We start from the raw sequence: 48,996 nt of genomic DNA, 5'->3' as shown, positions 1-48,996 counted from the left end.
GCGGGCGCCTGCGCCGGCGGTGTCTGCGTGGGCACCCCTCCCGGCCCGTAACCTCCGACCGGCCGGTCGCGACATTGCGTTGTCGGCGCGGGAGCCGGTCTCCCGCGCCGACAGCCGGTTGGGGTCAAGCTCGCAGAGCCGCCCACTGCGATGTCGCTTTTCCGCCAGTTTTGTCGGAGTGCGGGTGTAAGTCTTGAAGCGTGCACGACGACTTCGAACGCTGCTACCGCGCCGTCCAGTCCAAGGACGCCCGGTTCGACGGCTGGTTCGTCACGGCGGTGCTGACCACCCGCATCTATTGCAGGCCCAGCTGCCCGGTGCGGCCGCCGTTCGCCCGCAACGTGCGGTTCTACCCGACGGCCGCCGCGGCCCAGCGGGCCGGATTCCGCGCATGCAAGCGGTGCCGTCCCGACGCGTCGCCCGGGTCGCCGGAATGGAACGTGCGGGGCGACGTCGTCGCGCGGACGATGCGGTTGATCGCCGACGGCACGGTGGATCGCGAAGGAGTCGGCGGTCTGGCGGCCCACCTCGGTTACACCACCCGTCAGCTGGAGCGGCTGTTGCAGGCGGAGGTGGGGGCCGGTCCCCTCGCGCTCGCCCGCGCGCAACGGGCGCAGACGGCCCGCGTGCTCATCGAGACCACGGACCTGCCGTTCGGGGACGTTGCGTTCGCATCGGGGTTTTCCAGCATCCGTCAGTTCAACGACACCGTGCGCCTCGTGTTCGAGAACACGCCGACGGAGCTGCGCCGGCGCGCGGCGGTCAGGTCCGCGTCGGGCGGCGCGCCGGCGGGGACGGTCTGCCTCCGGTTGCCGGTGCGTACACCGTTCGCCTATGAGGGGCTCTTCGGTCACTTGGCCGCCGGCGCCGTGCCCGCCTGCGAGGAGATCCGCGGCGGGGCGTATCGACGGAGCCTGCGCCTGCCGTTCGGAGGCGCCGTTGTCAGCCTGACCCCGGCCGTCGATCATGTCCGCTGCGTGCTGGTGCTCGACGACTTTCGCGACCTGACGACGGCGATCGCCCGTTGCCGACGGCTGCTGGATCTCGACGCGGACCCCGAAGCGGTTGACGACGCGTTGTCCGACGACCCGCGCCTGCGTGCGGTCGTGGGAAAGGCTCGGGGACAACGCATCCCACGCACGGTCGACGAGTCCGAGCTGGCCGTGCGCGCCGTGCTGGGCCAGCAGGTCTCCACCAAGGCGGCCGGCACCCACGCCGGTCGCCTGGTCGCGGCCTACGGGCAGCCGATCGCCGACCCCGACGGCGGGCTGACCCACGCCTTCCCGTCCGTGGAGCAGCTCGCGGAGATCGACCCCATCCACTTGGCGGTCCCGGACGCCCGCCGACGGACCCTGAGCGCACTGGTCGCCGGCCTCGCCGACGGCAGCATCGTCCTCGACAGCGGGAGCGACTGGGAAGCCGCGCGCAGCCAGTTGCTGGGCCTGCCCGGGGTGGGGCCCTGGACCGCGGAGGTGATTGCGATGCGCGGCCTGGGCGACCCGGATGCGTTCCCCGCCACCGATCTTGGCGCCCGCCTCGCCGCAAAGCGGCTGGGCCTGCCGACCGATGAGCGGGCCCTCGTCGGGCACGCCACCCGCTGGCGCCCATGGCGTTCTTACGCCACCCAATACCTATGGACCACCCTCGAGCACCCGGTTAACCAATGGCCACCACAGGAGGTCGCATGATCGAGTACCGCACTATCGACAGCCCGATCGGGCCGCTGACCCTGGCCGGCCAGGACTCGGTGCTGACCATGCTCCGGATGGTCGACCAGACCTACGAACCGAGCCGCACCGGCTGGACGCTCAATCCGGCCGCATTCCATGCGGCGACTGAGCAACTTGGCGCCTATTTCGCGGGGGAACTGACCGAGTTCGACTTCGAATTCGAACTGCGGGGCTCCGAATTCCAGCGGCGCGTCTGGCGGGCACTCCAGACAATTCCGTACGGCGAGACCAGGTCGTACGGAGAAATCGCGGAACAGATCGGCGCCGCCGGTTCCGCGCGCGCCGTGGGATTGGCCAACGGGCACAATCCCATTGCGATTGTCGTCCCCTGCCATCGCGTCATCGGCGCCAACGGCAGCCTCACGGGTTACGGGGGCGGGCTCGACCGAAAGCGGACACTTCTCGCGCTGGAAAGGAAACGCGCATCGGCGAATGCGGCATTGACATTGTTTGACCAGTGATGCGCCGGCTCCGCTGAATGCAAAAACACCCCCGTTGCCGGGGGCGTTTTTGTGTATGTTCGGCGGTGTCCTACTTTTCCACCCGGAAGGGCAGTATCATCGGCGCTGACAGGCTTAGCTTCCGGGTTCGGAATGGGACCGGGCGTTTCCCTGTCGCTGTGGCCGCCGTAACTCTATTTAAATTTGGTTTCGGTGGGGGGTGTGGTGTTCAAGCTCCCAGCGACGAATAGTCACCGGAACTGAAGAGTGGTTGCGATTGTGTGTTGGTAAGTTTTCGGCCGGTTAGTGCCAGTTCCCTGCACTCATTGCTGAGCTTCCAGGTCTGGCCTATCAAACCCGTGGTCTGCGGGGGGCCTTATCCCTCTAAAAGGGTGAGAAACCTGATCTTGGAGAAGGTTTCCCGCTTAGATGCTTTCAGCGGTTATCCTGTCCGAACGTGGCTATCCAGCGGTGCCCCTGGTGGGACAACTGGTATACCAGAGGTTCGTCCGTCCCGGTCCTCTCGTACTAGGGACAGGTTTCCTCAAGTTTCTGACGCGCGCGGCGGATAGAGACCGAACTGTCTCACGACGTTCTAAACCCAGCTCGCGTGCCGCTTTAATGGGCGAACAGCCCAACCCTTGGGACCTGCTCCAGCCCCAGGATGCGACGAGCCGACATCGAGGTGCCAAACCATCCCGTCGATATGGACTCTTGGGGAAGATCAGCCTGTTATCCCCGGGGTACCTTTTATCCGTTGAGCGACACCCCTTCCACTCGGGGGTGCCGGATCACTAGTCCCGACTTTCGTCCCTGCTTGACTTGTAAGTCTCGCAGTCAAGCTCCCTTGTGCACTTACACTCAACACCTGATTGCCGTCCAGGTTGAGGGAACCTTTGGGCGCCTCCGTTACATTTTAGGAGGCAACCGCCCCAGTTAAACTACCCGCCAGGCACTGTCCGTGAACCCGATAAGGGTTCGACGTTAGGTGTCCAATACGATCAGAGTGGTATTTCAACAACGACTCCGCCCCAACTGGCGTTGGGGTTTCACAGTCTCCCACCTATCCTACACAAACCGTACCGAACACCAATACCAAGTTGTAGTGAAGGTCCCGGGGTCTTTTCGTCCTGCCGCGCGTAACGAGCATCTTTACTCGTAGTGCAATTTCGCCGAGTCTATGGTTGAGACAGTTGGGAAGTCGTTACGCCATTCGTGCAGGTCGGAACTTACCCGACAAGGAATTTCGCTACCTTAGGATGGTTATAGTTACCACCGCCGTTTACTGGGGCTTAAATTCTCCGCTTCACCTTACGGTTAACGGGTCCTCTTAACCTTCCAGCACCGGGCAGGCGTCAGTCCGTATACATCGTCTTGCGACTTCGCACGGACCTGTGTTTTTAGTAAACAGTCGCTACCCACTGGTTTCTGCGGCCGAATCCCGCTCCCACCGCAAGGGTGTTCACGATATTTCGGCCCCCCTTCTCCCGAAGTTACGGGGGCATTTTGCCGAGTTCCTTAACCATAGTTATCTCGTACGCCTTGGTATGCTCTACCTGACCACCTGTGTTGGTTTGGGGTACGGGCCGTGTGTGTGCTCGCTAGAGGCTTTTCTTGGCAGCAGAGGATCACCGAATTCACCTCAATCGGCTATGCATCACCTCTCAGGATTAATGAGCGACGGATTTACCTATCGCTCTCCCTACGGGCTTGCCCCAGTATTACCACTGACTGGTACGGCTACCTTCCTGCGTCACCCCATCGCTTGACTACTACCAGCGAAGGTCCCACGCAGCCCCGAAACTCCACGCCCCCGAAGGGGAATGGTCGATCCGGTTTTGGGTGGTTAGTACCGCTGATTCATCAGGGACGCGCACACACGGGTACGGGAATATCAACCCGTTGTCCATCGACTACGCCTGTCGGCCTCGCCTTAGGTCCCGACTCACCCTGGGCGGACTGGCCTGGCCCAGGAACCCTTGGTCTTACGGCGGGCAAGGTTCTCACTTGCCTTATCGCTACTCATGCCTGCATTCTCACTCCCCCAAACTCCACCACCGGTTACCCGGTAGCTTCGCTGCATGGGGGACGCTCCCCTACCCAACCTTGCGGTTGCCGCGGCTTCGGCGGTGTGCTTGAGCCCCGCTACATTATCGGCGCACAATCACTTGACCAGTGAGCTATTACGCACTCTTTCAAGGGTGGCTGCTTCTAAGCCAACCTCCTGGTTGTCTCTGCGACTGCACATCCTTTTCCACTTAGCACACGCTTAGGGGCCTTAGCCGGCGATCTGGGCTGTTTCCCTCTCGACGCACGGAGCTTATCCCCCGCCGTCTCACTGCCACGCTATACACCACGGCATTCGGAGTTTGGCTGACGTCAGTAACCTAGTAGGGCCCATCGGCCATCCAGTAGCTCTACCTCCGTGGTGAAACACGTAACGCTGCACCTAAATGCATTTCGGGGAGAACCAGCTATCACGGAGTTTGATTGGCCTTTCACCCCTACCCACAGCTCATCCCCTCAGTCTTCAACCTAAGTGGGTTCGGGCCTCCACGCGGTCTTACCCGCGCTTCACCCTGGCCATGGGTAGATCACTCCGCTTCGGGTCCAGAACACGCCACTACACCCCAAAGGGGATGCGCCCTATTCAGACTCGCTTTCGCTGCGGCTACCCCGCACGGGTTAACCTCGCGACGTGTCCCTGACTCGCAGGCTCATTCTTCAAAAGGCACGCCATCACCCCACAAGGAGGCTCTGACGGATTGTAGGCACACGGTTTCAGGTACTCTTTCACTCCCCTCCCGGGGTACTTTTCACCATTCCCTCACGGTACTAATCCGCTATCGGTCATCGAGAAGTATTTAGGCTTACCGGGTGGTCCCGGCAGATTCACAGCAGATTCCACGGGCCCGCTGCTACTCGGGTGTTGATACAAGGTAGGTGCCGGGTTTTCGCGTACCGGGCTTTCACCGTCTACGGCGGGCCGTCCCAGGCCACTTCCGCTAACCACGACACTTTCTGACTACCCCTCAGCCAGGTAGAGCTGAGACATATCAATCCCACAACCCCGCACACACAACCCCTACCCGGTTATCCATGCATGCGGTTTAGCCTGTTCCGCGTTCGCTCGCCACTACTAACGGAATCACAATTGTTTTCTTCTCCTACGGGTACTGAGATGTTTCACTTCCCCGCGTTACCTCCCGCACCCTATATATTCAGATGCGGGTAACACGACATCACTCGTGCTGGGTTTCCCCATTCGGAAATCCTCGGATCAATGCTCGGTTGACAGCTCCCCGAGGCATATCGCAGCCTCCCACGTCCTTCATCGGCTCTCGATGCCAAGGCATCCACCATGCGCCCTTAAACACTTACTTACACACAAAAACCAAAGAAGAAATTACACATTTCAACGAACACGCCACCGTTGCCGGCAACGCATCCGTTTAGATGCTCGCAACCACTATCCAATACTCAAACACCACACCCCACCACCAAGATGGAGGGACACCACTCAGAACGAGCCGAGTGTTGTCTCAGGGCCCAATAGTGTGTCTGGCAATCATTTGCTGTTGCGCACCCGGCTCCCGCCCACTACAGGCGAGAACCCCTCACGGCTCGCACCCCACCAGTTGGGGTGCTTTTCGTGGTGCTCCTTAGAAAGGAGGTGATCCAGCCGCACCTTCCGGTACGGCTACCTTGTTACGACTTCGTCCCAATCGCCGATCCCACCTTCGACAGCTCCCTCCCAAGGGTTAGGCCACTGGCTTCGGGTGTTACCGACTTTCATGACGTGACGGGCGGTGTGTACAAGGCCCGGGAACGTATTCACCGCAGCGTTGCTGATCTGCGATTACTAGCGACTCCGACTTCACGGGGTCGAGTTGCAGACCCCGATCCGAACTGAGACCGGCTTTAAAAGGATTCGCTTAACCTTGCGGCATCGCAGCCCTTTGTACCGGCCATTGTAGCATGTGTGAAGCCCTGGACATAAGGGGCATGATGACTTGACGTCATCCCCACCTTCCTCCGAGTTGACCCCGGCAGTCTCTCACGAGTCCCCGGCATTACCCGCTGGCAACATGAGACAAGGGTTGCGCTCGTTGCGGGACTTAACCCAACATCTCACGACACGAGCTGACGACAGCCATGCACCACCTGCACACAGGCCACAAGGGAACGCCTATCTCTAGACGCGTCCTGTGCATGTCAAACCCAGGTAAGGTTCTTCGCGTTGCATCGAATTAATCCACATGCTCCGCCGCTTGTGCGGGCCCCCGTCAATTCCTTTGAGTTTTAGCCTTGCGGCCGTACTCCCCAGGCGGGGTACTTAATGCGTTAGCTACGGCACGGATCCCAAGGAAGGAAACCCACACCTAGTACCCACCGTTTACGGCGTGGACTACCAGGGTATCTAATCCTGTTCGCTCCCCACGCTTTCGCTCCTCAGCGTCAGTTACTGCCCAGAGACCCGCCTTCGCCACCGGTGTTCCTCCTGATATCTGCGCATTCCACCGCTACACCAGGAATTCCAGTCTCCCCTGCAGTACTCTAGTCTGCCCGTATCGCCCGCACGCCGAGGGTTAAGCCCCCGGTTTTCACGAACAACGCGACAAACCACCTACGAGCTCTTTACGCCCAGTAATTCCGGACAACGCTCGCACCCTACGTATTACCGCGGCTGCTGGCACGTAGTTGGCCGGTGCTTCTTCTGCAGGTACCGTCACTTGCGCTTCGTCCCTGCTGAAAGAGGTTTACAACCCGAAGGCCGTCATCCCCCACGCGGCGTCGCTGCATCAGGCTTGCGCCCATTGTGCAATATTCCCCACTGCTGCCTCCCGTAGGAGTCTGGGCCGTATCTCAGTCCCAGTGTGGCCGGACACCCTCTCAGGCCGGCTACCCGTCGTCGCCTTGGTAGGCCATCACCCCACCAACTAGCTGATAGGCCGCGGGCCCATCCCACACCGCAAAAGCTTTCCACCACAAGGCATGCGCCAAGTGGTCCTATCCGGTATTAGACCCAGTTTCCCAGGCTTATCCCGAAGTGCAGGGCAGATTGCCCACGTGTTACTCACCCGTTCGCCACTCGAGTATCTCCGAAGAGACCTTTCCGTTCGACTTGCATGTGTTAAGCACGCCGCCAGCGTTCGTCCTGAGCCAGGATCAAACTCTCCAAACAAAATCTCCTCGCAGAACGAGGTGAATTTCAAATCAGAGAAAATCTGACCTAACAAAAAGACACCAAATAACTGGCATCAAAGATTGCCATACCCACACACGGGGAGTGCTAGGTATGGCCAAAAAAACAACAACAAATAATAAAGACCAAACACACTATTGAGTTCTCAAACAACACTTGTTTCGCCCGTTTTGGGGCAACCCTGCCAGCTTAATACAGATCCGGCAGAGGAGTCAACTCCCAGTTTTGGTCTTCCAAAGACCGTTTCGGGAGCAGCCGTGCCAGGCTAGTACCAATCCAGCGAGGGAGTCAAGCGCCCGGGGTGTCGGCCGCCTGGTGTGGCGACCGCCCCTGTGGGGCACTGACTTTGGTTACTCTACCCGCTCGATCTCCGCTCCCAAAATCGCCAGGTTTTCCACGAACAACGGATAGCCGCGATCGATGTGGAAGACGTCGTGAACCTCCGTGTCGCCGTCGGCGACGAGGCCCGCCAACACCAGGCCGGCGCCGGCCCGGATGTCCGAACACCACACCGGGGCGCTCGACAATTGAGGCAGGCCCCGCACGACGGCGTGGTGGCCGTCGGTACGGGCGTCGGCGCCCAACCGAATCATCTCTTCGACGAAACGGAAGCGCGCCTCGAAGACGTTTTCCGTGATCATCGACGTGCCGTCGGCGATCGACGCCAAGGCGATGGCCATCGGCTGCAGGTCGGTCGGGAAACCGGGGAACGGCAGCGTGGCGACGTTGACGGCCTTGGGGCGCTCGTACTGGGTGATCCGGAAGCTGTTGTCGGTTTGGGTGACCGTCGCGCCGGCGTCGTGCAGCTTGTGCAGCACCACCTGCAGGTGTGCCGGGTCGACGCCGGTCACCGAGATGTCGCCGCGCGTCATCGCCGCGGCGATGCCCCACGTGGCGGCCACGATGCGATCCCCGATGACACGGTGCTCGGTCGGGTACAGCCGCGGCACACCGGTGATGGTCATGGTCGGCGAACCCGCACCCTCGACCCGCGCACCCATCTGGTTCAACATGGTGCACAGGTCCACGACGTCGGGCTCGCGCGCCGCATTGTGGATCGTGGTGACGCCCTCGGCCAAGACCGCGGCCATCAAGATGTTTTCGGTGGCCCCCACCGACGGAAATTCCAGCTGGATCTCCGCGCCGCGCAGTGTGTCGGCCTCTGCGACGACGCAGCCGTGCTCGATGTTGCACTGCGCGCCGAGCTGGCGCAGGCCCGCCTGATGCATGTCGAGGGGACGGGACCCGATCGCGTCACCGCCCGGCAGTGCCACCCGGGCCCGCTTGCACCGGCCGACCAATGGCCCGAGCACGCACACCGACGCCCGGAACTGTCGCACCGCCGCGAAGTCGGCGTCGTACTTGGGCTCGTCGGGGGAGGTGATGCGGGCGACGTCGCCGTCGAGTTCGACGGTGGCCCCCAGGCCGCGCAGCACCTCCGCCATCAGCGGCACATCGAGGATGTCGGGGCAGTTGGTGATGGTGCTGGTGCCTTCGGCCAGCAGTGCCGCGGCCATCAGCTTGAGCACGCTGTTCTTGGCGCCCCCCACCGCGACTTCGCCGGACAACCGGTTGCCGCCGGTCACCAGGAATCGCTCAGCCACCCGCGTCAGTCTAGTGAAGCGGTATCGGCTTGTCAGTCAGCCAGGCTCGGACCATGCGCCCGGCGACGCGGAGCGAGGGGGCGAGACGAGCGGTCGGCCGACGCCCGGCCGTCGAGCGGGCCGCAGTACCGTTTGGGGCATGGCAATACACCTGACCCGCATCTATACCCGAACCGGTGACGACGGCACGACGGGATTGAGCGACTTCTCGCGGGTCTCCAAGAACGACCCCCGCCTGGTCGCCTACGCCGATTGCGATGAGGCCAACTCGGCGATCGGCGTGGCGATCGCCCTGGGTCAACCCGACGAGGAATTAGCCGGGGTGCTGCGGCAGATCCAGAACGACCTGTTCGACGCCGGAGCGGACCTCTCGACTCCGGTGGTGGAAAACCCCGAATATCCGCCCCTGCGCGTGACCCAGCCCTACGTCGATCGGCTCGAGGTCTGGTGTGACAAATATAACGAGCACCTGCCGGCGCTGAATTCCTTTGTGCTGCCGGGCGGTTCGCCGCTGTCGGCGCTGCTGCACGTCGCCCGCACGATCGTCCGTCGGGCCGAACGCTCGGCGTGGGGGGCGATCGACGCCGCCCCGGGGCAGGTCAACGTCCTGCCGGCCAAATACCTGAACCGCCTCTCCGACCTGCTCTTCATCCTGGCGCGCGCGGCCAATCCCGAGGGCGACGTGCTGTGGAAACCTGGGGGTGGCGCGCCGAGCGCGGATTGACCCGCGGCGAGGCCTAGACGCTGCGCCGACGTGCGCGCGGTGAGGGGCGGGATTCCAGCCAGGACAGAAACGCCGTCAAAGCGCCCTTGTCCAGCGCGATCTCGTAACCGGTCCTGCGGTCCTGCGTCGTGTCGCGCAGCTCCACCACGACGATCTCGTCGGTCATGATGTCGAACTCGTCCCCGCGGGGTGCCCGCCGGGCGACGATCTCCACTCCCCTGCGGCTGAGCCGGCGGTCCGGCCACAGACGCAGGCTGGACAGCCGGTAGAACGCGGCCTCGCCCCCGCGGTAGCGAATCACACCGTGACGCCAGCCGTGGCCCCCGACCGCGGGAATGTCTCGCATGATCCCCGCGGTGCCGCCCTGGCGCAGCTTCCACAACCGGTAGCTCAGCGCGACGACCGCGCCCGCCAGGACGACGACGAGCACGACCATGCCTGTCATGGGCGCGCTCATCGCCTTGTCCCGGGCGGTTAGTCGATCGCGCCGACGGCGCGCAACCTACCGCGCCCCCGCGCCGCAATCCGGGGGTCGTCGGACTCCGAATCCTCCCTGGCGGCGCTCTCGTCGATCTCGGACTCGAAAGCGGCGGACTCGGCCAGTACGGTCACCGTCTCCTCGGTGACCGACAGGAAACCGCCCTCGATGGCGACCCGCAAGTCGTCGTCGCCCTCGCGTTCGACGCGCACCATGGCGTCGTCGACCAACTGCGCTACCAACGGGATGTGCCGCGGCAGGATACCGATCTCGCCGACGGTGGTGCGGGTGAACAAAAACGTCGCCTCACCCGACCAGATCTTTCGATCGACGGCGACGATCTCAACGTTCAATTCCGCCATGCCACAGTGCCCTTCACAGCCGTTGACTCAGTCCTCAGGAATCCAGCTTGGCGCCGAAGGTCTCGGCCTTCTTGGCCAAGTCGTCGAGGCCACCGATCAGGAAGAAGGCCTGTTCCGGTACGTGGTCGAAGTCGCCCTTGGTCAGGCGGTCGAACGCCTCGATGGTCTCCTTCAGCGGCACCGTCGAGCCCGGCTGACCGGTGAACTGCTCGGCCGCCATCATGTTCTGCGAAAGGAATCGCTCGATGCGCCGCGCGCGCTGCACGAGCTGCTTGTCCTCTTCCGACAGCTCGTCGATACCGAGGATGGCGATGATGTCCTGAAGGTCCTTGTACCGCTGCAGGATTCGGATCACTTCCTGCGCCACCCGGTAGTGTTCGTCGCCGACGACGCTCGGGTCCAGGATGGTCGAGCTGGACGCCAGCGGGTCCACCGCGGGGAAGATGCCCTTGGAGAACACCGAACGCGACAGCTCGGTGGTGGCGTCCAGGTGCGCGAAGGTCGTTGCCGGCGCGGGGTCGGTGTAGTCGTCGGCGGGCACGTAGACCGCCTGCATCGACGTGATCGAGCGGCCACGCGTCGAGGTGATGCGTTCCTGCAGCTCGCCCATCTCGTCGGCCAGCGTGGGCTGGTAACCCACGGCCGAGGGCATACGGCCGAGCAGCGTCGACACCTCCGAACCCGCCTGGGTGAACCGGAAGATGTTGTCGATGAACAACAGCACGTCCTGGCCGGCTTCGTCGCGGAACCACTCCGCCATCGTCAGCGCCGACAGCGCGACCCGCATACGGGTGCCGGGCGGCTCGTCCATCTGGCCGAACACCAGCGCGGTGTCCTTGAGCACGTCGGCCTCCTTGAGCTCGACCCAGAGGTCGTTGCCCTCACGGGTGCGCTCGCCCACGCCCGCGAAAACCGAAGTACCACCGAAGTTTCGGGCGATACGGTTGATCATCTCCTGGATCAGCACCGTCTTGCCCACGCCGGCACCGCCGAACAGCGCGATCTTGCCGCCACGCACGTACGGGGTGAGCAGGTCGACGACCTTCAGCCCGGTCTCGAGCATCTCGGTGCGCGGCTCGAGCTCTTCGAAGGCCGGGGGCTTGCGGTGGATCGACCAGTGCTCGAAGTCCTCGCCGTACCCGGGCTTGTCCAGGCAGTCGCCCAGCGCGTTGAACACGTGGCCCTTGACCTCTTGCCCGACCGGCACCGAGATCGGCTTGCCGCTGTCGATCACCTCGACGCCGCGGACCAGACCGTCGGTCGGCTGCAACGAAATGGTGCGAACCAGGTTGTCGCCCAAGTGCTGTGCGACCTCCAGCGTGAGGGTCTTCTTGAGCTCCTCGAATGTGATCTCGGCGTTGAGCGCGTTGAACAGCTCCGGCACCGATCCGCGCGGGAACTCGACGTCCACCACCGGGCCGGTGATGCGTACCACGCGGCCGCTGGTCTCGGAGTTGGTGGACTTGTCGGCCTTCTGTGACGTTTCAGTAGTAGCAGGCATAATTTCTTTCTTCCTCGTGTGCTACTTGGCGTCGGCGAGTGCGTTTGCACCGCCGACGATTTCGCTGATCTCTTGGGTGATCTGAGCCTGCCGCTCGCGGTTCGCCATCAGCGTCAGTTCTTTGATCAGGTCGTCCGCGTTGTCGGTTGCCGACTTCATCGCCCGCTGGCGCGAGGCGAGCTCCGACGCCGCAGATTCCAGCAGCGCGGCGTAGACGCGGGTGGTCACGTACCGGGGCAGCAGCGACTCGAAAAGCGTTGTCGCGTCCGGCTCGAACGAATACAGCGTATGGAGTTCCTCGGTCTCCTCGACATATTCCACGACCAGCGGAGCGATGCGGTGGGCCACCGCCGCCTGCGACATCATCGACTTGAACTCCGAGTAGACGATGTGCAGTTCGTCGACGCCCTGGTCGTCCTGTGACTCGTCGTCGCCCGCGCCTTTCATGAACGTTTCGACCAGGGTCGAGGCGATCTCCGCGGCGTTTTCGTAGCTGGGCTGCTCCGAGAAGCCCGTCCACGACTCGGTGATGTCCCAGTTGCGGAACTTGAAGTAGTTCAGCGCCTTACGGCCCACGGTGTACACGACCGGCGTCTTGCCTTCCTCCCTCAGCAGGGAGAACAGCTCCTCGGAGCGGCGGAAGATGCTGGAGTTGTAGGCCCCGCACAACCCGCGGTCGGAGGACACCACCAGGACACCGGCCCGCTTGGGCTCTTCCCGTTCGACCAGCAGCGGGTGATCCAGGGCGGCCTCCGACGACAAAGTGGTCAGCATCGCGGTGATCTGGAACGCGTAGGGCCGGGCGGCTTCCAGCCGGGCCTGCGCCTTGCCGATGCGCGATGTGGCGATCATCTCCTGGGCCTTGGTGATCTTCTTGATCGACCCTGCCGACCGGATCCGGCCGCGTAGTTCGCGAAGTGTGGCAGCCATTGTTAGCTACTTCTTGTCCTTCTTTTGCTTCGGCTTTTCCTTCTTGACCTGGACCGACTCCTTCGCGAGATCCTCCTCGTCCATGGCCTCGACGTGCTCGTCGGGCACCACCGAGCCGCCGCCCGTGGCCGCGAACCCCTTCTTGAAGTTCTTGATGATCTCGACCAGCTGGTTCTCGGCCTCTTCGGGGAGCTTTCCGCTGTCGCGGATGCCGGCCAGGAACTTCTCCTCCGACGCCCGCATGTGGTCCAGCAACTCGGTCTCGAAGCGCCGCACGTCCTCGACCGGCACGGAGTCCAGGTGGCCGCCCGTGCCGAGGAAGATCGAAACCACCTGCTCCTCGACCGGCATGGGCTGGTACTGCGGCTGCTTGAGCAGTTCGACCAGCCGCTCACCGCGCTCCAGCTGTGCCTTGGACGTCGCGTCCAGGTCCGAAGCGAAGGCGGCGAACGACTCGAGTTCGCGGTACTGCGACAGGTCCAGCCGCAGCGAGCCGGCCACCTCTTTCATGGCCTTGATCTGCGCCGCACCGCCCACGCGGGACACCGACACACCGACGTTGATGGCCGGCCGCACACCCTGGTTGAACAGGTCGGACTCCAGGAAGCACTGGCCGTCGGTGATCGAGATGACGTTGGTCGGGATGTAGGCCGAGATGTCGTTGGCCTTCGTCTCGATGATCGGCAGGCCCGTCAGCGAACCGCCCCCGAGTTCGTCGGAGAGCTTCGCGCAGCGCTCCAACAGCCGCGAGTGCAGGTAGAACACGTCACCGGGGTACGCCTCGCGGCCCGGCGGGCGGCGCAGCAGCAGCGAGATCGCGCGGTACGCCTCGGCCTGCTTGCTCAGGTCGTCGAACACGATCAGCACGTGCTTGCCGTCGTACATCCAGTGCTGGGCGATCGCCGAACCGGTGTACGGCGCAAGCCATTTGAACCCGGCGGAGTCGGATGCCGGGGCCGCCACGATGGTGGTGTAGTCCATCGCGCCGCCCTCTTCGAGCGCCCGTCGCACCGACGCGATCGTGGTGCCCTTCTGCCCGATCGCGACGTAGACGCAGCGGACCTGCTTCTTCTCGTCGCCGCTCTCCCAGTTCCCCCGCTGGTTGAGGATGGTGTCCACGCAGACGGCGGTCTTTCCGGTCTTGCGGTCGCCGATGATCAGCTGCCGCTGTCCGCGACCGATCGGGGTCATCGCGTCGATGGCCTTGATGCCGGTCTGCAGCGGCTCGCTCACGCTTTGCCGTTGCACCACGGACGGCGCCTGGATCTCCAGCGCGCGCCGGATGTCGGTGTCGATGTCGCCCCGACCGTCGATGGGGTGGCCGAGGGGGTCGACCACGCGCCCGAGGAATGCGTCGCCGACGGGGACGGACAGCACCTCTCCGGTGCGCTTGACCTGTTGGCCCTCTTCGATTTTCTCGAAGTCACCCAGGATCACCGCGCCGACGCTGTGCTCGTCGAGGTTCAGCGCGACACCGAGGACCCCACCCGGAAACTCCAGCAGCTCCTGAGTCATGACGGAGGGCAAGCCTTCGACGTGCGCGATGCCGTCCCCCGCCTCGACGACGGTACCGACCTCTTCGCGCGAGGTGTCGGAGGTGAAAGAGCCCACATACTCCTCGATGGCGCTCTGGATGTCATCAGCGGAGATTGTCAACTCGGCCATGGCTTTTCGTCTTCCTACTTGATCTTGGTTCGCGTGTGGTTGTGAGTGGTTGGTGTCAGTCGGGCAATTGCGCCTGGGCGGCGGCGAGGCGAGAAGCGAGTGTCCCGTCAATCACTTCGTCGGCCACGGAGATGAGCAAGCCGCCCAGCAGCTCCTGGGAAATCTGCAGCTGCACCGTCACCGGATGCCCATAGATCCGGCCGAGCACCTCGGTGAGGCGAGACCGCTGGGCGTCGCTGAGATCGGCCGCGGCGGCGACCTGCGCGACGATCTCACCCCGGCGCGCGACCGCAACCTCCACCAAGAACTGGATCGCCTCCTCGGCCGACTCGCCCCTGAGCAGCCGGACGGTCTGCGTCAGCAGCGACATCACAATCGGGTCGACACTGCCGGTTGCGCTGTCAAGCACCTTGCGCAGCAGGTTGATCCGGCCCTCCACGGGCACCGCGTAGTCACCCAACAGGATGGCGAGCCGTGGCTGTGTGTCCAAGATCCGAGAGAACCGGAACAACTGGTCTTCGACGTCGTCGACCTTGTTCTCCCGCTCGGCGACCTCGAGCAGCGCCTGTCGCGAAATGTGCTCGATGGCGGCCGACAAATCGGAGTTGGCCGACCAACGCTCCGACACGGCCAATCGCAGGACGTCGAGCGTGGCGTCGGCGACCTTGCCGGAGACCAGCCGCTCGATCAACCGGACCCGCGGCGTCGCGTCCTCGGCGGGCACCGTCAGATAGCGGGTGACGACGATCTCGCGGTCCAGCATTTCGGCTACCGAGACGAGCTCGCTCGACACGGCGGAAAGCGTCTTGTTGTCAAGGTCTTTGGCGATGTCACCGAACCGCTCCACCAGGCTGACGACCGCCCGGCGGCTGGCGGAGCGCATCTTCGTCAGAAGCGGATACTGGACCTCGGATGGCGCCGGGGCCATCGCTTCGAGATCGTCCAGGAACCGGTCCACGGTGGCGGACTGCTGCCCCGGGTCGGCGACGTAGTTACGCACCAACTCGCCCGCCTGGCGCACCGCCTCGTGACCGAGTTCGAGGCGCAGCTGTCGGCTCAACTGGGTGCGCAGCAGGTCGACCTGGCGGCCACCCTGTGTGGTCATGCGCTCGGCCTCGACTTCGGCCTGGGTCCGGAACTGTTCGGTGATCCGGCCCGCGTCGGTCTGGGCCTCTTCGACGAGCCTTTCGGCTTCCGTCTTGGCGGATTCGACCGCCTTGCTGTGGGCGGTCGTCGACTCGCTCAACCGATCTGCCGCGGCCGCAGAGTCTTTCAACTGTTGGCGCACGGTTTCTTGACGAGCGGTCATCAGACGACGCACCGGCGGCACGACGTACCGCACGACCAGGAACACGATGGCCGCGAAACCGATCAACTGCCCGATGAAAGTCGACATGCGCGATTACCGTCCAGATTTCCCGGTTGCGGACGTGGCAGCGGTGGCCGGCGCCACCTCGACCCCGAGGATCCGGCTGGCCAGCGTCGCCGACATGGCCGCCACGTTGGCGCGCAGATCCAGTTCCACGGCGTCTCTCTCCCGCTTCAGTTGCTCGGAGGCCATTTGCAACGTCGACATCACCTGTTGCTCGGCACGGGCGCGCGCGTCTTCGACCACCTTACGGCCTTCGGCGCGGGCGTTGTCGCGCAGCGACGACGCCTGAACCCGGGCCTCCGTCAGGGCTTCTTCGTAGTCGGCCTTGGCGGCGTCGAACTGCTCGGCGGCCTTCTTGTTGTCGGCAGCCGTCTTGGCGACCATGGCGTCACGCTCGCGCAACACCCGCATGACCGGCGGCACGACAAACGTGCCGATGACGGCCAGCACGATCAAAAAGATCGCCAGCACGAAGAAGAAGGTGCCGTTGGGGACGAGGAAGTTGTTGCCTCCCTCCGCCACCACCTGGCCGGATGCCAGAACGTTCAGGCTCGCGTCACCCATCACGACGAGTTAGGTGCCGACGGGTGTGGCGAAGACGAACAGCGCCATGAACGCCAGGTTGATGAAGTAGGCCGCCTCGACCAGACCGACGGTGATGAAGAACGGCGTGAACAGCCGCCCTTGCGCCTCGGGCTGCCGGGCGATGCCGGAGACCAGCGCGTTACCGGCAATACCGTCACCGATACCGGCGCCGATCGCGCCACCGCCCATGATGAGTCCACCGCCGATGAGTGCAGCGGCGGCGACTTGGGGGTCCAGAGCCATTCTTATCCTCCTTGATAGCTGGTAGCGGTCTACCAGGCCTCTGTAATGGTGTGTGGGACAAAGTAATCCACGATGGCCTCAGTCATGGTGTTCCTCGATCTCCATCGCTTGACTGAAGTAGAGGATGGTCAGGATCGCGAAGATGAAGGCCTGGATCGCCCCGACGAACAGGTCGAAGGCCTTCCAGATCGCGTTGGGCGCCCACATGATGTACGGCGGGAAGAGCGCGATCAGCGCGACCAGGATGCCGCCGGCGAAGATGTTGCCGAAAAGTCGGAGCGACAACGAAATCGGCTTCGCGAGCTCTTCGACGAGGTTGATCGGCGCCAGGAACGCCACGTGGCCCTTGAGGACGGCGAGCGGATGGCCGACGATCCCGCGGCGCCAGATGCCGGCCACGTGATAGCAGACGAACACGAACAGGGCCAGCGCCAGGACGTAATTGATGTCCGCCGCAGCCGATTTCAGCAGCTCGGTGGTGTGCCCGGATTTATCGGTGTATTGCAGCGGCAGCACCGACAGCCAGTTGGAGATCAGGATGAACACGAAGATGGTGACGGCCAGCGGCAACACGAACGGCGCTATCCGCATCCCGATCGCACCCTCGATCTGATCGCGCATCTGGACGGTGATGGCTTCCCAGAACAACTGGACGCCGCTGGGGACGCCGGTGGAGGTGATCTTCGCGCGCAGGAAAAACGCCAGGGCGAGCACGATCACGGCGGCGATCCCGGTGGACAGGATCGTGTCCGTGTTGACGGTCATCCCAAGCCAGGTGGCGTGGTGGTGTTCGCCGACCTCGATCGCGGATTCGGCCAGGAACGTCGTCTCAGTCATCGCTGCCGTTTCTTCCTTCCGTTCCTTCGGATCCCGCGATCACGCCGCCCGCGGAACCGTCCGAGGGGTGGGCCTCCGCCCAGTCACCGGCGCGCAGCTTCTTCCACACCGGGAGCGCCGTCGATGCCACCAGCAAGATCTGGAAGAGGGCCAATCCGAACACGACGCCCAGCCCGGAGGGCCGGAAGATGTAGGCGATGATCAGCCCGACCACCGTGATGATGGCCAGCCGGGTGGCGGAATTCAGCGCCATCGAGCTCTTCATCGGGTGCTCTTTGGCGGTGATCGACGCGACCGAACGACGCACGAGAAGCGCGTTGAGCAAACCGAGCAGCAACCCGACGCCGAAGAACACCCCGACCATCAGGTGACCGGCCCAGCCGGCGACGGCGACTGCCACCGCAGTCACGGCAATGCTGACGACGAACAGGCGGACTGGGCGGAACGCAACAGAGGGAAACACCAACGGCGCGTCCTGCGCTGGTGTCGTCACTGCAGCACCTCAATCCCAAGTTGGTGGAGCGGGAATCCCCCGACCGACTGATCGGTGGCCCGCCGAGCGTATCGCACGTCACAGCGGAATCGCCCAAGGGGTATCTCCCGACGCGAGTCCCCCGCCGACCCGATCGGATCTGCGTCCGACGGACCGGCAATCTGTGCGGCTTTTTGGGGTTCTACCTGCACCGTACCACACCGGCGACACCACTACTACTAGCTGTCGTAGTCCTCGTCGTCGTACTCGTCGCGGCGGCGCATGAGGGGGATCGCGGTCGCGACGCCGGCGACCACGATGGCGCCGAGCATCACCGCGGCGGTGTCGCGGGGATTGAAGAAGATGGTGCTGGCGGCGCCGAACGCGACGATGCCCACCCACAGGTAGATCAGCAAAACCACGCGGCGGTGCGAATGACCGATCTGCAGCAACCGGTGGTGCAGGTGCATCTTGTCGGGGCTGAACGCGCTGCGGCCGGCGCGGGTGCGGCGCACGATCGCCAGCAGCAAATCCAGCATCGGCACGAACATGACCGCCACCACCAGCAGGAACGGCGATAACAGCGCGAACACGTCGCGCGCACCGTAGGCGTTCTGCGAGACGGGGCCGGCGGCCGTGGTGGACGCCGCGGCGAGCATCAGGCCGATCAGCATCGAGCCGGAGTCGCCCATGAAGATCTTGGCGCGGTGGAAGTTGTGCGGCAGGAAGCCCAGGCAGGCCCCGGCGAGCACCACGGAGATCACGGCGGGCGGATAGAAGAGGACGTCGCCGCCGTGGTCGCGCAGCAGGCCGACCGAGAACATGCAGATCGCCAGTGCGGTGATCAGCCCGAGCCCGGCGGCCAGGCCGTCGAGCCCGTCGACGAAGTTCATCGCGTTGACGATGGACACGGTCAGCGCCAGGGTGAGCAGGATCGACGAGGCCTGATCGAGCACGATGGTGCCGACGCCGCCGATCGGGATGTAGAGGACGCTCCAGGCCACGCCCATGGTGACCAGCACGCTGGCCGCGGTGATCTGCCCGGCGAATTTCGTCAGGGCGTCGAGCCCCCACCGATCGTCGATGAGGCCGATGCCCATGATCACCGCGCCGGCCACCAGCACAGCGGGCATGCCGGTCGAGTAGACGAACCCGCGCGTGAGCGCCGGGAGCTGGGACGCCAGGAAGACCGCCGAGACGACGCCGAGAAACATCGCCAGCCCGCCCATGCGCGGAGTCGGGGTCACGTGGACGTCGCGCTCCCGCGGATAGGCCACCGCGCCCAGCCGGGTGGCCAGCACCCGCACCGGCCCCGTCGCGAAGTAGGTGATGATGGCGGCGGTCAGCCCGACGAGCGCGAGCTCGCGCAGCGGGACACCGGCACCGCGGTCGGCCAGGGCGAGCAAACCGCTGGCGAGGCTGACCGGGGCGCTGGACACGTCGAGACCGTACTGCACCAACCTGGCAACCAGGGAACCCGCGCCGGTTAGCCCTGGGCGGTCAGGCTTTCGGCGTCGACGCCGAGCACCTCGGCGATCCGTTCGGCGCTCACCGGCCCGGGCCGCAGGATGCGCGGGGCGGGGCCGGTCAGGTCGACGATCGTGGAAGCGGCCTGCTGCTGGGCCGTTCCCGCGTCGAGATAGACGTCGACGAGCTCGCCGAGTTGGTCTCGCGCCTCGGCGGCATCCACCGCGGCCGGGCGGCCGGAGACGTTCGCGCTGGATACCGCCATGGGCCCCACTTCGCGCAGCAGTTCGATGGCCACCGGGTGCAGCGGCATCCGCAGCATCACCGTGCCGCGCGCGTCGCCGAGGTCCCATTGCAGCGACGGCGCCTGTGTCACCACGAGACTCAACGCGCCGGGCCAGAACGCGCGGATCAGGTCGCGGGCCCCGCCCGGCATGGTGTACACCAGGCCCTCAATGGTGTGCCAGGAGCCGACCAGCACGCCGACCGGCATGTCCCGGCCCCGCCCCTTCGCCGACAGCAGCGCGGTCACCGCGGCGCTGTTGAACGCGTCGGCGCCGATGCCGTAGACGGTGTCGGTCGGCATGACGACCAGCCGGCCGCCCTTGAGCGCTCCTGCCGCCGCGGCGATCCCGCGCGAACGCTGCCCGGGGTCGGCGCAGTCGAAGACCTCAGTCATCTGCGCCACTCCTCATCGCTACGTCCCCCGCAAGCGGGCGGTACCCCCTCTGCATCGTCGCGACGCGAGTCACTTGGTGCCGCCCTTTTTGCGGGCGGTCACGAATCTGGGCCGGCCGGTCAGGTCGAGGCGCGCCTCGACGTCGTCGAAACACCCCGCGCCCGTGACCATTTCGACCGTCCGAGCGGCCGTGGTGTCGTCGTGTTCGACGGCGAACACGCCACCCGGGCGCAGCCAGCGTGCGGCCAGCTCGACGACGGGCGCGATCACGGCCATCCCGTCCGGTCCACCGAACACCGCGCGGCGTGGATCATGCTGGGCGACTTCGGTTTCCACGACGGCCGCGTCGGGGACATAGGGCGGGTTGGCCACCACCGCGTCGACGCCACCGTCCAGTTCGGCCAGCAGCCCGGGTTCGGCGACGTCGGCCTGCACGAGTTCGACGGCGGTGCCCGCCGCGTTGCGCCGCGCGTACCCGAGGGCCGACGCCGACACATCGATGGCGACGATTCGCGCGGCGGGGTATTCGTGGGCCAGAGCCACGGCCAGCGCACCGGAGCCGGTACACAGGTCGACGATGACGGGCCGCGCCGGGAGGGGCTGCGCGGTCACCCACGCCAACAGCGCTTCGGTCTCCGGGCGGGGGACGAAAACGCCGGGGCCGACGTGCAGACTCACCGGTCCGAATGCGGCCGTGCCGGTGAGATGCTGCAACGGCACCCGCCGGGACCGCGCGGCGACGACGTCACGGTACCGGTCGAGGAAATCCTCACCGGGCGACTCGAGCAGGGTGAGCCGCCCGCGCTCGGTCCCGGTCACGTGCGCGGCCAGCTCTTCGGCGTCCCAGCGCGCGGAGTCGATCCCCGCCTCGGCGAGCGTCGCCGCAGCGGAGTCGATCGCGCGCCGTAGGAGGGTCATGCCTGTTGCAACCGGGCTTGCTTGTCGGCGGCACCGAGCGCGTCGAACATCGCGTCGAGGTCGCCGTCGAGCACTTGATCGAGATTGTGTGCCTTGTAACCGATCCGGTGGTCGGTGATCCGGTTCTCCGGAAAGTTGTAGGTGCGAATGCGTTCGCTGCGGTCCACGGTCCGGATCTGGCTGGCCCGGTCCGCGGACGCATCGGCCAGCGCCTGTTCTTCGGCCATTGCCTGCAGGCGGGCGGCCAATACCTGCAGCGCACGCGCCTTGTTCTGCAGCTGTGAACGCTCGTTCTGGCAGGTGACCACGATCCCCGTGGGCAGGTGCGTGATCCGCACCGCCGAGTCGGTGGTGTTCACACCCTGTCCGCCCTTGCCGGACGATCGGTAGACGTCGATGCGCAGATCCGACTCGTCGATGTGCACCTCGCCCACCTCCTCGGGTTCGGGATAAACGAGCACACCCGCCGCCGAAGTGTGCACCCGGCCCTGGGATTCGGTCACCGGGACGCGCTGCACACGGTGTACCCCACCCTCGAACTTCATCCGGGACCACACCCCGTCGGCGGAGTCGCCCTTGCTGGCGATGGACAGCGTCGCGTCCTTGTAGCCACCGAGGTCCGACGTGGTCTCGTCCAGGACGGTGACGTTCCAGCCGTGCCGCTCGGCGTAGCGGATGTACATCCTGGCCAGGTCGGCCGCGAACAAGGCCGACTCCTCGCCGCCCTCACCGGATTTGACTTCGAGCACGATGTCGTCGGCGTCATGCGGGTCGCGCGGCGCCAGCATGTCGGTCAATTGGGTGTCCAGTTCGGCCACCCGCGCTGCAAGCTCGGTCACCTCGTCGGCGAACGATTCGTCGTCGGCGGCCAGCTCCCGCGCGGTCTCGAGGTCTCCGCGTGCCGACTCGAGCTTGCGATAGGTGGCGACGATCGGGGCCAGGCGGGCGAACCGGCGGCCGGCTTTGCGCGCCTCGGCGGGATTGCTGTGTAGGTCGGGGTCCGCCAGCCGTTGCTCGAGCTCGGCGTGCTCGGCCAGCAGCACGTCAATCGTCTGCACCGGCTGCGTCATGTGTCACCTCCTACCCCGCTGGTCCCCGAGTCTCATTGCCGCAAACGCAAACCGACGCCCGGCCTGTGCTCTCGCACAGTTCGGGCGTCGGCAACGCAGCTACTTGTCGGTGTTGTCCGCCGCGGCACCTTTGCGCTTGCCGTAACGCTTCTCGAACCGGGCCACCCGGCCGCCGCTGTCGAGAATCTTCTGCTTGCCGGTGTAGAACGGGTGGCACTGCGAGCACACTTCCACGACGATGTTGCCGCCGGGCTTGGTGCTGCGGGTGGTGAAGGTGTTTCCGCACCCACAGTGCACGGTGGTCTCCCCGTAGGCCGGGTGAATGTCAGTTTTCATGCTGTCCTCTTCCGTCGTTTGCCCGCGATCCCCGCGCCTGGCGAACCTGAGCCGGTTCGGGGATAGTCGAGCGTCGATTATGCCAGGTCAACCGCTATCTCCCCAAAACACCGAGGTGCGCCTTGGCATTCCCGGGGCCGGGGAGGGCGGCGGTTGGGCCGGGGTTACCGCGAGACATAAACCACGGCGGGTTCGGCCGGCGTGTCGTGTGCATGGTTTATGTGTCGTGGCCGACCTGCCTGCCGTCGGCTAGTCGTTGTCCATCGATCCCGGCGTCGTCTTGGACACCTGAACCAGGAACTCGTAGTTGTTCTTCGTCTTGCGCAGCTGGCTCATCAGCAGGTCGATGGCCTGGTGGGAGTCCAGACCCGACAGCACGCGGCGCAGCTTGTGCACGATCGCGAACTCGTCCGGCGAGAGCAGCAGCTCGTCCTTGCGGGTGCCCGAGGGGTTCACGTCGACCGCCGGGAAGACCCGCCGTTCGGAGATCTTGCGGTCCAGCTTGAGCTCGGCGTTACCGGTGCCCTTGAACTCCTCGAAGATGACCGTGTCACCGGTGGATCCGGTCTCGACCATCGCGGTGGCGATGATCGTCAGCGACCCGCCTTCCTCGATGTTTCGCGCGGCACCCAGGAACCGCTTGGGCGGATACAGCGCGGTGGAGTCGACACCACCGGAGAGGATCCGGCCCGACGCCGGTGAGGCGTTGTTGTAGGCGCGGCCCAGGCGGGTGATCGAGTCGAGCAGCACCACGACGTCCTTGCCCTGCTCGACGAGCCGCTTGGCGCGCTCGATGGCCAGCTCGGCGACCGACGTGTGGTCCGACGGCGGCCGGTCGAAGGTCGAGGCGATGACCTCGCCCTTGACGGAGCGCGTCATGTCGGTGACCTCCTCGGGCCGCTCGTCGACGAGCACGACCATGAGGTGGCATTCCGGGTTGTTGCGAGTGATCGCGTTGGCGATGTCCTGCAGGATCGTCGTCTTACCGGCCTTGGGCGGCGACACGATCAGCGCGCGCTGGCCCTTACCGATCGGCATGATCAGGTCGATGACCCGGGTGGTCAGCCGGTCGGGGGTGGTTTCCAGCCGGAGCCGCTGGTTGGGGTAGAGCGGCGTCAGCTTGGAGAAATCGGGCCGCTTCTTCGCGTCCTCGACCGGGCCGCCGTTGACGCTGTCCAGGCGGACCAGCGGGTTGAACTTCTGACGCTGGTTGGGCTGTTCGCCGTCCTTCGGCACGCGGACCGCGCCGGTCACCGCGTCCCCGCGGCGCAGGCCGTTCTTGCGCACCATGTTCATCGACACGTAGACGTCATGCGGACCGGCCAGGTAACCGGACGTACGGACGAACGCGTAATTGTCGAGGACGTCAAGGATGCCGGCGACCGGCTGCACCACGTCGTCCTCGCGGAGTTCGGTGTCGCCCCCGTCGCCGGACCGCTCGCCGCGGCGCCTGCGGTCACGGAAGCGGCGCCCACGCCTGCCTCCACGGCCCTCGCCGTCGTCGTCCTGTTGGTTCGAGCCGCCACGCGACTGCTGGCCGCCCGAGCCCTGCTGGTCGCCGCTCTGGTCGCTGCCGCCATCTTGGCCGCGCCCGCCGCCCTGGTTGTCGCGCTTGCCCCCCTGGCGGGTGTCGTCCTCGCGGGTCGCCGCGCCCTCCCGGTCGCGTGAGCGCTCGCCGTCCGTCTCGTCACCGCCGCGCGCCGATCCGGGCTCGCGGGAGGCGCTGCGTCGTTCACGACGGGGCGCCTCGGTGGTGGTCGAACCGTTCTGGTGCTCGCCCTCGGCGGCCGGCGTTTCGGCTTTTTCGGCACCGGCGGTGTCGGTCTTGCCGCCGCCCTCGGGCTCGGCGGGGGCCGAAGTCCCGTTGGACTGTCCCCTGATTTCCTTTATGGCGGCGATGAGTTCGTTCTTGCGCATGCCCGACGTCCCCTTGACGCCGACTTCGTTAGCCAGCGCGCGCAGTTCGGGAAGCACCATGGTGGACAGAGAGCCAACCCGGGCATTGGTTTTGACGTCGGATGTGTCTGGGGTCACGGCGTTCGACACCTCATTGCTGTCGGTGCTCGCGTCAGCCGTGAACAGGTCCGTATCGGTCACGGATTTCCTTTCTTCCCCCGCTGATCACGTCATCCGGGGGGTTCGTTGCATTCAGCCAAATCGCCGAGTGCACCCAAATATCGACTCTGCAACGGTGATCGCCTTAATCGGCGGAGTAAGCGGCGAACCTCGTCCACGAGAAGAATTGGTGTTGTCCTAGCGGCAAGGCAGTATGGATGCAGATGCAGATGCTGCGATTGCTGGACGGGTCCGAGGATAGCCCGCATCTTTGTCGGAAGCAAGCAAACCCTCCGGCCACGCTGTGGATCAACCGGGGACTGTGACTCCCGGGCTCCAGCGAACTCCTTCGCCGGCGGTCATCTCAGTGAGGGCAAATCCGTTCGCGGCCCCGTACTCCACCACTTCCGCGGGCAACTCCGGCTCCGTGCTCAGCGCAATCAATGCCGGACCGGCCCCCGAAAGTGTCGCTGCCACGTTATGACGCCGCAGCAGTCGCAAATATTCCGCGGAGGCCGGCATCGCCGGGGCGCGCTGCGGTTGATGCAGCACATCCTCTGTGGCCGGCATGAGCAGGTCCGGGCGTTCGCTCAGCGCCACCACCAGCAGGGCGGCGCGGCTGACATTGAAGCGGGCATCGTCGTGGCTCACCTGGGTCGGCAGCAGCACCCGGGTCTCCGCGGTCAGCGAGCGCTCTTGGGGTATCGCGCAGTACAGCCGGATATCGGGGTGCAACCGCACCGATGCCGCCGAATACCGCGGCCGGTCGCCGGAGCGATCGATCCAGGAAACCACCGCACCACCCAGCACGGCGGCCGACGCGTTGTCGGGATGGCCCTCGAACTCCGAGGACAGCTGGATGAGCTGCGCTTCGCTCAGCGGTCGTGAATCCGTCTGTGCCACAAGACCGTTCGCCGCTGCCAGACCGCCGACCGCCGCGGCCGCGGACGAGCCGAGGCCGCGGGAGTGCGGGATGGCGTTGCGGCAGCGGACCACCAGGCCCCCGGCGCGGACGCCCATCGCCCGCAGCCCGCATTCCACGGCGCGCACCACCAGGTGTTCCGGGCCCCTCGGCACCTGTTCGGCGCCCTCCCCCTCGACCAGGACCACCAGGCCGGAATCCGCTGTCTGGACGACGATCTCGTCGCTGAGCCGCAATGCCAGGCCGATGCTGTCGAAACCGGGACCGAGATTGGCGCTGGACGCCGACACCACTGCGCTGGCCTCCAGCCCGGCGGGCAGCAGCTGGGTCACCGACAGGCCCTCGTGTTCATAGTCAGGCCAGCCCCAGCTTCTCGACCACGAGCACCGGGTCAACGGGAAGCGGGGACACGGTCGGCATGTCCCTCAGCGCCGTGTCGGGGTCTTTGAGGCCATTGCCGGTCACCGTACACACCACGGTCGAGCCGCGCGCCACCCAACCGTCGTCGACGGCCTTGAGCAGGCCGGCGATGCTGGCCGCGGACGCAGGCTCGACGAAGACGCCCTCGCTCTCGGCGACCAGGTGGTACGCGGCCAGGATCTCGTCGTCGGTGGCGGCCAGGAAGCGCCCGTTGGACTGCTGCTGCGCGTTGACCGCGGCGGCCCACGACGCGGGCGCCCCGATGCGGATGGCGGTCGCGATCGTCTCGGGGTGGCTGACCGGGGCGCCGTGCACCAGCGGTGCCGCGCCGGCCGCCTGGGTGCCCAGCATGCGGGGCAGCTTGTCGATCACGCCGTCATGGTGATACTCGGTGTAACCCTTCCAGTACGCGGTGATATTGCCCGCGTTGCCGACGGGGAGGGCGTGCACGTCGGGCGCGGCGCCCAGCGCGTCGACGATCTCGAACGCGGCGGTCTTCTGGCCCTCGATGCGTACCGGGTTGACGGAGTTGACCAGTGCGATCGTGGGGAAGTCGGCGGCCATTTTGCGGGCCAGTTCCAGGCAGTCGTCGAAGTTGCCGTCGATCTGGATGATCTTGGCGCCGTGCATCACCGCCTGCGCCAGCTTGCCCATGGCGATCTTGCCCTGCGGGATGAGCACCGCGCAGGTGATGCCGGCGCGGGCGGCGTACGCCGCGGCCGAGGCCGAGGTGTTGCCGGTCGACGCGCACAACACGGCCTGCTGGCCGCGCGCCAGCGCGTCGGTGACCGCCATCGTCATGCCCCGGTCCTTGAACGAGCCGGTCGGGTTGAGACCCTCGACCTTGAGGTGGACCGTGCAGCCGGTCTTTTCCGAGAGGCGCGTCGCGGCGATGAGCGGCGTGCCGCCCTCGAGCAGGGTGACCGGAGTCCAGTCGTCGCCCACCGGCAGCCGGTCGCGGTACGCCGCGATCAACCCCGGCCACGGCTGGTGCACGGCGGTGTGCGGGACGCTCACGAGCCCGCCTCTTCCAGTCGCAACACACTGGTGACGCCTTGCACCACATCCAGATCCGCCAGCGCATCGACGGTTTCGGAGAGCGCGGCATCGGTGGCGCTGTGGGTGACCACCACGACCCGGGCTCCCACCCGCCGGCCGCCTTCGTCCACCACACCCTCCTGGCGGACCTCGGCGATGCTCACCTCACGCTTGGCGAATTCGGCGGCCACCGTGGACAACACACCCGGCTTGTCGGCGACATTCATGCTGACGTAGTAGCGGGTGGAGATGAAACCCATTGGTGCGATGGGAAGCTGGGCGTACTTGGATTCCTTCGGGCCGCGACTGCCCAGCACCCGGTTGCGGGCGGCCATCACCAGGTCGCCGGTGACCGCCGACGCGGTGGGCGCGCCGCCGGCGCCCTGGCCGTAGAACATCAGCCGGCCTGCGGCCCTGGCCTCGACGACGACCGCGTTGAACGCCCCGTTTACCGTGGCCAACGGATGCGACAGCGGCACCAACGCCGGGTAGACGCGGGCCGAGACCCGTTCCTGGCCATCGTCGCCCGTGATGCGCTCGCAGATGGACAGCAGCTTGATCGTGCAGCCGAGGGCGCGCGCGGAGGCGAAGTCGGCGGGGGTGATCTTGGTGATGCCCTCGCGGTAGACGTCGTCGGCGGTCACCCGGGTGTGAAAGGCGATCGACGCCAGGATCGCGGCCTTGGCGGCGGCATCGTAGCCCTCGACGTCGGCGGTGGGATCCGCCTCGGCGTAGCCCAGGGCGCTCGCCTCGGCCAGGGCGGTGGCGTAGTCGGCGCCGGTGCTGTCCATCGCGGACAGGATGTAGTTGGTGGTGCCGTTGACGATGCCGGCGACCCGCAACACCGTGTCGCCCGCCAGCGACTGCGTGAGCGGACGGATGACCGGGATCGCACCCGCGACCGCCGCCTCGAAATACAAATCGACGTGCGCGTTTTCGGCGGCCTGCGCCAACTCGCCGGTGGAGGTGGCCAACAGGGCCTTGTTGGCGGTGACGACGGATTTGCCATGCTCGAGCGCGCGCAGGATCGCCTTGCGGGCCGGTTCCACCGGGCCCATCAACTCCAGGACGATGTCGACGTCCTCGCGAGAGACGAGTTCCTCGATGTTGTCGGTGAGCAACTCGACCGGAACGCCGCGATCGGCGGCGACCCGCCGCACCCCGACGCCGCGCAACACGAGGGGCGCGCCGACACGGGCGGCGAGGTCGTCGGCGCTGTCCTCGATGATGCGGACGACTTCGCTTCCGACATTGCCCAACCCGAGTACCGCTACGCCGACCGGCTTTTCGTCACGGGGCACAGGTCACCTCACTTCCAGACTCAGTAGATCGTCGACCGTCTCGCGGCGCAGGATCAGGCGGGACCGCCCGTCGCGCACCGCCACCACCGCGGGCCGACAGATCATGTTGTAGCGGCTCGACAGCGAATAGCAGTACGCGCCGGTGGCGGCCACCGCGAGCAGGTCGCCGGGCCGCAGGTCGTCGGGCACCCAGGTGTCGCGCACGACGATGTCGCCGGTCTCGCAATGCTTTCCGACGATGCGGGCCAACGTTGCGGGCGCGTCGCTGGCCCGCGAGACCAGCCGCGCGTCGTACTGCGCGTCGTAGAGCGCGGTACGGATGTTGTCGCTCATGCCGCCGTCGACGCTGACATACCGGCGCTGGGCGATGCTGCTCACGTCGACGTCCTTGACGGTGCCCACCTCGTACAGGGTGATGGTGCCCGGCCCGGCGATGGCCCGCCCCGGCTCCACCACCAGCCTCGGGGTGGGCAGCCCCACCGCCGCCGACTCGCTGCCCACGATGGCCGTCAGCTTGGCCGCCAGCTCGGCCACCGGCGGTGGGTCGTCGGTTCCCAGATATGAAATGCCGAGTCCCCCACCGAGATCCACGGTCGAGACCTGGCCCGCCTTGTCCACCCCGAATTCGTCGGCGATGTGGTGCAGCAGCCCGATGACGCGGTGTGCGGCGACCTCGAACCCGTCGACGTCGAAGATCTGCGAGCCGATGTGACTGTGCAGCCCGACCAGTCGCAGGTGATCGGTGGCGAACACCCGGCGCACCGCATCCATCGCGGCGCCGCTGGCCACCGACAGCCCGAACTTCTGGTCCTCGTGTGCGGTGGAGATGAATTCGTGCGTGTGCGCCTCGACCCCGACGGTGAGACGGACGTAGACGTCCTGGACGACCCCGGCCTCCCCCGCGATGGCGTCGAGGCGCTCGATCTCGGTGATCGAGTCCAAGACGACGTACCCGACGCCGACCTTGACCGCCGAGGTCAGTTCCGCGACGGATTTGTTGTTGCCGTGGAAGGTGATCCGCTCCGGCGGGAAGCCGGCGTGCAGCGCGACGGCGAGCTCTCCGCCGGTGGAGACGTCCAGCGAGAGACCCTCTTCGTCGACCCAGCGGGCGATCTCGCTGCACAGGAACGCCTTGGCCGCGTAGCAGACGTTGTGCCCGCCGCCGAAGGCCGTCGCGAGTTCGCGGCACCGGGAGCGGAAGTCGTCCTCGTCGACGACGAACAACGGGGTGCCGTACTCCTGGGCGAGCTGGGTGAGCGGTATTCCGGCGATGCGCGCCACTCCCGTGTCGTCGCGAGCGATGTTGCGGGGCCACACGTTCGGCGCAAGCCGCAGCAGCTCGTCGGCGGATTGCGGCCGCGGCGGGCTGTTGGGGTGCCGGGTTTCCTCGGCGTGCCGGGGACCGGCGGGGTGCACGTTCACATTCGCTCCGGAGCGGTGACGCCGAGGATGGTCAGGCCGTTGGCGATGACCTGGCGGGTGGCCTCGCACAGCGCCAGGCGCGCGGCGTGCAGGTCAGTGGGCCGCTCGTCGCCCTGGGGCAGCACCCGGCACGAGTCGTAGAACCGGTGGTAGTCGCCGGCGAGGTCCTCCAGGTAGCGGCACACCCGGTGCGGCTCACGCAGGGAGGCAGCCGTTTTGAGCACGCGGGGGAATTCCCCGATGCTGCGCAGCAGCGTCCCCTCCTTGTCGTGGCTGAGCAACTCGAGGTGCCCCGTGTCGGGGACCACGCCCAGTTCGGCGGCGTTGCGGGCCAGCGCCGACAGCCGAGCGTGCGCGTATTGCACGTAGTAGACCGGGTTTTCATTGGACGCCGACGACCACAGCGCCAGGTCGATGTCGATCGGGGTGTCGACCGAGGAGCGGATCAGGCTGTAGCGCGCCGCGTCGACGCCGATCGCCTCGACCAGATCGTCGAGCGTGATCACGGTCCCGGCCCGCTTGCTCATCCGCACGGGCGCGCCGTCGCGGACGAGGTTGACCATCTGCCCGATCAGCACCTCGACGTGAGCCGGATCGTCACCGAACGCGGCCGCGACGGCCTTGAGCCGGGCGATGTATCCGTGGTGGTCGGCGCCGAGCATGTAGATGCACAGGTCGAAACCGCGCTGCCGCTTGTCCAGGTAGTAGGCGATGTCACCGGCGATGTAGGCGGGCTTGCCGTCGCTCTTGATCACGACACGGTCCTTGTCGTCACCAAAGGCGCTGGTGCGCAACCAGCTTGCGCCGTCCTTCTCGTAGATGTTGCCGGTCTCGCGCAGCCGGGCGATGGCCTGGTCGACCCGGCCGCTGGTGTGCATCGAGTCTTCGTGGGTGTAGACGTCGAAGTCGGTGCCGAACTCGTGCAGCGACTCCTTGATGTGGGTGAACATCAGGTCGACACCGATCGCGCGGAACGTCTCGCGCATCTCGGCTTCGGGCAGGCTCAGCGCGTCGGGCGCCTTGGCCAGCACCTGCGCGGCGATGTCGTTGATGTAGGCGCCGGCGTAGCCGTCCTCGGGGGTGGCTTCGCCCTTGGCGGCGGCGATCAGCGAGCTGGCGAACCGGTCGATCTGGGCGCCGTGGTCGTTGAAATAGTATTCGCGCTCGACGGCGGCGCCCTGGGTGGACAGCAACCGGCCCAGCGCGTCGCCGACGGCGGCCCAGCGGGTGCCGCCGATGTGGATGGGTCCCGTCGGGTTGGCCGAGACGAACTCGAGGTTGATCTTGTGGCCGGCCAGCGCGTCGGAATGGCCGAAGCCGTCGCCGGCGTCGACGACGGCGTTGACGATCTTGGCCTGCGCCGACGCCTCGAGGCGCAGGTTGATGAAGCCGGGTCCGGCCACCTCGGCGGAGGCGACGCCGTCGGCTTGCGACACCGCCGCGGCCAGCCAGCCGGCCAGTTCACGGGGGTTGACGCCGACCTTCTTGCCCAGCTGCAGGGCCAGGTTGCTGGCGTAGTCGCCGTGCTCGGGGTTGCGGGGTCGCTCCACCGTGACCGTCGCCGGCAACGCGGCAGCATCCAGCGAGTGCTCGGCCAGCACCGCGGACGCGGTGGTTCTGAGCAGCTCAGCGAGGTCAGCGGGGGTCACGAGCGTCCATCCTATTGGCTGAGGTGCCCGCGCCTCGAATCCATTGCGATGGCAACGCGGCTGTCGACATGCGCTAGTCTGTCCCTGCTTGTTCAAAGCCCCAATGGCGCAACAACAACGTCGTAGCGCCCCCGTAGCTCAGGGGATAGAGCGTCTGCCTCCGGAGCAGAAGGCCGCAGGTTCGAATCCTGCCGGGGGCACCAGGTCAGACGCTATTTCTGACTACCGCGTGCAACATACGTGCAAGATTGCACGATCAGCGTGCCGCCGACTCGGTGAACGTCGGCACCCATCCCCCGCAGTCGTCGCACCCGTACAGGCTGACCAGCGACAACTCGCCTTGCGCGTAGGCCACCGCATCCCGGTTGGGCACGTGCCGCAACGCGCGCTGCGCCTCGATGTCGGTCAACGGCGGCGGGCAGCACCGCGCGCAATCGCAGCCGCCCGGCTCGGCGGGTGCGGTGAGGTCCGCGCGCAGCCTCGACCGGCCCGCCCTGGCCAGTGCCCCGCAGCCCGAAGGACCGACGGTGCGCGCGGCGGTGCAGCCGGTCACCGCCCACCGATCTGGCGCGTCATCCATGCCGGGGGCGGCGCAATCTTGCCCTCGCGCGCACGGCGGGCGGTGTCGATGGGACTGACGACGTGCATCGTCTGGCCGATGGAGTGGGCCAGAACGTCGTAGGCCACCACCGCCGCCGCCACCCGGTCGGGTTGATGCTGCCCCGCTTCCCACGTGACGGCCTGCGCCTCGAAGTCAGGTAGGTAACCCGCCACTCGGGCGCGTCCGGTTTCCAGCGCGGCGAGCAGGCCGGTGGAACGGGCTACGGCATCGCCCTTGCCCCGGTCGGTGCCCTTCGGTGGCCACCCGGTGACGCGGATGGGCCGCTTCACGCGGAACCGGGCCAACACCTCGGTGACCAACCGCGTGTAGGTGGCCCGCGCCGCGAACGCCTCCACCGCGATCTCACTGGCCCCCACGTCGGCGGCGAGTTGCACCGCCCGCACCGCCCAGGCGTCCGATGTCATCCGGCCCGACACGTCGGCGATGAGCGCCACTACGCCGTCGGCGGTCAAGGCGGCGGCGATAATGCCCGTCTCGTCGCCCTCGCCGGAGTCGGCGGGGTCCACGCCCACGACGATCTTGACCGTCCCCGGCGGCGCTGCGGGCAGCCGCCACGTGTCGATCCACGCCGCCTTGATGAGGCCACCCTCGGGCGTCGTGGGGGTGCCCAAATACATTGCGGCCCAAGCCCGCGAACCGACCTCGGTCTTGATCTCGCGGAACTGCTCGGCGGTGCGCCCCACCGCGCTGGTCATGGCCACGCCGCTGCGTTCGCGGCCCAGCGCGTCGGGCACCCCGGCGGTGCTGATGGCCGGGATGTTCACACACCGCCACCGGCTGCCGGGTTCGGCGAGCAGCGACCCGGCGAGGTCGTCGGGGTGCCACCGGGTCAGCACGACGATGGCCGACGCGCCGGGCATTAGCCGGGTCATCAGGCTGGCCTTGAACTCGGCGGTGAGCCGCCGCCGGTAGGCGTCGGAGTCGGCCTCCTGCGCCCCCTTCACGGGGTCATCGACCAGCAGCACCGATGCGCCGAACCCGGTTGTGCTGGACAGGATGCCGCCCGCCAACATGCCGCCCCGGTGACCGGCCACGCGCCACCGCCCGACAGCCTGCTTGTCCGCCGCCAACTCGATGCCGACGACGGCGAGGTTCTCGGCGATCAGCCGCCGCGCCGCCGCGCTGTGCTCCTCGGCCAAGGCATCGCCGTAGGACTTCACGATGACCTCGGCGTCGGGGTCGCGCGACAGCAGCCACACCGGGAACACCTGCGACGTGAGCACCGACTTGCCGGTCCTCGGCGGCATCGTCACGACCAGGCGGGCGTCGGGCGTCTCGACGGCGCGCACCAGTTCGTCGGACAGCAGCTTGATGGCCGGGGTGACGACGTAGCCGGGGATGAGCCGCCGGGCCAATTCCGCCGGGGTCGCGGGCCGCTGCCGTTGGCGCACTGCCCCGATGGCACGGGCGGCGGTCAGCGCCGCTATGGGGTCGGTCGTCGCGGTCACGCGGCCCTCCGTTGCTTGGGGTCGAACCCGGCAGACTGCGCGTCCCACAGGTCCGAGCGTGTCCAGGTGTGCCCGCAGCCATCGCACACGTACTCGCACACCACGCCCTTGCCGCCGCGCCACGTCACGGCGTCCGGCTCGGTCTCGGTGGCCAGCCGCACGCAGCGGTCGGCGTTGTGCCCCAACGGGTTGCAGCGCGGGCAGTAGTCGGGCAGCCAGAAGTCGTGGAACGGGTCAACCGTCGGGGCGGTGGCGGTGGTGGTCACGGTGTCTCCTCATGGTGTCGTTGGGTGGTGAGGTAGCCCCGCGTGGTTGTGGTCGCCTGTCAGGTCAAGCGGGCACCGGGCGCATACCGGCCCGCAGGTTGGCCAACTGCACACTGCCCGGCCCGCCGTCGTCGGTCAGGCCGAGCGCCGCGCACACGTCGGCGTGGGTCGCCTCCCCGGTGTCGTAGAGCCGCCGGGCCACACGCATCACAGCGGGCCATGTCCGCTCGATGAGCGGGGTGACGAAGTGCCCCAAATGCGTGCCGCCGGAAGCGATCAGCATCCGGTCGTCCCTGTACCCGCCCGCGTTGAGAATCGCCAACACCTGCCGCTGAGTCGGTCGGTTGTCGCGGCCACCGGCACGGAACTTCGCCTGTGCCCACGGCCCCGCATACGCGATCTCGGGGTCACGCCCGTGGGGCGTGTCGGCGAACGAGGCGAGACCCTCGACGCCCCACACGCGGCTGTTGGACACCACCGCGCTGCGCAGTTGGCCACCGAGGGCGACACCAGCGACGGCGTGGGCCGCTTCGTGAACGCACGTTTCGAGGTGATGCCGTTCGCGCGGGGTGATGGTGGCCAGGGTCAGCGGGGGCTTGCGCCGGGTCATAGTGGTGTCCTTCCTGATGGTGGTGGGGGCGGTTACGGCGTGGTGGCCGACGCTCCGACGGCGGCGCGGTACACAACCGGGCCGTCGCCGTCGGAACGCCGACCGTTCGCCATGACCGATGGCTCTGACTCGTTGCATTGCAACAGTTTTCGCGCGTTCTTCCGCGCTTGCTTCTCGGCCTCTTTGGCCTCGCGGACAGCCCACCGCGCCGCCGACTCGTCCAGGTAGCGGTCGATGCAGTCGGTGCAGGTGTACCCCCACACGCTGCCCTTCCAGTGCCAGCACGGCCCGCCGCACGACTGGCAGCGCGGCCCGTCGTAGTCGGTGCCGTCGCCTGTGTCCTCGCCGGTCACCGTGTCGGCCTCACGCTCGGCGGTCATCGTCACGGCGTCACCTCGGGCGTCACCGTCACTGCCGCGATGACAGCCTCATAACCGACGGTGACCGACCTCTCGGCGATGGCAGCAAACGTGTTGTGCCGCTCGTCAATTGCCTCGCGGACGGCGACGGTGTTGCGCCACCCGAACGGCTGCGATGTGGCCACCAGCGTGTCGCCGAGCCCCGCGACGTACCCGCCGCCGAACACCCAGCGGTGGCCCATCGGGGTCGTCCAGCCGGTGCCGGTGCGACTCACCAGGCGCGCCTCGGCAGCGACCGCCGCCCACTGCGCCCCGGCGTGGATGAACCCGACGGTGTTTGTCTCGGCGAACGCCGCCTCAAGGTGGCCGAGGGCCAGGGTTAGGTCAACCGCCGAGACGATGCCCGCCGCCGTATCGGCGGCGTCGGTCAACAGCCGCTCGGCGAACTCCCGCTCCACCATCGGCTGTTCCTGCAACCGCATGATCTGCGCCGCGCGGGCGCGAACCGCTGCGCGCGACGGCTCGGTGAGGTCGCACTCGTCGTAACCCCAGACCGTCACCGGGTCGAACGGGTCGAGGATCGGCGGGCGGGTGCCCTCTTTGCGCTCGTCGTTGTCGATGGCGGGCGGTGTGCACCAGTCCGCCTCCCACACCCCGGCGGCGTCCGCACCGCCATAGTTCGCGCCACGGACCTCGACGCCGTTGAGCCAGCGCGTGGGGCCGGTGTCCTCGGTCCAGAACGTCGCCGGGTAGAGACCCTGCGGTGCCGCATTGACCACCGGAACCTCGAAGTGCACAGGCAGCATCGCGGGGTGGGTGGTCACCGGGAAGTCGGGCAGGCCGGTCGTCATGGTCGTCTCCTCGAATGTCGTTGGCGCTTAGTCGGTGTCGATGCCCATTGCGGCCAACTCGGCCCGCGCCCGGTCGGTCTCGGTCGGGCGGTGGTCGGCGAAGTCATCGCGGTCGAGGCGGCGTTCCAGCGCCGTCGCGGCGTGGTCGATGGTGCGGGACAGCAACCGCGCCAACTGGTCGGAGCGGGAAGGCTGGCCACGCAGCGCGCCAGCATTCGGCGGGTAGGCGCGGCCCAACAGGTCGGAGAACTCGGCATCGACGGCATCGGCCATCGCCACCACCGCCGCCGCCCAGGAACCCTTGGCGAGTGCCTTTTCGGTGATGTCGGGCAGCGCCGGGCGCGGCGCGAGGTCGATGAGGGTGGTCATGGCGTACTTCCGCTTGCCGGGCTCGTCGGCCAGGTGCGCGGTCCTGGCGCGGGCGTCGGCCTCGGCCAGCCACCCGACGATGACGCCGACAGCCTCATGGACCTCCTCGGCCAGCCACGGCACGGTCGCGGTGGAGCGCATGAAACGGCTGGGCCGGTCGTCGGCGGCGATCCGCTGCGCCAACGGGCCGACGACATCGGCGATCTCGCGGGTCAAGGACCACGTGCCGTCGTAGTGCCCGACAGTCAGGCCGGTGCGCCGCCGCTCGCGCAACTCGGCCTGGCTGTACCGGCGGGGCGGTTGCGGGGTCATCGCTGCCCGCTGGGCGGCGAGCGCGGCGGGAGTGCGGTTACGCGCCATGACGCCGGGCTGCATGGTGGTCATCGGGCCACCGCCTCGGCGTCGGTCGCGGCCTCGGCGCTGATGAGGTCGGCGAGTTCCTCGGCCCGTTCGGGCGAGATGCCGGTCTCGATGATCGACTGGCGATGCCGCCACCAACTCAGCGCGGCGCGCGCCTCATCGACGCGGGGGCCGTCGGTCTCGCCGCGACTGGCCATCGCCCCGAGCCGGGAACGCCACGACTCCACGGAGCGGTCGCGCGGATGGGTGGCGGACACGGGCGGGCTGGTCGCTGTCATGCCCCCACATTAAGCCGCCTACGGGCATAGCTGCTACATCGAAAACCGTTGTGCGGCAATGCAAACTATCCAAACTAACCTGATTACGAACGGGTCTGCGGTCCATACGACGTGGGAAAATGACACGCCGAGGCGGCGACAGAACCCCGGCCAAGATTGAGTCGGAAATTCGTGCGTGTCGGGTTAGTTAGATGGCCCTACGGTAGAGGTGTGCGCGACCTCGACGTGATCGACTCCGAACTACGCCTACTCGTCGCGGTGCGCCGGGCGGTGGTCGCCGACGGCGGCACCGCGCCCAGCCTCCACATCATCGACGGCCTGCTGGATGAACGCCACGCGCTCAACGGTTCCGGCGATTAGTCGCCGTCGCCGCCATCACCGAACTCGCGCATGACGTTGCCGACCAACGCGGGCACGTCAATCGACTCGGGGTTCGGGCGTGCTCGACCTTCGGCGTAGGCGAGTCGGGCAGCCGCGAGGTCGGCGAGCCGCACAGCCTGAATCACGATGACGCGGCGCAGACCGGCGGACACCTCCCCGCGTTCGTGCGCCACCGCCGCGACCCGTGCCAGCGTCTCGGCGCGCCGCGCGATGCGCACGTCGGGGTGTTCGCGGTCATCGCGCATCCCGTCGGGGATCAGGTTGAACCGGAACGCTGGCGGCAATTCGACGGATGCCGACACCGGCGGAATCTTCTCGTTGAGGATCGCCTTGTACTTCGACTCGCCGATGGCGTGGACGTAGACCGAGTATTCGATGGCGTCCACCTTGGCCTTGATGCCGGTCTCACCGCGCAGGAACTCGGTGGGGTATAGCTCCATCTCGGCCACCTCGAACGGGTCGAGGATTCGGTAGGCCAACGTGTCCGACCGCTGGCCGCGTAGGTGCCGACCGATGCGGGTGCCGAAGTCCTCGCGGGTTTGGCCGACGTAGATGGGTTCGCCGTCGAAGTCGTAGAACGCATAGACGCCGATGCAACTGCCAAGTCGCTTGCCGCTCACCGGGTCCACGGTGTTGAGGGCGTCGGTGAGGAGTTCGCGGAACCCCCGCACGAACGCCGTTGGCATATCCTTCTTCGCCGGGACCGGGCCGTCGGGCTCGTTGTAGGAGGCGACACCACGGCTAGCCACGCGCGGCGGTTTCCAGGTTGACCGGCGGGGCGGCGAGTTCACCGCGCAGCAACGGCATCAGGTAGTGCTTGCCGAGCCATCCGACGACGGGCACGGCGACGGCATCGCCGAACCCGAACAGCGCCTGATTGGTTCGCGCGCCGCCGAGGTTGTAGGTGCCCGCGCCCATCAGGCGCGCGTATTCCACCGGGGTCATCCACCGCACCTGTAGGCGCTTGTTGCCGAGCCGCACGACAGCCTGCTTCGATGACCCGCCGCGCGCGGTGCGTAGGCAGCCTGAGATGTCGTCGGGGCGCACCTCCCACACCGCGACCCCGGCACGGGTGCGGCGGTAGGCGGTGCGGTACTTGATGCCGGTCTCGCGTTTCAGTTCGGCGACCCGCCGCCGTTGGGTCGGCGACAGCGACGACACGAACGCCTCCACACGGGCGGCGTCCCACCACCGCTCGTCGGTCACCGGCATGTCCTCGATGAGCGCCGCCAGACCCTTGGTCATCGGCGCGGGCGGGGCGGGCAGGTGGGCGCGGTGGGTGCGTAAGTTCGGGTCGCCGTAGACCCATTGGAGGTAGTCGGGGCGCAACTCGCTGTGCGGTTCGGTGGTGTCGGCGGGCGGGTTCTGCGCGCCGACGACGAACAACCGGGGACGCGACTGCGGCACGAACCGGCGGGCGTCGAGTGCCAGCACGTCCACCGAGTAGCCGAGGCGGTTGAACTCGGCGATGGCGGCGGTGAGGTCGTCGCCGCCGTGCGACGTGGCCAGGCCGGTGACGTTCTCCAACACGATGACCGGCGGGCGGTTGTCCTCACCCATGCCGTCGAGCAGCTTGGTGAAGTCCCAGAACACGCCGGACTCCGAGCCGGCGAACCCGGCGCGGCCACCGGCCAGCGACAGGTCGGTGCAGGGCGACGACGCCCACGCCAGCGCCGCGTCGGTGGGCAGGTCGGCAGCCTTGACCTTGCCGATGTCGCCGAGGGCGAACGTGTGGCCCTCCGACTCGCCGAACTGGCCCACGTACATCGCCCGTTTGTCGGGTTCGTAGTCGTTGGCCCACGTCACCTGGAAACCGGCCTTCTCCAACCCCATGCGGGCGAGGCCGATACCGGCGAAGAACTCGATGGCCTTGGGCCGATTGGCGCGAATCGAACGGACGTTCCCCACGGAGGAGAACAGTATCCTTCCGCGCGCTGCGGTTGCGTGAGGCTGCGCCGGATTGCGTGGGATTGCGTCGGGTTGCGTGAGATTGCACCGGATAGCGTCGGACACCGTGGCCGAGTCGTGGGCGTCGAGTGAGCACGCGCGCCGGTCGATGCAGGGCAACCGCAGCCGCGACACCGCGCCCGAACTCGCCGTGCGGCGGCTGGTCCACGCGATGGGTCTGCGCTACCGGGTGGACACGCGCCCGCTGCCCGCGCTGCGCCGCAAGGCCGATCTGGTGTTCACCCGCCGCCGGGTCGCGGTGTTCATCGACGGGTGTTTCTGGCACGGCTGCCCGCAGCACCACCGGCAGCCGTCCGCCAACGCCGACTACTGGACCGCCAAGGTGGCGCGCAACCGGGCGCGTGACGCCGCCACCGACGAGGCGCTGACGGCGGCGGGCTGGACGGTGTTGCGGTTCTGGGCACACGAACCGCCCGCCGAGGTCGCCGAGGCTGTGCGCGCCGCCGTCACCGGCTAGCGCGTGAAGTGGCCGAACCCCTCGATGGCGTAGACGGCCACGCCGCCGACCACGCCGACGGCGGGGAACACGAACCGCTCGGTGTAGGAGTCGTGGAACAACGCCCCGTCGCCCTCGATGACCGTGCCCGGCCCCATCGTCCAATGCTCGACGTAGCGCCGGAACGCCTCGGCGGTCACGACGGGCGCGTCCCCGAGGAACCCGACGGCGAGGAGCCGGGCGTCGGGGTCGCCCGCGATGTCCGACCGCACGCTGCCGCCGGTCCAGTCGATGCCGTCGATGCCCGTCACTGCTGGGCGTCCCACGTCAGCACGGCCATCGCCGCGCTGGCCAACTCCTTGCCCGCGTGCAACGTGTCGTCCTCGGTCGGGCCGCGCCCGTCCCACCGCGCGAGGGCGGTGGACAGTTGTTCGACCAGGTGCGCCGGAATCATCGCGTCTCCTTCGGTGTGGGTGGTCACGCCGCCGCGCGCTTGGCGATGCGGGCCACGGTATTCGGGAACCACTTCGAGCCGCCCTGGCCGGTCGGCGTGCCGTCGGCGTTGAGGCTGTCGGCGATGGCTGCCCACGTCGCCCCGGCGGCGCGCTCGGCGGCGATGCGGGCCACCACCGACGGCGGCACGGTGGTCGGGCGTCCGAGCCGCACACCCTGCGCCTTGCGGACGGCCAACGCCGCCTTGGTGCGGTCGCTGATGAGGCCGCGTTCCAGTTCGGCCACGCTGCCCATGATCTGCGTGGTGAACCGGCCCGCCGCCGTGCTGGTGTCCACGGTGCCATCGACGGCGACGACCACGCCGCCCGCGCGTTGGGTGCGGTCGAGCACGTCGAGGAGGGTGGGCAGGCTGCGGGCCAGGCGGTCGGACTTGGCCACCATCAACACCGCCGCCTGCGCCGACTCCACGGCGTCGAGGGCGGCGGTGAGGGCGGGCCGGGCGTCGATGGCCTTGCCGCCGCTGACCCCCTCGTCGGCGTGCCACCCGACGACGGTCCAGCCCCGGCGGTCGCACTCGGCGGCGATGGCGGCACGTTGGGCGTCGAGTCCGGCACCGCTGGCCGCTTGCTCCTCGGTGGACACGCGGACGTAGGCGACGACGGTGCCGACGGGCGCGGTTTGGACGCGACGGCGGCGGGTGCGGGGTGCGGTCATGCCCCCATCGTATAACGCAAACGACCGTTTGGGTTAAAGACTGTCGCCCGCCATCGCGTCGAGTGCTGCCGCCGCGCCTTCGAGGCGGGCGCGTTCGGTCGCGGTGGCCTCCAACTCCCCGCGCTCGATGGCGTCGAGGATCAGCCGGAGTTGCCGGGCGGTCGCGGCGATGTCGGCGCGCTTCACGGCGTCATCGGTTCCGCCGGGTGTTGCCCGCCGCCCACGCGGCCATCGGGTCGTAGTGGTCCGGTCGTGGCGATGTCAGGCCGGGCGTCTCGACCACGGCCACCAACGCGGGCGGCTCGTCGGCGGCGTCGATGTCCGGCACGGCGTCGGTGTCGTCGGTGTCGTCCTCGTCGGACGGCACCGTCTCGGGGCCGTGCGCCACGCTGAGCAACGGGGCCGGCTCGGGTGGGGTGTCGGCAGGGGCGGGCGTGCTGACCGCCTCACCGGCCCGCAGCCGGGCGACGGCCAGCCACTCGGCCAACTCGTCGGCGGGCACGCCGTCGAGGGCGAGGACTTGGCGGGCGATGTCGCATTGCAGCGACCAGGCCGGGTCGTCCGGTCCGACGACGGTGCCGACCATCTCGCGCAACTCGGCGACGGCATGGTCCTGCAACGCGGTCGGCGACAGCCTGCCGTCGGCCACGTCGCGCGCGATGGACGATGCCGCCTTGATGGCGTCCTCGGGGGTCATGGTGGTCATCGGGTGATCTCCTCCACGTCGGCGTCGATGATGTTGCCGCTGATGGCGTTCTGCGGCGGGCGGGTGGCGACCAGCGCCAGCAGTTCGGACTCCATGCGGTCGATGATGGCGGTGGCGTCGTGGGTCACGTTCACGTCCACCTGCTCGGGTGCGTAGTACCCGCCCAGCTTGGCCAGTTCCACCTCGTTGGCCCTGATCTCTCGGTTGAGCGCCACCAGCGTGTCGTCGTCGCCGTTGCGGAATGCCGCCGCGAATCGCTGACTCATCGCGCGGGTGCGGGTCTCGATGGCGAACTTGTGCGCCTCCACGGAGGTGGCTGACGGCTCGCGCCGTTCGCGTGCGACGTGGCGGGCGACTGCGGTCTGCGCCGCACCGACGCTGCGGTAGCCGAGGCGGTCGGCGACCTCGCGCCAGGAGTGGCGGCTGGCGCGTAGCTCGAACGCTTCCTTGGCGCGTTCGCGGCTGGCGTGGCGGGACATCACGGGGGCCATACCGCAGTTGTACCGCATTAGGGTGCAATACCAGAACACCGTAAATGTCGGGAAAGTCGTTGCGGGCGTGGACGATTACGGTCTCGACCCCGGTCCCGCAGCCGCCCGACGCGCTCGGTGTGCCCGACCGTCCCGCTATCGCCGACCACCGTCGAGAACCGCTGTCCCGACACCTGTCCCACCCCCCCGGTTAGGGGTGGGACAAGTAGGGGGGTGGGACAGCCCTATGGGCGCGAGAGGGACCGATTTGAGTTCCCCGACAAATACGGTCAAGTCGCTGACCAGGGAATATAGGTAGGTCAATTGGATCGTATAGAGCGCGCGCGCGAGGGGGTGGGTGGGACTGTCCCACCCCTGTCCCACCCCCCTGGGTGGGACAAGTGGTCAGCTAACACGTTGGCGCACCGTGTTGCCGTCGCGCACCAACGGCCCGTCCTCGTTGGTCAACTTCGCCAGGGCGGCGTCGGCCAGCGTGCGCTCGGCGTTGTTGAACTTGGCCCGGCGCAACCCCGACTTCCCCGTCCACTGCACCGACCCGCCCGCGTCATCGACGTAGGCCACGATGCGGTCGCCGAGCCGCGCCATGTCGTCACCGCGTTGGTCGAGTGCGACGGCGGTGGCGACGTGCTCGCGGATGCGGCCCTGCAACTGGCGCTCGCGCTCGGCGGTCTCCCGCTCCCGCCGCCACTCCATCGCGACGGCGTGCAACCGGGCCGACGTGTCCAGCAGCATCTCGGCCAGCGCCACGTCGTCGGCGTGGACCTCGGTGCGGTCGGGGTCGCAGAGGATGACCAGCAGCGCGGCGCACCGGGCCACCAGTGCCGGACGGTGGGCGTTCATCGGGTCGTTGTCCCCGCCCTCGTCGCCGTCGCCGCGCGCACGGGCCAGCGCCTCGCGGCGGGCACGGTCGCGCAACTCGGCGTCGTAGCGCATTGGGCGGTGGGGCAGCCTCACCGTCAGCGGGCCGGGGTCGGCGGGCGCGTCGTCGGGGATGGACGGGTCGGTGGCGGACACGTAGACGAACCGCTGCGGGGTGCCGTACTCCAACTGCTCCTCGGTGGACAGCGCCGCCAGCGCCTCCAACTGGAACCCGACGCACAGCCCCACGGCGTAGTCGCGGACCTGCCGGGTGCGCTCGGCGCTGGCGTTCGCCTGGCCCAGCACCGCTCCGGTCCACGCGGCGCGCAGCGTCGGCCCGATGTCCTGGCCGCGCTTGTTGTCGAGGATGCCCGACACCAGCCCCGCGCCCTCGTCGGAGTGGAACAGCGCCTTGTGCCGGACCTGCTTGCGCACCTTGGTCTTCATCGTGGGGTCGGCGGGGTCGGGCACGGTGCCCATGAACGCCTCGGCCACGCCGGGGCCAGACCCCACCGGCAACTCGGGCGGCACCTCGTCGGCGCGGGCAATGAGGTCGTTGTCGAGCAAGTTGCCGAACTCGAACGCCAGCAGGTCCGCCGAGGCGTGATAGGCCGACGACTTGCCGGTGCCCGCCGACCCGACGATGCCCGCGAACATGTTGAGCGGCAACGGTCGCTTCACCCCGGTGTCGATGCGCACGCATGGGTCCAGGTGTGCCGACAGCCGCACCAACGCCGCGCCGATGACCGCATCGGCTGAGTTGACGCCGTAGTGCGCGAACGCGCGGATGTGGCCTAGTACGGGGTGCGCCGACCAGAACTCCTCGGGTAGCTGCGTGGCCCCGGCACGGTCGTCGGCGGCGGTGTCCGCCGGGGCGTTGCGGTAGTTGTTGAGGAACAGCACGTCCGCGTCATCCACCGCCATCTCGTCGCCGTCGGTCAGGTCGATGCCCAGCGCGTCCATCGCCGCCCCCTCCTTGCCGTCGTAGTGCAGCAGCGCGATCGCCTGCAACTTGCTGAACGTCGGCTTGCCGGTCGCGGCGATGCGGCCCGCCCACGGGTCGCCGGGGTTGTCGGTCCAGACGTGCAGCGGCGGGTCCGGCGAGTCGGTCCACCGCTCGCAGCCCGGCTCGTGCGCCGTCGCCGACTTCGGGTTGCCGTGGACGCCGGGCGCGGTCCACATCGGGCACCCGCAGCCGTCGGCCTTGCCGACCGGCGTCCACCCGGCGGGTTCGAGGATCGCGGCCCACGGCACGGCGGCACCCCACCGGGCGACCGGCTCGGCGGCTGTGTCCGCGCGGGCCAGGCTGCGCCGCGCGTGCTCGGCGTAGGTGCGCCCGTGCGCGGCAATGGTTTCGGCCAGCCAGTCGGGAAGCTCGTAGACGTTCTCGCCCGTCGCGGCATAGACCCCCTCGGGGCGCACGCTGGGCGGCGTGAGGACGTAGTTGCCCACGCCCCACATCACCGAGTAGCCGTCATCCCCGCCCACCTTCATCGCCCCCGGCGGACCCGGCGGTAACTCGACGCCATCGGGCACCGCGAAGTAGTAGTGCCCGCCGTCGCGGTGCACCAGCGTCACGCCGTCGGGGCCGAGCATCCCCGGCGTGCGCACCGTCGGCGCGGTGTCGGGGTCCGCCTCGGCGTCGGCCAGGAACGCGGCGAGTTGTTCGGTGGTGTCGCAATCGACCACGACGAGGCGGCTGCGGCCCAGCGACACCGCGACATTGACCTCCACCGCGCCGCCGAACGTCTCGACGTAGCGGTCCAGGTAGGCGTCGAGCACGGTCGTGTCGGCGGTGGCCAGGTGGACCCCGGCCTGCGACTTGACGGCGTGCGGTGCGCGGTGACCCGCCGCGCGCGCGGCATCGCGGGCAACCTTGTCCTCGGCGCGCCGTTTCTGCGGCGTCCGCACGTCGGCGGGTTTCTTGCTGGCCGGGTAGACCAGGATGGGCGCGCAGCCGAGCGCGGCCAGGCCGTGCAGATAGCCGCGCACGCCGTCGTGGTCGTCGGCCTTGGGCGCATTGGCCAGCAGCGCGGTCAACGCCTCGGCGCGGTCACCGACTTCGGAGGTATTATTCACCGTGTTCCTTCTGTTTGGGTGGTGTCCAGCGGAGGGGGACTGACTCTCGTCGGAGTCGTCGTTGGGAGTGGTGCCGTCCGGCACATCGCGCCGAAGCCAAACGCGCGCGCCGGACGGCATCACTGCATCTACGGCCTAATCACGTTGTGCCCCTGCGGGTTTCGTCTCAACAACGTGGGCGTCCAGCCATGCCTTGAGGTCCGACGCCAGGTAATAGACGCGGTTGCCGAGCTTGCGGTAGCGCGGCCCCTCGCCACGCCACCGCTCTTGCGCTAGCGCGTTCTCGGTCATGTGGCGGTGGTCGGCCACGTGCTTGGACGTGAACAGCGCGTCGGGGTTGGCGAAGGTGACTGCGGTCATCGGTCACACCTCCCTATCTGCGAATGTCGTTGCGTGTCCCGACGTTACGGCGTGGGTGTGCACGCGCCGGGCCACGAACCGGCCACTTTCCCGACGTTTACGGTGTTGTCCCCGTTGAGTTTTCGGCGTACTGGCCGGTGGCTGTGGGCAACAATCCCGACCCGTTCGGGGAAGTCATGCCGTAAAAGTCGCCTGCCGCACACGCGCGTGTCGGCGTCGTTTGTGTTCCAGGCTGGCCACGGGCGGCGCGCTCACTCCACGCTCCCATGCGTGACAGCCCAGAACACCCCGTAATCCGCGCCCGGCCCAACTGCGCGTACCAGACGGCCCGACTCACCGCCCGGCACCAGGGCGTAGCCCTCGGCGTCCCAGGCGACGACGGCACGCTCCGAAAGCGTGCCCGGCTCTGGCCTGTAGAGAGCGACGGTGCCGTGGGTCTCGGCGATGACGGGGCGAGGGTGAACGACAACCTCGATCACCCAGCCGCCCGCCGCCATGTCAGCAGCGCGAACGAGCCGGGGGTCTCTGGCGTCATGGTCGATGACCAACGGGCTGCCGTCGTCGTCCCACGCCATCACCGGCAGAGATGGGGGCAGTTCGTAGTAGTCGAACGGGCTGGGGCGGTCAGAACGCTCACTGAACACGACCTCCGTACCCGGCACAGCGGGGATCATCGCGATGCCTGGATGGTGGCGGGGATGACGGGCTTGAGCAGCGCGTTCACGTCGGCGACTTTGACACGCATGGCGCTGCCGGGCTTGTCGCTGATCCGGTACGCGGGCAACTCACCGGCGGCGATCTTCTCGCGGAACGTGTAGATCGAGTAGCCGGTGCGGGCTGACGCCGACCGTAGGGACTCGAACTCAGGTGTGGTGCTGCGGGACATAACGGGTCTCTCCTCTGACCTCGCCGTAATCCGAGGAGGCCGGGTGGTCGCCTCGGGTCATGGCGGGCCAATCCCGCGCTGTAACGCCGCAAATATAGCGCGGGTTCGTGGGGTTGCGCCACATTGCGCGCGAAACGCGCCGAACGAATTAGGTTGCGCGCGTTGAGTTTCCCGACATTTACGGTGTTGTCGCGGCTAGCGCGGAAAGTTTGTCGGCCAGCGCGGCGGCGCGGCCCTCGGCGGTGTGCTGGTAGCGCATCGACATGTTGGGCGACGTGTGGCCGAGCCGGTCCATCAACTCGCGCAACGTCGCGCCAGTCTGTGCGGCCATCACGCCCGCCGCGTGGCGCAGGTCGTGGAAGTGCAACTCAGGCTGTCCGATTGCCTCGCGCGCGGCCTCCCACGCCGTGCGGAACCGCTTCTCCCCCGCGAACGACCCGGTGGACGGTTCGGTGAACACCAGCGCCTCGTCGCCCTCGGCGGTGTGGCGGGCGAGGTGGTCGAGGACGGCGGGCCGGACGTGCGGCGGCACACTGACCACGCGCCGCGACTCGCGCGTCTTGGTCGGCCCCACCTCGAACTTGCCCTCCCGGTACGTCACCGCCCGTTCGATGCGCACGGTGGACCCGTCGGCGGCGATGTCGCAACGGCGCAACGCGAACACCTCCCCTTTGCGCAGCCCGCACCACCCGGCCAGCAGCACGGCCAGACGGGCGTCGTCGGGCATCTTGACGGCCAACTCGGTCAGTTGGGCGGCGTCGAGCAGCACCACCGACCGCTTGGCGTGCTTCACCTGTGCCGCGCCCTTGATCCGGCACGGGTTGCGGTCGATGAGGTCGTCGGCCACGGCGGTGTTGAACACCCCGTTGAGGACCGCGTACGCCTGCGCGTTGCGGGTGTCGTGCTCGGTGCCCAGCCCGGCGAACCACGTGCGGACGTGCTCGGGCGTGATCTCGGCCAGCCCGAGGTCGCCGAGCGCCGGAAGGATGTGGTTGTCGAGGTGGCCCCGGTAGTTGTCGCGTGTGCGCCGGGCCAGCTTGGTCTTGTTGTCCAGCCACGTATTGGCGTAGGTGCGCAACGTCAGCTTCTCGGCCTGGCGGCGGGCGGCGCGTTCGGCGGGCGGCGTCCACTCCCCCGGTCGGCGGCGGTCGAGGTCGATCAAGTCCTCCTCGGCCTGTAGCCAGTGCCCGGCGCTGCTCTTGGTCGGGAAGGTCGCCAACGCTTTGTAGACCGCCCCGTTGTGGAGGTAGGACGCCTGCCAGCGGCCCGAGGGCAGTTGGCGCATCCGCCCGAACGACCGCCGCGTGCGCTCACCCTTCGCCGCCGCCCTCTGACCCGCCATGCTCCACTCCCGTCGCCGTGCAATCTCCGTGCAATAGTGACCATAGCGGAACCCGACAGAACCTCACGGTTCGCAACGTTGATCTTCGCTGGTAGATGCAGGTATTCGGGCGTTTGGCGTGGTCACCGGCAATATTGCACGGTACTCGTCGGCTAATTCGAATCCTGCCGGGGGCACCGAGCGTTTAAGCAGTTAGATGACTGTTTTACGCCACCTACTTCGATGTCGAATGCCCCGGCGTGCCCAGCTGAGAGGTTCCGAGACGGCAGGCGTGGTGCACCGCGGACCGCCGGCGCGGAGCAGTCTGTTGCCGCTCGGACGGCGATCATCTCCCGAGCCGACCGGCAGCACGCCCAGGTGCTCGCCAGCGACCAGCGCGGCAGCTACGGCAATCACCCGCCCGCGGTCTGATTCAATGCCAGCGCAGCGGCAAACTCGACAGCCGGACCGCCTCCTCGAGGATAACCGGCGGCACGGACTCAGCATCCAACCCGAACGCGGGGATAGTGCGTAACCATTCGCTGACCAACACAGTCAACGCTGTTTTCGCCAGACTGACGGCCACACAGCGGTGCGGGCCCCCGCCGAACGCCCAGTAGTCCGCCCGCGACCCGTGGCCGGCCGCCAGGTCTTCTTGGATGGCCGCCCCTACGCACAGCCCGACCCAAGCCCCTGCCGGTATCTCGACACCCGCCACGGTGACGTTCTGCGCGGCCCTGCGGATAATCACCGGGGCAGGCGGCTCGCGGCGCAGCACGTCTTCGACGAATCCCTCAATCCCGGCTGGGTTTTCGCGCAGCGAAGCGCATAGCCGCGGGTCGCGGGCAAGGTCGAGAAACACGAAACCCACCGCGCTTCTGAACGGCGTAATGCCCGCGGCGATGAGCATCTCAACTACCGCGCACGCGTCAGCGTCGTCGAACCCTTCGTCACCGGCAACCAACCCGGACATAACACCCGCAATATCGGGGCTGGCGCGGCGCTGCGCGAAAGCCTCCGCCAAATAGGCGAGCATCTCAACTTTTTGCACCAAATCCGCGAAAGGGACACCTGTGCCCGCGGTCAGAGGCGCCCGCTGGATCGCCCACAGCGCTTTCTCCCAGCGCAGCAACCTATGCCCGTCTTGCGGCGGCAACCCCAACACGGTCAGAAGAACCTGAGCCGCGAATGGCTCCGCAACATCGGCGATCACCTCGCAACTACCCTGCGCGGCCACGGCTTCGACCACCGCCGCGGCCTGATCTTGCAACGCGGGTTGCATCTGTTTCACCGCGGTGGCACTCAATAAGGGCTGCAAGATCGCGCGCCAACGCGCATGGTCCGGCCGATCCACAGCGTTATGCGAAAACACTTCTGGGTTACGCAGCGCTGCGAGCACGTCATCGGCCCGTGTGAGGCAATAGCCATTCATAAACGCGCTGTCCTCGATAAACACGACCGGCCCGCGCTTGCGCAGCGCGTCCCAAAGCTCGCTGCGGTCCGCTGTGAAGAAATCAGGCAGCAACTTCCCACCGATCGGTGAGGGGTGATCTATCCCAGGCCGCAGCTGCCCCGACGCACTCACACATCGCCGAAGTACTCGCGGATCTGGTCGAACTCGTCCAACAGGTACAGCCGCTCCCGCGCCCGCGGATATTCGCGTGCGTACTGCACAGCCCGTTCCGCCACCCGAACCCCTTTGGCAAAGTAATTCCACGTTGGATGGTACATAGGTGCCTGGGCTCTACTTCGAG

Annotated in this window: 49 protein-coding genes, 1 tRNA gene and 3 rRNA genes; 6 read left to right on the top strand and 47 right to left on the bottom strand. The window is 67.4% G+C overall.

What is annotated here, in order from left to right; all coding sequences use genetic code 11:
• Nucleotides 1–200 precede the first annotated feature (200 nt).
• Nucleotides 201–1,688 (top strand): DNA-3-methyladenine glycosylase 2 family protein, encoded by a 1,488-nt coding sequence (locus HMPREF0591_RS14235; RefSeq protein ID WP_007169279.1) that lies wholly within the window; start codon nt 201–203, stop codon nt 1,686–1,688.
• Nucleotides 1,685–2,191, top strand: coding sequence for a methylated-DNA--[protein]-cysteine S-methyltransferase (locus HMPREF0591_RS14230; protein ID WP_007169278.1), 507 nt, complete (start codon nt 1,685–1,687; stop codon nt 2,189–2,191). The genes HMPREF0591_RS14235 and HMPREF0591_RS14230 overlap by 4 nt, the downstream gene beginning before the upstream one ends.
• A gap of 57 nt (nt 2,192–2,248) precedes the next feature.
• On the opposite strand, the gene rrf is transcribed toward HMPREF0591_RS14230, so the two are convergent.
• The 4 genes from rrf to murA all read right to left on the bottom strand — a co-directional run bounded on the left by rrf (nt 2,249) and on the right by murA (nt 8,980).
• Nucleotides 2,249–2,361 (bottom strand): 5S ribosomal RNA (gene rrf / locus HMPREF0591_RS14225).
• 92 nt (nt 2,362–2,453) lie between these two features.
• Nucleotides 2,454–5,553: ribosomal RNA gene (locus HMPREF0591_RS14220) — 23S ribosomal RNA — on the bottom strand.
• Nucleotides 5,554–5,836: 283 nt separating this feature from the next.
• Nucleotides 5,837–7,355 (bottom strand): 16S ribosomal RNA (locus tag HMPREF0591_RS14215).
• The 16S, 23S and 5S rRNA genes sit together here, the layout of an rRNA operon.
• Before the next feature lie 371 nt (nt 7,356–7,726).
• Entirely contained in the window at nt 7,727–8,980 is a 1,254-nt protein-coding gene (gene murA, locus HMPREF0591_RS14210) for a UDP-N-acetylglucosamine 1-carboxyvinyltransferase (RefSeq protein ID WP_007169277.1), read from the bottom strand.
• Nucleotides 8,981–9,119: 139 nt separating this feature from the next.
• On the opposite strand from murA, the gene HMPREF0591_RS14205 reads away from it, so the two are divergent.
• Nucleotides 9,120–9,704 carry a cob(I)yrinic acid a,c-diamide adenosyltransferase gene (locus tag HMPREF0591_RS14205; protein WP_007169276.1) on the top strand — a complete coding sequence of 195 codons (585 nt, stop codon included), beginning with the start codon at nt 9,120–9,122 and terminating at the stop codon, nt 9,702–9,704.
• Between the two features lie 13 nt (nt 9,705–9,717).
• On the opposite strand, the gene HMPREF0591_RS14200 is transcribed toward HMPREF0591_RS14205, so the two are convergent.
• The 21 genes from HMPREF0591_RS14200 to argS form a co-directional block, all read right to left on the bottom strand.
• Nucleotides 9,718–10,161, bottom strand: coding sequence for a DUF2550 domain-containing protein (locus HMPREF0591_RS14200; protein WP_007169275.1), 444 nt, complete (start codon nt 10,159–10,161; stop codon nt 9,718–9,720).
• A 17-nt stretch (nt 10,162–10,178) separates the two neighbouring features.
• Nucleotides 10,179–10,544, bottom strand: coding sequence for a F0F1 ATP synthase subunit epsilon (locus HMPREF0591_RS14195; protein ID WP_007169274.1), 366 nt, complete (start codon nt 10,542–10,544; stop codon nt 10,179–10,181).
• A 34-nt stretch (nt 10,545–10,578) separates the two neighbouring features.
• On the bottom strand, nt 10,579–12,045 hold the full coding sequence (gene atpD / locus HMPREF0591_RS14190) for a F0F1 ATP synthase subunit beta (protein WP_007169273.1): 1,467 nt from the start codon (nt 12,043–12,045) through the stop codon (nt 10,579–10,581).
• A gap of 21 nt (nt 12,046–12,066) precedes the next feature.
• Nucleotides 12,067–12,975 carry a F0F1 ATP synthase subunit gamma gene (locus tag HMPREF0591_RS14185; protein WP_007169272.1) on the bottom strand — a complete coding sequence of 303 codons (909 nt, stop codon included), beginning with the start codon at nt 12,973–12,975 and terminating at the stop codon, nt 12,067–12,069.
• A 6-nt stretch (nt 12,976–12,981) separates the two neighbouring features.
• Nucleotides 12,982–14,640: a F0F1 ATP synthase subunit alpha gene (atpA, locus tag HMPREF0591_RS14180; protein WP_007169271.1), complete on the bottom strand. Its 1,659-nt coding sequence runs from the start codon at nt 14,638–14,640 to the stop codon at nt 12,982–12,984.
• Between the two features lie 55 nt (nt 14,641–14,695).
• A complete protein-coding gene (locus HMPREF0591_RS14175; RefSeq protein ID WP_007169270.1) occupies nt 14,696–16,036 on the bottom strand; it encodes a F0F1 ATP synthase subunit B/delta in 1,341 nt (446 codons plus the stop codon).
• A gap of 6 nt (nt 16,037–16,042) precedes the next feature.
• A complete protein-coding gene (locus HMPREF0591_RS14170) occupies nt 16,043–16,576 on the bottom strand; it encodes a F0F1 ATP synthase subunit B (protein ID WP_040622537.1) in 534 nt (177 codons plus the stop codon).
• 9 nt (nt 16,577–16,585) lie between these two features.
• Nucleotides 16,586–16,834 carry a F0F1 ATP synthase subunit C gene (locus tag HMPREF0591_RS14165; protein ID WP_024636915.1) on the bottom strand — a complete coding sequence of 83 codons (249 nt, stop codon included), beginning with the start codon at nt 16,832–16,834 and terminating at the stop codon, nt 16,586–16,588.
• Between the two features lie 84 nt (nt 16,835–16,918).
• The gene (gene atpB / locus HMPREF0591_RS14160) at nt 16,919–17,677 is read right to left on the bottom strand and encodes a F0F1 ATP synthase subunit A (RefSeq protein ID WP_007169268.1); all 759 of its coding nucleotides are present in this window, start codon (nt 17,675–17,677) and stop codon (nt 16,919–16,921) included.
• Complete coding sequence (locus HMPREF0591_RS14155; RefSeq protein WP_007169267.1) at nt 17,670–18,170, bottom strand: ATP synthase subunit I; 501 nt, start codon at nt 18,168–18,170, stop codon at nt 17,670–17,672. The genes atpB and HMPREF0591_RS14155 overlap by 8 nt, the downstream gene beginning before the upstream one ends.
• Before the next feature lie 218 nt (nt 18,171–18,388).
• Nucleotides 18,389–19,606, bottom strand: a complete 1,218-nt coding sequence (locus HMPREF0591_RS14150) for a glycosyltransferase family 4 protein (RefSeq protein WP_085981641.1) — start codon at nt 19,604–19,606, stop codon at nt 18,389–18,391.
• 29 nt (nt 19,607–19,635) lie between these two features.
• Complete coding sequence (locus HMPREF0591_RS14145; protein ID WP_040622842.1) at nt 19,636–20,295, bottom strand: L-threonylcarbamoyladenylate synthase; 660 nt, start codon at nt 20,293–20,295, stop codon at nt 19,636–19,638.
• 69 nt (nt 20,296–20,364) lie between these two features.
• Nucleotides 20,365–21,213 (bottom strand): peptide chain release factor N(5)-glutamine methyltransferase, encoded by an 849-nt coding sequence (prmC, locus tag HMPREF0591_RS14140; RefSeq protein ID WP_007169264.1) that lies wholly within the window; start codon nt 21,211–21,213, stop codon nt 20,365–20,367.
• Complete coding sequence (gene prfA / locus HMPREF0591_RS14135) at nt 21,210–22,283, bottom strand: peptide chain release factor 1 (RefSeq protein WP_007169263.1); 1,074 nt, start codon at nt 22,281–22,283, stop codon at nt 21,210–21,212. The genes prmC and prfA overlap by 4 nt, the downstream gene beginning before the upstream one ends.
• A 99-nt stretch (nt 22,284–22,382) precedes the next feature.
• A complete protein-coding gene (rpmE, locus tag HMPREF0591_RS14130) occupies nt 22,383–22,619 on the bottom strand; it encodes a 50S ribosomal protein L31 (protein ID WP_007169262.1) in 237 nt (78 codons plus the stop codon).
• Between the two features lie 249 nt (nt 22,620–22,868).
• Nucleotides 22,869–24,716, bottom strand: a complete 1,848-nt coding sequence (gene rho, locus HMPREF0591_RS14125) for a transcription termination factor Rho (protein WP_007169261.1) — start codon at nt 24,714–24,716, stop codon at nt 22,869–22,871.
• Between the two features lie 267 nt (nt 24,717–24,983).
• Complete coding sequence (gene thrB, locus HMPREF0591_RS14120; protein WP_007169260.1) at nt 24,984–25,928, bottom strand: homoserine kinase; 945 nt, start codon at nt 25,926–25,928, stop codon at nt 24,984–24,986.
• Between the two features lie 22 nt (nt 25,929–25,950).
• Entirely contained in the window at nt 25,951–27,033 is a 1,083-nt protein-coding gene (gene thrC, locus HMPREF0591_RS14115; protein WP_007169259.1) for a threonine synthase, read from the bottom strand.
• Nucleotides 27,030–28,355 carry a homoserine dehydrogenase gene (locus HMPREF0591_RS14110; protein ID WP_007169258.1) on the bottom strand — a complete coding sequence of 442 codons (1,326 nt, stop codon included), beginning with the start codon at nt 28,353–28,355 and terminating at the stop codon, nt 27,030–27,032. The genes thrC and HMPREF0591_RS14110 overlap by 4 nt, the downstream gene beginning before the upstream one ends.
• Nucleotides 28,356–28,358: 3 nt before the next feature.
• On the bottom strand, nt 28,359–29,777 hold the full coding sequence (gene lysA, locus HMPREF0591_RS14105) for a diaminopimelate decarboxylase (RefSeq protein ID WP_007169257.1): 1,419 nt from the start codon (nt 29,775–29,777) through the stop codon (nt 28,359–28,361).
• Nucleotides 29,774–31,426: an arginine--tRNA ligase gene (argS, locus tag HMPREF0591_RS14100; RefSeq protein ID WP_007169256.1), complete on the bottom strand. Its 1,653-nt coding sequence runs from the start codon at nt 31,424–31,426 to the stop codon at nt 29,774–29,776. The genes lysA and argS overlap by 4 nt, the downstream gene beginning before the upstream one ends.
• Before the next feature lie 127 nt (nt 31,427–31,553).
• Here argS and HMPREF0591_RS14095 point away from each other — a divergent pair.
• Nucleotides 31,554–31,629, top strand: a tRNA-Arg gene (locus HMPREF0591_RS14095).
• 53 nt (nt 31,630–31,682) lie between these two features.
• On the opposite strand, the gene HMPREF0591_RS14090 is transcribed toward HMPREF0591_RS14095, so the two are convergent.
• The 8 genes from HMPREF0591_RS14090 to HMPREF0591_RS14055 form a co-directional block, all read right to left on the bottom strand.
• The gene (locus HMPREF0591_RS14090) at nt 31,683–32,006 is read right to left on the bottom strand and encodes a hypothetical protein (RefSeq protein WP_244268895.1); all 324 of its coding nucleotides are present in this window, start codon (nt 32,004–32,006) and stop codon (nt 31,683–31,685) included.
• Nucleotides 31,976–33,496 (bottom strand): terminase large subunit domain-containing protein, encoded by a 1,521-nt coding sequence (locus HMPREF0591_RS14085; protein ID WP_007169254.1) that lies wholly within the window; start codon nt 33,494–33,496, stop codon nt 31,976–31,978. Before HMPREF0591_RS14085 ends, HMPREF0591_RS14090 begins: the two co-directional genes overlap by 31 nt.
• Nucleotides 33,493–33,762, bottom strand: coding sequence for a hypothetical protein (locus HMPREF0591_RS14080; protein ID WP_007169253.1), 270 nt, complete (start codon nt 33,760–33,762; stop codon nt 33,493–33,495). The genes HMPREF0591_RS14085 and HMPREF0591_RS14080 overlap by 4 nt, the downstream gene beginning before the upstream one ends.
• 64 nt (nt 33,763–33,826) lie before the next feature.
• On the bottom strand, nt 33,827–34,372 hold the full coding sequence (locus HMPREF0591_RS14075) for a hypothetical protein (RefSeq protein WP_007169252.1): 546 nt from the start codon (nt 34,370–34,372) through the stop codon (nt 33,827–33,829).
• Nucleotides 34,373–34,404: 32 nt separating this feature from the next.
• Nucleotides 34,405–34,752 (bottom strand): hypothetical protein, encoded by a 348-nt coding sequence (locus HMPREF0591_RS14070; protein WP_007169251.1) that lies wholly within the window; start codon nt 34,750–34,752, stop codon nt 34,405–34,407.
• Nucleotides 34,753–34,754: 2 nt separating this feature from the next.
• Nucleotides 34,755–35,582: a hypothetical protein gene (locus HMPREF0591_RS14065; RefSeq protein WP_007169250.1), complete on the bottom strand. Its 828-nt coding sequence runs from the start codon at nt 35,580–35,582 to the stop codon at nt 34,755–34,757.
• A gap of 27 nt (nt 35,583–35,609) precedes the next feature.
• Nucleotides 35,610–36,335, bottom strand: coding sequence for a hypothetical protein (locus tag HMPREF0591_RS14060; protein WP_007169249.1), 726 nt, complete (start codon nt 36,333–36,335; stop codon nt 35,610–35,612).
• Nucleotides 36,332–36,589 carry a hypothetical protein gene (locus HMPREF0591_RS14055; RefSeq protein WP_007169248.1) on the bottom strand — a complete coding sequence of 86 codons (258 nt, stop codon included), beginning with the start codon at nt 36,587–36,589 and terminating at the stop codon, nt 36,332–36,334. The genes HMPREF0591_RS14060 and HMPREF0591_RS14055 overlap by 4 nt, the downstream gene beginning before the upstream one ends.
• 210 nt (nt 36,590–36,799) lie before the next feature.
• Between HMPREF0591_RS14055 and HMPREF0591_RS32350 the strand changes: the two genes are divergently transcribed.
• Nucleotides 36,800–36,949, top strand: a complete 150-nt coding sequence (locus tag HMPREF0591_RS32350; RefSeq protein ID WP_007169247.1) for a hypothetical protein — start codon at nt 36,800–36,802, stop codon at nt 36,947–36,949.
• Here the strand turns inward: HMPREF0591_RS32350 and HMPREF0591_RS14050 are convergent.
• Together HMPREF0591_RS14050 and HMPREF0591_RS14045 are read right to left on the bottom strand one after the other, a co-directional pair.
• Complete coding sequence (locus HMPREF0591_RS14050) at nt 36,946–37,719, bottom strand: GIY-YIG nuclease family protein (RefSeq protein WP_007169246.1); 774 nt, start codon at nt 37,717–37,719, stop codon at nt 36,946–36,948. The genes HMPREF0591_RS32350 and HMPREF0591_RS14050 overlap by 4 nt on opposite strands.
• Nucleotides 37,712–38,878, bottom strand: coding sequence for a DNA cytosine methyltransferase (locus HMPREF0591_RS14045; RefSeq protein WP_007169245.1), 1,167 nt, complete (start codon nt 38,876–38,878; stop codon nt 37,712–37,714). The genes HMPREF0591_RS14050 and HMPREF0591_RS14045 overlap by 8 nt, the downstream gene beginning before the upstream one ends.
• A 106-nt stretch (nt 38,879–38,984) precedes the next feature.
• Between HMPREF0591_RS14045 and HMPREF0591_RS14040 the strand changes: the two genes are divergently transcribed.
• Complete coding sequence (locus HMPREF0591_RS14040) at nt 38,985–39,395, top strand: very short patch repair endonuclease (RefSeq protein WP_157137504.1); 411 nt, start codon at nt 38,985–38,987, stop codon at nt 39,393–39,395.
• On the opposite strand, the gene HMPREF0591_RS14035 is transcribed toward HMPREF0591_RS14040, so the two are convergent.
• The 12 genes from HMPREF0591_RS14035 to HMPREF0591_RS13985 all read right to left on the bottom strand — a co-directional run bounded on the left by HMPREF0591_RS14035 (nt 39,392) and on the right by HMPREF0591_RS13985 (nt 48,767).
• A complete protein-coding gene (locus HMPREF0591_RS14035; protein WP_007169243.1) occupies nt 39,392–39,685 on the bottom strand; it encodes a hypothetical protein in 294 nt (97 codons plus the stop codon). The two genes, HMPREF0591_RS14040 and HMPREF0591_RS14035, sit on opposite strands and share 4 nt — an antisense overlap.
• A complete protein-coding gene (locus tag HMPREF0591_RS32345) occupies nt 39,682–39,828 on the bottom strand; it encodes a hypothetical protein (RefSeq protein ID WP_007169242.1) in 147 nt (48 codons plus the stop codon). The genes HMPREF0591_RS14035 and HMPREF0591_RS32345 overlap by 4 nt, the downstream gene beginning before the upstream one ends.
• Before the next feature lie 23 nt (nt 39,829–39,851).
• Nucleotides 39,852–40,541, bottom strand: a complete 690-nt coding sequence (locus HMPREF0591_RS14030) for a recombinase family protein (protein ID WP_007169241.1) — start codon at nt 40,539–40,541, stop codon at nt 39,852–39,854.
• 33 nt (nt 40,542–40,574) lie between these two features.
• Nucleotides 40,575–40,727 (bottom strand): hypothetical protein, encoded by a 153-nt coding sequence (locus HMPREF0591_RS33105; protein WP_007169240.1) that lies wholly within the window; start codon nt 40,725–40,727, stop codon nt 40,575–40,577.
• Between the two features lie 4 nt (nt 40,728–40,731).
• Nucleotides 40,732–41,247, bottom strand: coding sequence for a hypothetical protein (locus HMPREF0591_RS14025; protein ID WP_007169239.1), 516 nt, complete (start codon nt 41,245–41,247; stop codon nt 40,732–40,734).
• Nucleotides 41,244–41,738 (bottom strand): hypothetical protein, encoded by a 495-nt coding sequence (locus HMPREF0591_RS14020; protein ID WP_040622529.1) that lies wholly within the window; start codon nt 41,736–41,738, stop codon nt 41,244–41,246. Before HMPREF0591_RS14020 ends, HMPREF0591_RS14025 begins: the two co-directional genes overlap by 4 nt.
• A gap of 384 nt (nt 41,739–42,122) precedes the next feature.
• Complete coding sequence (locus tag HMPREF0591_RS30340) at nt 42,123–44,675, bottom strand: bifunctional DNA primase/polymerase (protein ID WP_050790041.1); 2,553 nt, start codon at nt 44,673–44,675, stop codon at nt 42,123–42,125.
• Between the two features lie 135 nt (nt 44,676–44,810).
• Complete coding sequence (locus tag HMPREF0591_RS14010) at nt 44,811–45,035, bottom strand: helix-turn-helix transcriptional regulator (protein ID WP_007169236.1); 225 nt, start codon at nt 45,033–45,035, stop codon at nt 44,811–44,813.
• Nucleotides 45,036–45,286: 251 nt separating this feature from the next.
• Entirely contained in the window at nt 45,287–45,709 is a 423-nt protein-coding gene (locus HMPREF0591_RS14005; RefSeq protein WP_007169235.1) for a hypothetical protein, read from the bottom strand.
• Nucleotides 45,706–45,921: a MerR family transcriptional regulator gene (locus HMPREF0591_RS14000; RefSeq protein ID WP_007169234.1), complete on the bottom strand. Its 216-nt coding sequence runs from the start codon at nt 45,919–45,921 to the stop codon at nt 45,706–45,708. Before HMPREF0591_RS14000 ends, HMPREF0591_RS14005 begins: the two co-directional genes overlap by 4 nt.
• A 178-nt stretch (nt 45,922–46,099) precedes the next feature.
• On the bottom strand, nt 46,100–47,263 hold the full coding sequence (locus HMPREF0591_RS13995; protein WP_007169233.1) for a tyrosine-type recombinase/integrase: 1,164 nt from the start codon (nt 47,261–47,263) through the stop codon (nt 46,100–46,102).
• A gap of 412 nt (nt 47,264–47,675) precedes the next feature.
• Nucleotides 47,676–48,767 (bottom strand): cytochrome P450, encoded by a 1,092-nt coding sequence (locus tag HMPREF0591_RS13985; RefSeq protein ID WP_139093640.1) that lies wholly within the window; start codon nt 48,765–48,767, stop codon nt 47,676–47,678.
• Nucleotides 48,768–48,996 lie beyond the last annotated feature (229 nt).

The sequence above is a fragment of the Mycobacterium parascrofulaceum ATCC BAA-614 genome (assembly GCF_000164135.1).
GTDB classification, from domain to species: Bacteria; Actinomycetota; Actinomycetes; order Mycobacteriales; family Mycobacteriaceae; genus Mycobacterium; species Mycobacterium parascrofulaceum.
Note: the sequence above shows the minus strand (reverse complement) of the source record. Positions and strands in the feature narration are given on the sequence as shown.

Bases quoted from the DNA above. Each gene is read 5' to 3' on its own strand.
- HMPREF0591_RS14030 (WP_007169241.1), bottom strand. From the start codon at position 40,541: ATGACCGCACCCCGCACCCGCCGCCGTCGCGTCCAAACCGCGCCCGTC.
- HMPREF0591_RS14205 (WP_007169276.1), top strand. From the start codon at position 9,120: ATGGCAATACACCTGACCCGCATCTATACCCGAACCGGTGACGACGGC.
- HMPREF0591_RS14060 (WP_007169249.1), bottom strand. From the start codon at position 36,335: ATGACCACCATGCAGCCCGGCGTCATGGCGCGTAACCGCACTCCCGCC.
- atpA (WP_007169271.1), bottom strand. From the start codon at position 14,640: ATGGCCGAGTTGACAATCTCCGCTGATGACATCCAGAGCGCCATCGAG.
- HMPREF0591_RS14000 (WP_007169234.1), bottom strand. From the start codon at position 45,921: ATGTCCCGCAGCACCACACCTGAGTTCGAGTCCCTACGGTCGGCGTCA.
- HMPREF0591_RS14075 (WP_007169252.1), bottom strand. From the start codon at position 34,372: ATGACCCGGCGCAAGCCCCCGCTGACCCTGGCCACCATCACCCCGCGC.
- HMPREF0591_RS32345 (WP_007169242.1), bottom strand. From the start codon at position 39,828: ATGATTCCGGCGCACCTGGTCGAACAACTGTCCACCGCCCTCGCGCGG.
- HMPREF0591_RS14005 (WP_007169235.1), bottom strand. From the start codon at position 45,709: ATGATCCCCGCTGTGCCGGGTACGGAGGTCGTGTTCAGTGAGCGTTCT.
- HMPREF0591_RS14010 (WP_007169236.1), bottom strand. From the start codon at position 45,035: ATGACCGCAGTCACCTTCGCCAACCCCGACGCGCTGTTCACGTCCAAG.
- HMPREF0591_RS14025 (WP_007169239.1), bottom strand. From the start codon at position 41,247: ATGACCACCATGACCCCCGAGGACGCCATCAAGGCGGCATCGTCCATC.
- HMPREF0591_RS14200 (WP_007169275.1), bottom strand. From the start codon at position 10,161: ATGAGCGCGCCCATGACAGGCATGGTCGTGCTCGTCGTCGTCCTGGCG.
- HMPREF0591_RS13995 (WP_007169233.1), bottom strand. From the start codon at position 47,263: ATGGCGGGTCAGAGGGCGGCGGCGAAGGGTGAGCGCACGCGGCGGTCG.
- HMPREF0591_RS14020 (WP_040622529.1), bottom strand. From the start codon at position 41,738: ATGGCCCCCGTGATGTCCCGCCACGCCAGCCGCGAACGCGCCAAGGAA.
- prfA (WP_007169263.1), bottom strand. From the start codon at position 22,283: ATGACGCAGCCGGTGCAGACGATTGACGTGCTGCTGGCCGAGCACGCC.
- atpD (WP_007169273.1), bottom strand. From the start codon at position 12,045: ATGCCTGCTACTACTGAAACGTCACAGAAGGCCGACAAGTCCACCAAC.
- atpB (WP_007169268.1), bottom strand. From the start codon at position 17,677: ATGACTGAGACGACGTTCCTGGCCGAATCCGCGATCGAGGTCGGCGAA.
- HMPREF0591_RS14145 (WP_040622842.1), bottom strand. From the start codon at position 20,295: ATGACTGAGGTCTTCGACTGCGCCGACCCCGGGCAGCGTTCGCGCGGG.
- prmC (WP_007169264.1), bottom strand. From the start codon at position 21,213: ATGACCCTCCTACGGCGCGCGATCGACTCCGCTGCGGCGACGCTCGCC.
- rpmE (WP_007169262.1), bottom strand. From the start codon at position 22,619: ATGAAAACTGACATTCACCCGGCCTACGGGGAGACCACCGTGCACTGT.
- HMPREF0591_RS14090 (WP_244268895.1), bottom strand. From the start codon at position 32,006: ATGGATGACGCGCCAGATCGGTGGGCGGTGACCGGCTGCACCGCCGCG.
- HMPREF0591_RS14170 (WP_040622537.1), bottom strand. From the start codon at position 16,576: ATGGGTGACGCGAGCCTGAACGTTCTGGCATCCGGCCAGGTGGTGGCG.
- HMPREF0591_RS14055 (WP_007169248.1), bottom strand. From the start codon at position 36,589: ATGACAGCGACCAGCCCGCCCGTGTCCGCCACCCATCCGCGCGACCGC.
- HMPREF0591_RS14185 (WP_007169272.1), bottom strand. From the start codon at position 12,975: ATGGCTGCCACACTTCGCGAACTACGCGGCCGGATCCGGTCGGCAGGG.
- HMPREF0591_RS14230 (WP_007169278.1), top strand. From the start codon at position 1,685: ATGATCGAGTACCGCACTATCGACAGCCCGATCGGGCCGCTGACCCTG.
- HMPREF0591_RS14195 (WP_007169274.1), bottom strand. From the start codon at position 10,544: ATGGCGGAATTGAACGTTGAGATCGTCGCCGTCGATCGAAAGATCTGG.
- HMPREF0591_RS14065 (WP_007169250.1), bottom strand. From the start codon at position 35,582: ATGACGACCGGCCTGCCCGACTTCCCGGTGACCACCCACCCCGCGATG.
- HMPREF0591_RS14070 (WP_007169251.1), bottom strand. From the start codon at position 34,752: ATGACCGCCGAGCGTGAGGCCGACACGGTGACCGGCGAGGACACAGGC.
- HMPREF0591_RS14175 (WP_007169270.1), bottom strand. From the start codon at position 16,036: ATGTCGACTTTCATCGGGCAGTTGATCGGTTTCGCGGCCATCGTGTTC.